The organism is Pectobacterium jejuense, from assembly GCF_026800125.1.
GTDB classification, from domain to species: Bacteria; Pseudomonadota; Gammaproteobacteria; order Enterobacterales; family Enterobacteriaceae; genus Pectobacterium; species Pectobacterium jejuense.
This window is the reverse complement of the sequence record NZ_JAPQKX010000005.1, coordinates 57,672-115,342: the sequence shown is the minus strand read 5'-3', so window position 1 is coordinate 115,342 and position 57,671 is coordinate 57,672. Positions and strand designations below refer to the sequence as shown.

General features: G+C 54.6%; 51 protein-coding genes (2 of these 51 cut by a window edge). 32 read left to right on the top strand and 19 right to left on the bottom strand.

Going from position 1 to position 57,671, the window contains the following annotated elements; all coding sequences use genetic code 11:
• The 8 genes from nuoH to elaB form a co-directional block, all read left to right on the top strand.
• On the top strand, positions 1–893 hold the 3' portion of the coding sequence (gene nuoH / locus NXT09_RS10915) for an NADH-quinone oxidoreductase subunit NuoH (RefSeq protein ID WP_010278889.1). 82 nt of this gene lie to the left of the window's left edge; 893 of the gene's 975 nt are visible here — the last part of the coding sequence; the start codon falls outside the window, past its left edge; its stop codon occupies positions 891–893.
• A 17-nt stretch (positions 894–910) separates the two neighbouring features.
• Complete coding sequence (gene nuoI, locus NXT09_RS10910) at positions 911–1,453, top strand: NADH-quinone oxidoreductase subunit NuoI (RefSeq protein WP_010278884.1); 543 nt, start codon at positions 911–913, stop codon at positions 1,451–1,453.
• Between the two features lie 9 nt (positions 1,454–1,462).
• Complete coding sequence (nuoJ, locus tag NXT09_RS10905) at positions 1,463–2,023, top strand: NADH-quinone oxidoreductase subunit J (RefSeq protein WP_193400283.1); 561 nt, start codon at positions 1,463–1,465, stop codon at positions 2,021–2,023.
• A complete protein-coding gene (gene nuoK / locus NXT09_RS10900) occupies positions 2,020–2,322 on the top strand; it encodes an NADH-quinone oxidoreductase subunit NuoK (RefSeq protein WP_005969835.1) in 303 nt (100 codons plus the stop codon). The genes nuoJ and nuoK overlap by 4 nt, the downstream gene beginning before the upstream one ends.
• Positions 2,319–4,166, top strand: coding sequence for an NADH-quinone oxidoreductase subunit L (nuoL, locus tag NXT09_RS10895; RefSeq protein ID WP_014916025.1), 1,848 nt, complete (start codon positions 2,319–2,321; stop codon positions 4,164–4,166). Before nuoK ends, nuoL begins: the two co-directional genes overlap by 4 nt.
• Before the next feature lie 100 nt (positions 4,167–4,266).
• Positions 4,267–5,802, top strand: coding sequence for an NADH-quinone oxidoreductase subunit M (gene nuoM / locus NXT09_RS10890; protein ID WP_110162204.1), 1,536 nt, complete (start codon positions 4,267–4,269; stop codon positions 5,800–5,802).
• A 6-nt stretch (positions 5,803–5,808) separates the two neighbouring features.
• Entirely contained in the window at positions 5,809–7,266 is a 1,458-nt protein-coding gene (gene nuoN / locus NXT09_RS10885; protein ID WP_205549870.1) for an NADH-quinone oxidoreductase subunit NuoN, read from the top strand.
• 260 nt (positions 7,267–7,526) lie between these two features.
• Positions 7,527–7,838 (top strand): stress response protein ElaB, encoded by a 312-nt coding sequence (gene elaB, locus NXT09_RS10880; RefSeq protein ID WP_205549868.1) that lies wholly within the window; start codon positions 7,527–7,529, stop codon positions 7,836–7,838.
• A gap of 79 nt (positions 7,839–7,917) precedes the next feature.
• Here elaB and treC read toward each other — a convergent pair whose 3' ends face one another.
• From treC to NXT09_RS10860, 4 genes are all read right to left on the bottom strand, one after another.
• Complete coding sequence (gene treC / locus NXT09_RS10875; RefSeq protein ID WP_268579695.1) at positions 7,918–9,609, bottom strand: alpha,alpha-phosphotrehalase; 1,692 nt, start codon at positions 9,607–9,609, stop codon at positions 7,918–7,920.
• Positions 9,610–9,679: 70 nt separating this feature from the next.
• Complete coding sequence (gene treB, locus NXT09_RS10870) at positions 9,680–11,098, bottom strand: PTS trehalose transporter subunit IIBC (protein ID WP_268579694.1); 1,419 nt, start codon at positions 11,096–11,098, stop codon at positions 9,680–9,682.
• A 572-nt stretch (positions 11,099–11,670) separates the two neighbouring features.
• A complete protein-coding gene (locus NXT09_RS10865; protein WP_268579693.1) occupies positions 11,671–12,231 on the bottom strand; it encodes a GNAT family N-acetyltransferase in 561 nt (186 codons plus the stop codon).
• A 13-nt stretch (positions 12,232–12,244) separates the two neighbouring features.
• Positions 12,245–13,141, bottom strand: coding sequence for a PhzF family phenazine biosynthesis protein (locus tag NXT09_RS10860; protein ID WP_268579692.1), 897 nt, complete (start codon positions 13,139–13,141; stop codon positions 12,245–12,247).
• Positions 13,142–13,258: 117 nt separating this feature from the next.
• On the opposite strand from NXT09_RS10860, the gene NXT09_RS10855 reads away from it, so the two are divergent.
• Positions 13,259–14,851: an ABC-F family ATPase gene (locus tag NXT09_RS10855; RefSeq protein ID WP_268579691.1), complete on the top strand. Its 1,593-nt coding sequence runs from the start codon at positions 13,259–13,261 to the stop codon at positions 14,849–14,851.
• 49 nt (positions 14,852–14,900) lie between these two features.
• Here NXT09_RS10855 and NXT09_RS10850 read toward each other — a convergent pair whose 3' ends face one another.
• Both NXT09_RS10850 and NXT09_RS10845 read right to left on the bottom strand, forming a co-directional pair.
• The gene (locus tag NXT09_RS10850; RefSeq protein ID WP_268579690.1) at positions 14,901–15,704 is read right to left on the bottom strand and encodes an ABC transporter substrate-binding protein; all 804 of its coding nucleotides are present in this window, start codon (positions 15,702–15,704) and stop codon (positions 14,901–14,903) included.
• Between the two features lie 32 nt (positions 15,705–15,736).
• Positions 15,737–17,905, bottom strand: coding sequence for a TonB-dependent receptor plug domain-containing protein (locus NXT09_RS10845; protein ID WP_268579689.1), 2,169 nt, complete (start codon positions 17,903–17,905; stop codon positions 15,737–15,739).
• Between the two features lie 408 nt (positions 17,906–18,313).
• On the opposite strand from NXT09_RS10845, the gene hutW reads away from it, so the two are divergent.
• The 8 genes from hutW (at position 18,314) to fdhE (ending at position 25,042) form a co-directional block, all read left to right on the top strand.
• Positions 18,314–19,627 carry a heme anaerobic degradation radical SAM methyltransferase ChuW/HutW gene (gene hutW / locus NXT09_RS10840; RefSeq protein ID WP_268579688.1) on the top strand — a complete coding sequence of 438 codons (1,314 nt, stop codon included), beginning with the start codon at positions 18,314–18,316 and terminating at the stop codon, positions 19,625–19,627.
• 14 nt (positions 19,628–19,641) lie between these two features.
• Positions 19,642–20,142, top strand: coding sequence for a heme utilization cystosolic carrier protein HutX (gene hutX, locus NXT09_RS10835; RefSeq protein ID WP_268579687.1), 501 nt, complete (start codon positions 19,642–19,644; stop codon positions 20,140–20,142).
• Positions 20,139–20,768: an NAD(P)H-binding protein gene (locus NXT09_RS10830; protein ID WP_205549853.1), complete on the top strand. Its 630-nt coding sequence runs from the start codon at positions 20,139–20,141 to the stop codon at positions 20,766–20,768. Before hutX ends, NXT09_RS10830 begins: the two co-directional genes overlap by 4 nt.
• Positions 20,769–20,928: 160 nt before the next feature.
• Positions 20,929–21,405 (top strand): YlaC family protein, encoded by a 477-nt coding sequence (locus tag NXT09_RS10825; RefSeq protein ID WP_205549851.1) that lies wholly within the window; start codon positions 20,929–20,931, stop codon positions 21,403–21,405.
• A 189-nt stretch (positions 21,406–21,594) separates the two neighbouring features.
• Positions 21,595–22,317 (top strand): glutamine amidotransferase, encoded by a 723-nt coding sequence (locus NXT09_RS10820; protein WP_268579686.1) that lies wholly within the window; start codon positions 21,595–21,597, stop codon positions 22,315–22,317.
• A 107-nt stretch (positions 22,318–22,424) separates the two neighbouring features.
• A complete protein-coding gene (locus tag NXT09_RS10815) occupies positions 22,425–23,876 on the top strand; it encodes an aminotransferase-like domain-containing protein (protein WP_268579685.1) in 1,452 nt (483 codons plus the stop codon).
• Between the two features lie 10 nt (positions 23,877–23,886).
• On the top strand, positions 23,887–24,012 hold the full coding sequence (locus NXT09_RS10810) for a hypothetical protein (protein WP_268579684.1): 126 nt from the start codon (positions 23,887–23,889) through the stop codon (positions 24,010–24,012).
• Positions 24,013–24,112: 100 nt separating this feature from the next.
• Positions 24,113–25,042, top strand: coding sequence for a formate dehydrogenase accessory protein FdhE (gene fdhE / locus NXT09_RS10805; protein WP_240583368.1), 930 nt, complete (start codon positions 24,113–24,115; stop codon positions 25,040–25,042).
• Positions 25,043–25,147: 105 nt separating this feature from the next.
• On the opposite strand, the gene NXT09_RS10800 is transcribed toward fdhE, so the two are convergent.
• Genes NXT09_RS10800 through NXT09_RS10790 form a run of 3 tightly spaced genes read right to left on the bottom strand, consistent with a single transcriptional unit; the run spans position 25,148 to position 26,451 of the window.
• Positions 25,148–25,468 (bottom strand): DUF202 domain-containing protein, encoded by a 321-nt coding sequence (locus NXT09_RS10800; RefSeq protein ID WP_240583367.1) that lies wholly within the window; start codon positions 25,466–25,468, stop codon positions 25,148–25,150.
• Between the two features lie 3 nt (positions 25,469–25,471).
• Complete coding sequence (locus NXT09_RS10795) at positions 25,472–25,837, bottom strand: YidH family protein (RefSeq protein WP_039471932.1); 366 nt, start codon at positions 25,835–25,837, stop codon at positions 25,472–25,474.
• A 32-nt stretch (positions 25,838–25,869) separates the two neighbouring features.
• On the bottom strand, positions 25,870–26,451 hold the full coding sequence (locus NXT09_RS10790) for a sugar O-acetyltransferase (RefSeq protein ID WP_268579683.1): 582 nt from the start codon (positions 26,449–26,451) through the stop codon (positions 25,870–25,872).
• A 209-nt stretch (positions 26,452–26,660) separates the two neighbouring features.
• Here NXT09_RS10790 and NXT09_RS10785 point away from each other — a divergent pair, with 209 nt between their 5' ends.
• Positions 26,661–27,245 (top strand): TetR/AcrR family transcriptional regulator, encoded by a 585-nt coding sequence (locus tag NXT09_RS10785; RefSeq protein WP_268579682.1) that lies wholly within the window; start codon positions 26,661–26,663, stop codon positions 27,243–27,245.
• Positions 27,246–27,313: 68 nt separating this feature from the next.
• Here the strand turns inward: NXT09_RS10785 and cydX are convergent, their stop codons facing one another.
• The 5 genes from cydX to NXT09_RS10760 all read right to left on the bottom strand — a co-directional run bounded on the left by cydX (position 27,314) and on the right by NXT09_RS10760 (position 33,227).
• Positions 27,314–27,418, bottom strand: coding sequence for a cytochrome bd-I oxidase subunit CydX (gene cydX / locus NXT09_RS10780; RefSeq protein ID WP_010278781.1), 105 nt, complete (start codon positions 27,416–27,418; stop codon positions 27,314–27,316).
• 19 nt (positions 27,419–27,437) lie between these two features.
• Positions 27,438–28,577 carry a cytochrome d ubiquinol oxidase subunit II gene (cydB, locus tag NXT09_RS10775; protein ID WP_268579680.1) on the bottom strand — a complete coding sequence of 380 codons (1,140 nt, stop codon included), beginning with the start codon at positions 28,575–28,577 and terminating at the stop codon, positions 27,438–27,440.
• Between the two features lie 14 nt (positions 28,578–28,591).
• Positions 28,592–30,169 (bottom strand): cytochrome ubiquinol oxidase subunit I, encoded by a 1,578-nt coding sequence (gene cydA / locus NXT09_RS10770; RefSeq protein WP_268579679.1) that lies wholly within the window; start codon positions 30,167–30,169, stop codon positions 28,592–28,594.
• Between the two features lie 548 nt (positions 30,170–30,717).
• Complete coding sequence (locus NXT09_RS10765; RefSeq protein ID WP_268579678.1) at positions 30,718–31,335, bottom strand: tail fiber assembly protein; 618 nt, start codon at positions 31,333–31,335, stop codon at positions 30,718–30,720.
• On the bottom strand, positions 31,335–33,227 hold the full coding sequence (locus NXT09_RS10760) for a phage tail protein (protein WP_306417488.1): 1,893 nt from the start codon (positions 33,225–33,227) through the stop codon (positions 31,335–31,337). Before NXT09_RS10760 ends, NXT09_RS10765 begins: the two co-directional genes overlap by 1 nt.
• A gap of 292 nt (positions 33,228–33,519) precedes the next feature.
• Between NXT09_RS10760 and NXT09_RS10755 the strand changes: the two genes are divergently transcribed.
• The 8 genes from NXT09_RS10755 (at position 33,520) to NXT09_RS10720 (ending at position 47,340) form a co-directional block, all read left to right on the top strand.
• On the top strand, positions 33,520–34,809 hold the full coding sequence (locus NXT09_RS10755; protein WP_268579676.1) for a nitrate regulatory protein: 1,290 nt from the start codon (positions 33,520–33,522) through the stop codon (positions 34,807–34,809).
• Between the two features lie 668 nt (positions 34,810–35,477).
• The gene (locus NXT09_RS10750) at positions 35,478–36,737 is read left to right on the top strand and encodes a CmpA/NrtA family ABC transporter substrate-binding protein (protein ID WP_205549831.1); all 1,260 of its coding nucleotides are present in this window, start codon (positions 35,478–35,480) and stop codon (positions 36,735–36,737) included.
• Positions 36,738–36,749: 12 nt separating this feature from the next.
• Complete coding sequence (gene ntrB / locus NXT09_RS10745; RefSeq protein ID WP_039509401.1) at positions 36,750–37,664, top strand: nitrate ABC transporter permease; 915 nt, start codon at positions 36,750–36,752, stop codon at positions 37,662–37,664.
• A 10-nt stretch (positions 37,665–37,674) separates the two neighbouring features.
• Positions 37,675–38,469: an ABC transporter ATP-binding protein gene (locus NXT09_RS10740; RefSeq protein ID WP_010295297.1), complete on the top strand. Its 795-nt coding sequence runs from the start codon at positions 37,675–37,677 to the stop codon at positions 38,467–38,469.
• A gap of 19 nt (positions 38,470–38,488) precedes the next feature.
• The gene (nirB, locus tag NXT09_RS10735; protein WP_268579832.1) at positions 38,489–42,676 is read left to right on the top strand and encodes a nitrite reductase large subunit NirB; all 4,188 of its coding nucleotides are present in this window, start codon (positions 38,489–38,491) and stop codon (positions 42,674–42,676) included.
• Positions 42,673–45,381, top strand: coding sequence for a nitrate reductase (locus NXT09_RS10730; RefSeq protein ID WP_268579675.1), 2,709 nt, complete (start codon positions 42,673–42,675; stop codon positions 45,379–45,381). The genes nirB and NXT09_RS10730 overlap by 4 nt, the downstream gene beginning before the upstream one ends.
• A gap of 25 nt (positions 45,382–45,406) precedes the next feature.
• The gene (gene cobA, locus NXT09_RS10725; protein ID WP_205549823.1) at positions 45,407–46,240 is read left to right on the top strand and encodes a uroporphyrinogen-III C-methyltransferase; all 834 of its coding nucleotides are present in this window, start codon (positions 45,407–45,409) and stop codon (positions 46,238–46,240) included.
• Between the two features lie 155 nt (positions 46,241–46,395).
• On the top strand, positions 46,396–47,340 hold the full coding sequence (locus tag NXT09_RS10720; protein ID WP_268579674.1) for an Rpn family recombination-promoting nuclease/putative transposase: 945 nt from the start codon (positions 46,396–46,398) through the stop codon (positions 47,338–47,340).
• A gap of 116 nt (positions 47,341–47,456) precedes the next feature.
• On the opposite strand, the gene NXT09_RS10715 is transcribed toward NXT09_RS10720, so the two are convergent.
• Positions 47,457–47,921 (bottom strand): YehS family protein, encoded by a 465-nt coding sequence (locus NXT09_RS10715; RefSeq protein ID WP_268579673.1) that lies wholly within the window; start codon positions 47,919–47,921, stop codon positions 47,457–47,459.
• 84 nt (positions 47,922–48,005) lie between these two features.
• Positions 48,006–48,527, bottom strand: a complete 522-nt coding sequence (locus tag NXT09_RS10710; RefSeq protein ID WP_174871631.1) for a 1,2-dihydroxy-3-keto-5-methylthiopentene dioxygenase — start codon at positions 48,525–48,527, stop codon at positions 48,006–48,008.
• A 239-nt stretch (positions 48,528–48,766) separates the two neighbouring features.
• Here NXT09_RS10710 and NXT09_RS10705 point away from each other — a divergent pair, with 239 nt between their 5' ends.
• The 5 genes from NXT09_RS10705 to NXT09_RS10685 are packed head-to-tail and all read left to right on the top strand — an operon-like array spanning position 48,767 to position 54,290.
• The gene (locus tag NXT09_RS10705) at positions 48,767–49,747 is read left to right on the top strand and encodes a sugar ABC transporter substrate-binding protein (RefSeq protein ID WP_043901888.1); all 981 of its coding nucleotides are present in this window, start codon (positions 48,767–48,769) and stop codon (positions 49,745–49,747) included.
• Between the two features lie 4 nt (positions 49,748–49,751).
• The gene (locus NXT09_RS10700; RefSeq protein ID WP_268579672.1) at positions 49,752–51,299 is read left to right on the top strand and encodes a sugar ABC transporter ATP-binding protein; all 1,548 of its coding nucleotides are present in this window, start codon (positions 49,752–49,754) and stop codon (positions 51,297–51,299) included.
• Complete coding sequence (locus NXT09_RS10695; protein ID WP_268579671.1) at positions 51,296–52,288, top strand: ABC transporter permease; 993 nt, start codon at positions 51,296–51,298, stop codon at positions 52,286–52,288. The genes NXT09_RS10700 and NXT09_RS10695 overlap by 4 nt, the downstream gene beginning before the upstream one ends.
• Positions 52,285–53,283 carry an ABC transporter permease gene (locus NXT09_RS10690; RefSeq protein ID WP_268579670.1) on the top strand — a complete coding sequence of 333 codons (999 nt, stop codon included), beginning with the start codon at positions 52,285–52,287 and terminating at the stop codon, positions 53,281–53,283. The genes NXT09_RS10695 and NXT09_RS10690 overlap by 4 nt, the downstream gene beginning before the upstream one ends.
• 59 nt (positions 53,284–53,342) lie before the next feature.
• The gene (locus NXT09_RS10685) at positions 53,343–54,290 is read left to right on the top strand and encodes a carbohydrate kinase family protein (RefSeq protein ID WP_268579669.1); all 948 of its coding nucleotides are present in this window, start codon (positions 53,343–53,345) and stop codon (positions 54,288–54,290) included.
• Between the two features lie 21 nt (positions 54,291–54,311).
• On the opposite strand, the gene NXT09_RS10680 is transcribed toward NXT09_RS10685, so the two are convergent.
• The 3 genes from NXT09_RS10680 to NXT09_RS10670 all read right to left on the bottom strand — a co-directional run bounded on the left by NXT09_RS10680 (position 54,312) and on the right by NXT09_RS10670 (position 57,381).
• A complete protein-coding gene (locus NXT09_RS10680) occupies positions 54,312–55,340 on the bottom strand; it encodes a 2-hydroxyacid dehydrogenase (protein ID WP_268579668.1) in 1,029 nt (342 codons plus the stop codon).
• Positions 55,337–56,884 carry an FGGY-family carbohydrate kinase gene (locus NXT09_RS10675; protein ID WP_268579667.1) on the bottom strand — a complete coding sequence of 516 codons (1,548 nt, stop codon included), beginning with the start codon at positions 56,882–56,884 and terminating at the stop codon, positions 55,337–55,339. Before NXT09_RS10675 ends, NXT09_RS10680 begins: the two co-directional genes overlap by 4 nt.
• 191 nt (positions 56,885–57,075) lie before the next feature.
• On the bottom strand, positions 57,076–57,381 hold the full coding sequence (locus NXT09_RS10670) for an ArsR/SmtB family transcription factor (RefSeq protein WP_072012378.1): 306 nt from the start codon (positions 57,379–57,381) through the stop codon (positions 57,076–57,078).
• An 88-nt stretch (positions 57,382–57,469) separates the two neighbouring features.
• Here NXT09_RS10670 and NXT09_RS10665 point away from each other — a divergent pair, with 88 nt between their 5' ends.
• A protein-coding gene (locus NXT09_RS10665) for an NADH:flavin oxidoreductase/NADH oxidase (protein WP_109412233.1) crosses the window boundary here: on the top strand, positions 57,470–57,671 show its 5' portion. The gene runs 887 nt beyond the window's last position; the window shows 202 of its 1,089 coding nt (coding positions 1–202); the start codon lies at positions 57,470–57,472; its stop codon lies off the right edge, out of view.

Here is a 57,671-nt window from a genome sequence, read left to right as displayed (position 1 = left end):
GTGGCGCATTCATGAGTATGGGTGAACGTCGACTGCTCGGCCTCTTCCAGGGACGTTATGGACCGAACCGAGTAGGTTGGGGCGGTTCATTGCAGCTCGTCGCTGACATGATCAAAATGTTCTTCAAAGAAGACTGGGTGCCGAACTTCACCGATAAGGTGATCTTCACGCTGGCACCGATGATCGCGTTTACGTCAATGCTGATTGCCTTTGCGATTGTGCCGATCACGCCAACCTGGGGTGTCGCCGATCTGAACATCGGGATCCTGTTCTTCCTGATGATGGCGGGTTTGGCCGTTTACGCGGTGCTGTTTGCCGGCTGGGCGAGTAACAACAAATACTCGCTGCTGGGTGCGGTACGTGCTTCTGCTCAGACCGTAAGCTACGAAGTGTTCATCGGCCTGTCGTTGATGGGGGTTGTCGCGCAAGCGGGCTCGTTCAACATGCGCGACATCGTCGATTCTCAGGAACACCTGTGGAACGTGATCCCGCAGTTCTTCGGCTTTATTACGTTTGCCATCGCAGGCGTGGCGGTGTGTCACCGTCACCCGTTTGACCAGCCTGAAGCTGAACAGGAACTGGCCGATGGTTACCACATTGAATACTCCGGTATGAAATTCGGTCTGTTCTTTGTCGGGGAATATATCGGGATCGTGACCGTTTCCGCGCTGATGGTGACCTTATTCTTCGGTGGCTGGCATGGTCCAATTCTGCCTCCGTTTGTCTGGTTTGCGCTGAAAACAGGCTTTTTCATGATGATGTTCATCCTGATTCGTGCTTCGTTACCCCGTCCGCGTTATGACCAGGTGATGTCTTTCGGTTGGAAAGTCTGTCTGCCGATAACGCTTTTGAATCTGCTGGCGACAGCGGCCGTCATTTTGTACAACGCTTAAGAAGGGGTGAATAAACCATGACATTGAAAGAGTTAGTGGTTGGTTTCGGCACCCAGATACGCAGTATCTGTATGGTGGGATCGAATGCTTTTAAGAAGCGCGAAACCAGAATGTATCCAGAAGAGCCTGTGAATCCACCGCCGCGCTACCGTGGTCGTATCGTGCTGACGCGCGATCCTGATGGTGAAGAGCGTTGCGTTGCCTGCAACCTGTGTGCGGTGGCCTGTCCGGTCGGCTGTATCTCATTGCAGAAAGCGGAAACCAAAGATGGTCGCTGGTATCCAGAGTTCTTCCGCGTCAACTTCTCACGCTGCATTTTCTGTGGCTTCTGCGAAGAAGCGTGCCCGACAACCGCTATCCAGCTGACGCCGGATTTCGAGATGGGCGACTACAAACGTCAGGATCTGGTGTACGAGAAAGAAGATTTGCTGATATCGGGGCCGGGTAAATATCCGGAATACAATTTCTACCGGATGGCTGGTATGGCAATCGATGGGAAAGACAAAGGCGAAGCTGAAAACGAAGCCAAACCCATTGATGTCAAAGGCCTGTTGCCCTAAGGAGCTAGCATGGAATTCGCTTTTTATACCACAGGCTTGATTGCGATACTGGCGACATTGCGCGTCATTACGCATACCAATCCTGTGCATGCATTGTTGTATATGGTCACCTCGCTCATGGCGATTGCGGGCGTATTTTTCTCGCTGGGGGCTAATTTTGCCGGCGCGCTGAGCATCATCGTGTATGCGGGTGCCATCATGGTGCTGTTTGTGTTCGTGGTCATGATGCTCAACCTCGGTAATTCCGTAGAAGAACAAGAGCGGAATTGGCTGAAACCCAGCGTCTGGATCGGTCCGGGCATCCTTTCACTGGCGTTACTGGTGATTGTCGTTAATGCCATCCTTAGCCTGAAAGAGCAGGGCATCACGGGTACGCCAGTTGAGGCGAAAGCCGTGGGTATCAGCCTGTTTGGTCCTTATGTTCTGGCCGTTGAATTGGCATCAATGCTGCTGCTGGCGGGATTGGTTGTCGCTTTCCACATTGGTCGTGAAGATAAACGTGGTGACGTTGTCAGTAAAGAAGGCGCGAACCAGGACGTTGAGAAGAAAATAACGGGGGAACGCGCATGATTCCGTTACAACATGGGTTAATTTTAGCCGCTATCCTGTTTGTTCTGGGACTGACTGGTCTGTTGATTCGCCGTAACCTGCTGTTTATGTTGATCAGTCTCGAAATTATGATCAATGCTGCCGCGCTGGCTTTTGTCGTCGCAGGTAGCTACTGGCAGCAGCCGGATGGTCAGGTGATGTACATTCTGGCGATTACGCTGGCAGCGGCTGAGGCCAGTATTGGTCTGGCTCTGTTGCTACAAATGTATCGTCGTCGTCAGACCCTGAATATTGATACAGTCAGTGAGATGCGCGGATGAACTTACTCTATTTAACAATACTCTTCCCGCTGCTCGGCTTTCTGTTGCTGGCATTTTCCCGCGGTCGCTGGTCGGAAAATACGTCCGCGACTGTCGGTGTTGGCTCGATTGGTCTGGCAGCGTTGGTTACCGCTTGGGTTGTGGTCGATTTCATGGGCCAACAGCACGGCGGCGTGACCTTCTTTAATCAGCATCTGTGGACATGGATGGCCGTTGGCAACTTCGACATCAGCGTAACGCTGACGCTCGATGGCCTTTCGGTGACAATGCTGTCCGTTGTAACGGGCGTTGGTTTCTTTATCCACCTGTTTGCTTCCTGGTACATGCGTGGGGAAGAGGGATATTCCCGCTTCTTCGCCTACACCAACCTGTTCATCGCGAGTATGGTCATTCTGGTACTGGCGGATAACCTGTTGTTGATGTACCTCGGTTGGGAAGGGGTGGGGCTGTGCAGTTACCTGCTGATCGGTTTCTACTACACCAATCCGAAGAACGGCGCGGCGGCGATGAAAGCTTTCATCGTTACGCGTGTAGGTGACGTCTTCCTCGCCTTTGCCCTGTTCATCCTTTACAAAGAACTGGGTACGCTTAACTTCCGCGAGCTGATGGTATTGGCACCGCAGAAACTGGCTGAAGGTTCACCGGAAATCACCTGGGCTACGCTGATGTTGCTGGGTGGTGCGGTCGGTAAATCGGCACAGCTGCCGCTGCAAACCTGGCTGGCGGATGCGATGGCCGGTCCAACTCCGGTATCTGCACTGATCCACGCCGCAACGATGGTTACCGCGGGCGTTTACCTGATTGCGCGTACAAACGGCCTGTTCCTGATGGCGCCGGATGTGCTGCATCTGGTCGGGATTGTGGGTGCAGTAACGCTGGTGCTGGCGGGTTTTGCCGCTCTGGTTCAAACCGACATCAAGCGCGTCTTGGCTTACTCGACCATGAGCCAGATTGGTTACATGTTCCTGGCGCTGGGCGTTCAGGCATGGGATGCCGCGATTTTCCACCTGATGACGCACGCGTTCTTTAAAGCGCTGCTGTTCCTCTCTTCTGGTTCGGTGATTCTGGCCTGCCACCATGAGCAGAACATCTTCAAGATGGGCGGCCTGCGTAAAACGATTCCGCTGGTTTATGTTTGCTTCCTGGTCGGGGGCGCGGCGCTGGCTGCACTGCCGCTGGTTACCGCAGGCTTCTTCAGTAAAGACGAGATTCTGGCTGGCGCATGGGCAAATGGTCACGTCAATCTGATGGTGGCTGGATTGGCTGGTGCCTTCATGACCTCGCTGTATACGTTCCGTATGATTTTCATCGTGTTCCACGGTGAAGAGAAAACCAAAGCGCATGCAGGAAAAGGCATTTCTCACCACTTACCGCTGGTTGTGCTGATGATTCTGTCCACCTTTATTGGTGCGATGATTGTTCCGCCGTTGCACGGTGTATTGCCGGCGACGACAGAGCTTGAACATGGCCAGTTGATGACGCTGGAAATTACCTCTGGCGTGGTGGCGATTGCCGGTATTCTGCTTGCTGCTGTGCTGTGGCTGGGTAAACGTCAGGCGGTGAGCAGCATCGCGAAAAGTGCTCCGGGTCGTTTCTTCTCGACCTGGTGGTTCCACGCGTGGGGCTTCGACTGGTTGTACGACCATGTCTTTGTTAAACCGTATCTGGCTATCGCGAAGCTGTTGCAGCGTGATCCGTTAAATGCATTGATGACGCTTCCGGCTACGATTACCCGTTGGGGTAACCGTGGGCTGGCGCTCAGTGCGAATGGTCAGTTGCGCTGGTACGTTGCTTCTATGGGCTTTGGTGCCGTACTGGTGCTGGCCTTGTTACTGCTGGTCTAAGGCAGTATCCGGTAACGTATAAAAGGTAGGGCATTCCGCAGATAGGGATGCCCGCCACGGCAAGTTTTCAGATTTCTTTAATTTAGGGACACAAAACGCCATGCTACTACCTTGGCTAATTCTTCTCCCCTTTATCGGCGGTCTGCTGTGCTGGCAGTTAGAGCGTTTTGGTACGAAAGTACCGCGCTGGATAGCGTTGATTGCAATGGGGCTGACACTCGCACTGTCTCTGCAACTGTGGTTGCAAGGCGGTTACTCTCTGACGGCGCCGACAGGCGTGCCACAATGGCAATCTGAGTTTTATGTGCCATGGATCCCACGCTTCGGCATCGGCATCCATCTTGCGCTGGACGGCCTGTCGCTGCTGATGGTGGTGCTGACGGGTTTGCTGGGCGTGTTGGCAATCCTCTGTTCCTGGAATGAAATTCAGCGCTATCAGGGGTTCTTCCACCTGAACCTGCTGTGGATTCTGGGCGGCGTTATCGGTGTGTTCCTTGCCATCGACATGTTCCTGTTCTTCTTCTTCTGGGAAATGATGTTGGTACCGATGTACTTCCTGATTGCACTGTGGGGGCATAAAGGCTCCGACGGTAAAACCAGGATTACGGCGGCAACCAAGTTCTTCATCTATACCCAGTCAAGCGGCCTGATCATGTTGATCGCGATTCTGGCGCTGGTCTTTGTGCACCACAATGCCACCGGCGTATGGACGTTCAACTATGAAGACCTGCTGAAGACGCCGATGTCATACGGTGTTGAATATCTGCTGATGTTGGGCTTCTTCATCGCGTTTGCTGTAAAAATGCCTGTCGTACCGTTGCACGGTTGGCTGCCAGATGCACACAGTCAGGCACCAACTGCGGGTTCTGTTGACCTTGCAGGGATCCTGTTGAAAACGGCGGCCTATGGTCTGCTGCGTTTCAGCCTGCCGCTGTTCCCGAACGCTTCCCATGCCTTTGCACCGATTGCCATGTGGCTGGGTGTGATCGGTATCTTCTACGGTGCCTGGTTGGCGTTTAAACAGACGGATATCAAGCGTCTGATTGCTTATACCTCTGTGTCCCACATGGGCTTCGTGATGATTGCCATCTATTCCGGTAATCAACTGGCTTATCAGGGCGCGGTGATTCAGATGATTGCGCACGGTTTGTCCGCTGCTGGTCTGTTCATTCTGTGTGGTCAACTGTACGAACGTCTGCATACCCGTGACATGCGTGAAATGGGTGGCCTGTGGTCGCGTCTGAAGTTCCTGCCTGCGCTGTCTCTGTTCTTTGCGGTGGCAACCTTGGGTATGCCGGGCACGGGTAACTTTGTCGGCGAATTCATGATTCTGTTCGGCAGCTATCAGGTTGTGCCGGTAATTACGGTGATCTCAACCTTCGGTCTGGTATTCGCGTCAGTCTACTCATTGATCATGATGCAGCGTGCTTACTACGGCGCGCCTAAATCTGATGAGCCATTGAAGAGTATGTCGCTCCGCGAATTGTCTATCGTGATGCTGTTGGTGGTATTACTGGTGTTGTTAGGGGTTTACCCGCAACCGATTCTGGATACCTCCAGTGCCGCGATGTCAAATATCCAGCAGTGGTTTATGTCGTCTGCTCCAGATTCAATTATTTCAACAACAAGGCCGTAATTCGCCATGACAATAACTCTTCAACAACTAATTGCGCTATCGCCGCTGTTGATCGTCGGATTGACGGTAGTGGTTGTGATGCTGTGCATTGCGTGGCGACGCAACCATTTTGTCAACGCAACCATGACGGTTATCGGCCTGAATATTGCGTTACTGTCACTGTACTTTGTCGGTCAGGTTGGCCCAACGGACGTGACGCCGCTGCTGCGTGTTGATGGCTTCTCGATGTTCTATACCGGACTGGTGCTGCTTGCCAGTCTGGCAACCAGCACGTTTGCCTATCCGTGGCTGCAAGGCTACCCAGACAACCGTGATGAGTTCTACCTGCTGGTTCTGATTGCAGCGTTAGGTGGGATCCTGCTGGCGAGCGCGAACCATCTGGCCTCGTTGTTCATCGGGATTGAACTGCTTTCTCTCCCGCTGTTTGGTCTGGTCGGCTATGCCTTCCGCCTGAAACGTTCGCTGGAAGCCAGTATTAAATACATGCTGCTGTCGGCAGCCGCGTCTTCCTTCCTGCTGTTTGGTATGGCGCTGATTTATGCTGAATCAGGCGATATGAGCTTTGCCAGCCTCGGTAAGAGCCTGAGCGATCACCAAATCCATGAGCCGCTGTTGCTGGCAGGCTTGGGGATGATGATTGTCGGTCTGGGCTTCAAACTGTCTCTGGTTCCGTTCCAGCTGTGGACGCCTGATGTGTACCAGGGCGCACCAGCGCCAGTGTCTACGTTTCTGGCGACGGCGGGTAAAATTGCCGTTTTCGGTGCGGTCATGCGTTTGTTCCTGTATGCGCCGATGGCTGACAGCGAGTCTGTCAGAATCGTGCTGGGTGTCATCGCATTCGCGTCGATCCTGTTCGGTAACGTGATGGCGGTATCGCAAACCAATATCAAGCGTCTGCTCGGCTACTCTTCCATCGCGCATTTGGGCTATTTGCTGGTTGCCCTGATCGCGGTTCAGAGCCATCAACTGGCGCTGGAAACCGTCGGTGTTTATCTGGTGGGTTACCTGTTCAGCAGCCTGGGCGCGTTCGGTGTGGTTAGCCTGATGTCCAGCCCGTATAGTGGCCCGGATGCCGATTCACTGTTCTCTTACCGTGGTTTGTTCTGGCATAAACCGATCCTGTCTGCGGTGATGACGGTGATGATGCTGTCACTGGCAGGTATCCCGATGACGCTGGGCTTCTTCGGTAAATTCTACGTGCTGGCTGTCGGTGTTAACGCTGAACTGTGGTGGCTGACTGGTGCGGTCGTGCTGGGTAGCGCCATTGGCCTGTACTACTATCTGCGTGTGATGGTCAGTTTGTTCCTGAATGCGCCGCAGGTGTTGCAGCGTGATACGCCAAACAACTGGGCTTTAACCGCTGGTGGTGTGGTCGTACTGATCTCCTCCATCGCAGTACTGTTCTTTGGTTTGTATCCGCAGCCGCTTATCTCTCTAGTGCAATTGGCGCAGCCAATGATGTAACCGCTGACGAGAGTCTGCTTGAGTCATGAAGCGCCGTTGATGAGAATCAACGGCGTTTTTTTATGGCGAGCTTCCTGCTCGCCACCCTTCGAGCCGTCGCAAGCGACATTGAAAAACGCTCCCTGCGTTTTTTATGGAAGAAAAATACGTTTTAGGAATGATCTGGTCTGTTAAAGCCGTAGGAACGGCACAATATTGTCTATAGTTAAGAAGGCAACGACTTATAACTAATGACTTTTCATAACAGAAGGAAGCACTTTATGGCAGCGACAAAAAAACAGCCTGAAGATATTCGAGTTGATGATGATTTAAAACTTTTGTCTGAAACGCTGGATGAGGTATTGCGCTATACGGGCGATCAGGCAGACCAAGCCTACCTTGATCTGAAGAAGGGCGCGGAAAAAGCGCTGCTGGAAGTCAAAGCCCGTATTGGCGTCACTGACAGCTATTATGCACGCGCCAAGCAAGTGGCCGACAAAGCTGATGTCTATGTGCATGACAAACCCTGGCACGGTATCGGTATCGGCACCACCGTGGGGCTGGTGTTAGGATTACTGCTAGCTAAGCGCTAGTTTCTGCCAATTTCGTTTCTGAGAATTTAGTTTCTGGGAATAATGTAGCGGGGTTGCCCGCTACATCTCTCGATATCCTCTAGTCCTGAATCTTATCCTCTTTCTCAGGCATGCCTTGTACCCAATAGATGGCTTCAAATGGGCGTAGCTCCAGTATTGCGGGCTGAGGCTGTGCGTCAGGGTAATTACTGAGTAGCAGTCGCCAGCGGCGGTCATGAGTATCAATGGGTGGCTGCCAGAGCAGGGGCTGCCTACCGAGGTTTGCCAGAACCAGAAGCCGCTGTCCTTCCCAGATACGCTGATAGCACCAGACAGTAGGATGGTTTGGCAACAGATCTTGATAGTCTCCGTGCGTCAGCAATGGAAGCGCTTTACGCATAGCGATAAGCTGCTGGTAGGTGTAAAAGACGGACTCTTTATCCGCCAGCGCCTGCCCCGCGTTGATGTGGGTGAAATTCTGGCATGGTGCTATCCACGGTGTACCACTCGTAAATCCAGCATGCTGGCTGGTATCCCATTGCATCGGCGTACGGCCGTTATCGCGCGACTTGCTGGCGAGGATTGCTAAGGTTTGTGCATCTGGCTGGCCGCGATCGCGCTGTTCAGCAAATTGATTCAGGCTTTCAATATCGCGGTATTGTTCAATCTGTGTATAGCCGGGATTGGTCATACCCAGTTCCTCGCCCTGATAGATATAGGGCGTGCCCTGCATACCGTGAAGCACCATCGCCAGCATTTTGGCGGATTGCACACGGAATTCACCCTCATCCCCAAAACGCGACACGATGCGCGGCTGATCGTGATTACACCAGAACAGCGCATTCCAGGCGTGGTTGTGCATTCCCTGTTGCCAGTGATTAAAAATCTGCTTGAGCTGGATGAAGTCAGGTTCCGCCAGCGTCCATTTTTCCCCATTGGGATAATCGACTTTCAGATGATGGAAATTGAAGGTCATTGAGAGTTCGCTGCCGTCCAGCGCGGCGTAGCGGCGGCAATGCTCCAACGAGGTCGATGACATCTCACCGACGGTCATCAAGCCACGGGGCTGAAAAACGTCCTGACTGAATTCCTGCAAGTAATCATGAATCAGGGGGCCATCGGTATAGAAACGACGTCCATCGCCCTGAGCATCAGAGGGGAAGTCCTGCTGCTTGGAGACCAGATTGATGACGTCCAGTCGCAGCCCGTCGACACCTTTATCCGCCCAAAATTCACAAACCTGTTTTAATTCATCCCGTACGCGTGGGTGTTCCCAATTCAGATCGGCCTGTTCGGTAGCAAAAAGGTGCAGATAATACTGTTTGCTTTCCGCGTGCCACTGCCAGGCTGGCCCACCAAATTTTGAACGCCAGTTATTGGGCAGAGCACCGTCATTACCATCACGCCAGATATAAAAATGACGGTACGGGCTGCGGCGATCCTGGGCATTCAGGAACCAGTGATGCTGCGTCGAGGTGTGGTTGAACACCATATCCATGACGACACGGATACGGCGCTGATGCGCTTCCGCGATCAACGTTTCCATATCGGCCATCGTGCCATAGGTTGGATCGATGGCGCAGTAGTCGGCGACGTCATAGCCGTTATCAACCTGAGGAGAAAGGTAAACCGGCGTCAGCCAGATCGCATCGACACCCAGCTGTTGCAGGTAATCGAGTCGGGCGGTGACGCCAGCGATGTCGCCAATGCCATTTCCGGTACTGTCCTGAAAGCTCTTCGGATAGATTTGATAAATCACGCCGTTTTGCCACCAGGGAAGCGAGGTAGTCATGAGGTCGCTCCTTTATTACAGTGGGCCGTGTTAACACGGCCTGAGTTGAGACAATAATTATATGCCACTGCTATGCAGGGTCGATTGTGCCATTGTGACTTTTACGTTTATAGACCAGTGACGTCAGCACAATTGGAATGACGGTGGCAACCAGCGTGGCGATAGCGAAGATTCCCCAAAACTGTGGCTTGATGGAGAGGATGCCCGGCAATCCACCTACGCCGATGCCATTCGCCGTTACGCCGTACAGGCCGCAAATGAGTGCGGCGGCGGCGGAGCCGATCATGGCGCACAGCATCGGAAAACGGTATTTCAGGTTGATACCGTACATCGCCGGTTCGGTCACGCCAAGAAAAGCGGAAATCGCCGCGGGAACAGAAATTTCGCGTTCGTTGGCTTTCCGGCTGACGAGAATCACCCCGACGACGGCAGCCGCCTGTGCAATGTTGGACAGCGCGATAAGCGGCCAAACTGGTGTGCCGCCCATACTTTGAATCATCTGCATATCAATCGCTAACGTCGTTTGGTGCACGCCGGTGATGACCAGCGGCGCATACAGGAACCCAAACAGCGCTGCGCCAACAGGGGCGAAGCTGCCCGTCATTACGGCTTTAACGGCCCAGGCGACACCGTCACCAATCATACGACCAAACGGACCAATTAAGGTATGTGCCAGGAACACGGCCAGAATGAGCGAGGTTACGGGCACGACCACCAAGTAGAGGTAATCCGGCACGATTCTTTTCAGCCGTGTCTCGATTATCGCCAGCGCCATCCCGGCTAAGACGGACGGAATGACCTGCGCCTGATAGCCGATCTTCTCAATCGTGAACCAGCCGAAATTCCACACTTCAGGTGTTTGTTGGCCGATGAGGTAGGCGTTCATTAGCTGCGGTGATACTAGCGTGATGCCCAGCACGATGCCGAGGATGGGCGTGCCGCCCATTTTGCGTACGGTTGACCAGCAGACCGCAACGGGGAGATAGAAGAAGATGGCTTCACCCAACAGCCAGAGGAAATCGTAGATGGTTTGCCAGGTTGGGTAGAGCTGTACCAGCGTTTGCCCGTCGCGCATCGGGATATCACCAATGACGTTACGTGCTCCGAGGATCAAGCCCCCGCTAATGAGCGCGGGAAGCAGCGGAAAAAAGATCTCGGCAAAATGTGAAATACTGCGTTCAAACCAGCTCATGTTCTGGCGAGCGGCGACTTTGGCTTCTTCCTTATTAATCTCACCTTTACCCGTGGTAGCGAGCAGCGCCTTGTAATACTCATCTACGTTGGTGCCGATCACGACCTGAAATTGTCCGGCGTTGGTAAAGCACCCTTTAACAATTCGCAGCTCTTCGATGTTCTTGGGATGGGCTTTGGACGAGTCGTGCAAGACGAAGCGGAGACGAGTGATGCAGTGTGTGACCGCAGCGATATTCTCACGTCCGCCGACCAGTTCGATCAGACGGTCAATATCCTGTTGTTTAACTTTACTCATAGTCATGTCCTTTTTATCTTTTAGCGCAGACGTCGGGGACGCGAAGCAAGTACAGCTAGAGAAAAGCATAGTCTGTTAACGGTGATGTTGCTGTGAAAGGAAAACGCATTGAGCTGTTTTTAAAAGAGAATGTTCAGGCATGCGGTGTGCTGCACAAATCTGCGACGTGTGGGTAGACAAAAAGGAAAGGGGGATGAACAGAGTGAGAGAGGCTGAAAAAACAAAAGCCGCCTGTAGGAGGCGGCTTTAGAGATTGTTTATATCACAATCAGAACGGGCTGATGATTGACCCAATACGTTCACAGTAACTGACATAAACATCTCCCATTCTTTTAAAGAATTTGCTGATTTTACGAAACGTTTTCATTATCAGACTCCTCTAACGGGTTAGTTAAGTGTGATGTTCATCACGTTTTTAATGGTAGCGAAGATGAGATCGGATTTCAACATTTTTGTGATGTTCATCACAAAAGTATAACGACACGATAAATGAAACACGTCGTGGAGCGAAAGAACCTGATACGCAGCCGGAAGGTCAGCGCATCAGGTGATGGAAAGCATGCGAGGTAATATCAGGCGGGATAATGATAAATATTGTGATCGAACCATAGCTCGCCAATCTGCTCGGCGTCTTTCTCCGTGTGGTGAAAGCGGAAACCAAGCCGTTTAGCGACAGCGTTGCTACGCGTGTTGGCGGTTGAGGCTCTGATGACGCAGCGCTCAACGAGGTTCGCATCGGTATAGGCGGCTATCAGTGTGCTGACAGCCAGAGAAACGATGCCTTTGCCTTCAAAGGCTTCGGCGATCCAATAACCGATGACGCCTTCTTTATCCTGAATCGTGTTGAAGGAGACGATGCCAGCCAGCGCATCGTCCCAGCGAATAACGTACACGGCGGCCGTTTTGTCGAAGAACGCCTTTCGGTTGGCACGAATGGTTTCACGCGTGTCATCGACGCTCTTGACGGAATCCGGCCAGGGTAAAGTACGCCGCAGGCGCGCTTTTTCCTGCTGAATCAGAGTAAAGAGCGCCTTGGCGTCGCTCTCTTCCTGGATCGTTAGGCGCAGATGGGGATCGTGACGCAATTCATGCAATTTGTCTCCAAATGACGTATCGACAAATGGCGCTCCCATAACATCGCTCCCTTTACCGCTGCAACGTACCGTCAACTATCGTGACGCTGTGCCCGCCGATCCACGGTTCATCGTTCAGGTAAGTCACGGTAATACGGCCATCACGTTGCAGCATGGTGCCCTGTCGCGCACGGTAGCTGAGTGGCGCGGTGACGTTATTGATAGAATGTTGCTGACGAAGCAGTACCGCCAGGCAGGCATTGGCGCTGCCGGTAACCGGATCTTCCTTGAGATGACCGCGTTCGATGTAGAACGCACGAATCTCATAGTCGGCAGGCGTTGCGCCATCGTGCGGGCCATAGACAGCAATGCCGTTGGTCTGGCTGAGATTTTGCACGGCTGAGAGTGCTTCTGCATCCGGTGTGATGTTCAGGCAGGTGTCGGCGCTGTCTACGCGAATCACAAGCCAACGAATGCCCATCTGTACGGCAGTGGGCGGGTAGCGTTTATCGATACAGGGACTATCAAAGCCGGTAATGCCCAGCGTTTTTTCCAGCAGTAGTGTGTGCTCATCGCCAAACGGAACGAGGGTGGCCTGCGGCGCGTGAAAAGCGAGGCTCTCATCATCACCGATGTTGATCGGCACGAGACCAATGCCGCATTGTTGCACCAACTGGCCCGGAGATTTAGGGCGCAATCCTTCTTCCAGCAGGGCATGTGCGGTGCCTAGCGTAGGGTGTCCGGCAAAGGGCATTTCCGATTCTGGCGTAAAAATACGAACATGATAATCCGCTAAAGGATCGGTGGCTGGCAGGACAAACGTGGTTTCTGACAGGTTTGTCCAGCGAGCGATCTCCTGCATTTGCGCATCGGTTAATCCCTTCGCCTCCATAATGACGGCAAGCGGATTGCCCTTGAAAGACTGCTGGGTAAAAACGTCGACCTGTTTGAAACGACGTACTATAGGCATCGCATTTCTCTCCTGTATGCGCTATCGCTTAAATATTACTCAAAACTAACCGCGATCCTATCGCGCGCTTGTGGCATAATGCGCGCCAAATCACATTCCGACTCGAGTATAAGTGCTGTGTTAAGTACCAACAATATCACCATGCAGTTCGGCAGCAAGCCGTTGTTTGAAAACATTTCCGTTAAATTTGGCGGCGGCAACCGTTACGGTTTGATTGGCGCAAATGGCTGCGGCAAATCTACATTCATGAAGATTCTCGGCGGCGATCTGGTGCCGAGCGGCGGTAACGTCTTCCTCGATCCTAATGAACGTCTGGGTAAACTGCGTCAGGATCAGTTCGCTTTTGAAAAATACAGCGTGCTGGATACCGTTATCATGGGCCACGGCGAGCTGTGGGCGGTAAAAGAAGAGCGCGACCGTATCTATTCATTGGCTGAAATGAGCGAAGCCGACGGCTATAAAGTTGCCGATCTGGAAGTGCAATACGGTGAGATGGATGGCTACAGCGCAGAGTCACGTGCGGGCGAACTGTTGCTGGGCGTGGGAATTCCTGTTGAGCAGCACTATGGCTTGATGAGTGAGATTGCTCCCGGTTGGAAACTGCGTGTTCTGTTGGCGCAGGCGCTGTTTGCCGATCCCGATATCCTGCTGCTCGATGAACCGACGAACAACCTGGATATCGATACGATCCGTTGGTTGGAGCAGGTGCTGAACGAACGTAACAGCACCATGATCATCATCTCGCATGACCGTCACTTCCTGAACATGGTTTGTACGCACATGGCGGATCTGGACTACGGCGAGCTACGGATTTATCCCGGCAACTATGATGAATATATGACGGCCGCGACGCAGGCTCGTGAGCGCCTACTGGCCGATAACGCCAAGAAAAAAGCGCAGATTTCCGAACTGCAATCGTTCGTCAGCCGCTTTAGCGCCAACGCTTCTAAATCCAAACAGGCGACATCGCGCGCACGCCAGATCGATAAAATCCAACTGGATGAAGTGAAAGCGTCCAGCCGTCAAAACCCGTTTATCCGTTTTGATCAGGATAAGAAACTGTTCCGTAATGCGCTGGAAGTTGAAGCGTTGAGCAAAGGTTTTGATAATGGCCCGCTGTTTAGCAAGCTGGGTCTGATGGTCGAAGTGGGTGAAAAAGTCGCTATTCTGGGTGCCAACGGTATCGGTAAATCGACATTGCTGAAAACGCTGGTCGGTGATCTCGAGCCGTATAGCGGTACGGTGAAATGGTCTGAAAACTCAAAAATTGGCTACTACGCACAGGATCACGAATACGAATTCGATGAGACGCTGACCGTTTTTGACTGGATGAGCCAGTGGAAACAGGAAAAAGACGACGAGCAAGCCGTACGCAGCATACTCGGTCGTTTGCTGTTCAGCCAGGATGATATCAAGAAGAAAGTGAAGGTATTATCCGGTGGTGAAAAAGGCCGCATGCTGTTCGGTAAACTGATGATGCAGCGTCCGAATATTCTGGTGATGGATGAACCGACTAACCACCTTGATATGGAATCCATTGAATCGCTGAATATGGCGCTGGAAATGTATGAAGGGACACTGCTGTTCGTCTCTCATGACCGTGAATTTGTCAGCTCATTGGCGACCCGTATTCTGGAAATTACGCCAAATAAAGTGATCGATTTCACTGGCAACTATGAAGATTACCTGCGCAGTCAGGGTATTCAGTAAGCGTTGTAATACGGCCTCATTATTGAGGCCGTATTATTTTGGGGATGTATTAGTCAGGATAAAAGCCACGGTTCAGCGCTTCCACCGCTTCGGCGACGCGCGGCCCCATTCCCAGTAAAATCGCCTGATCGAGCGCGATGATACGCTGGTTTTTCCAGGCTGCGGTTTGCGTTAAGCCGGGTACTGCCGCCAGCGCCTCCACGCCGTTTTCCACACTTTGCGTTGTCACCACAACCACCTCAGGATTCGCCGCAATCATCGCCTCACCGCCGTAAATACGATACTGGCTATGCGTGGCAATATTCTTTCCGCCTGCCAGCGCGATCAGGCTATCCACTACGGTATTTTTCCCCGCGACTTGTGCCGCACTGCTGCCAACACTCAGCAGAAACACGACGCTGACGCGATCTTTCCGCGTAGCCAGCCGCTCTGATACCGAACTCAACTGCTGAGAGAGACGGGTTGCCAACTGCTCAGCAGCCTCCGTGCGATTGAGCAACGTACCAGCCTGACGAATATTGCTAAGCAACTGCGCTGGCGTGCTGGGCGTGCGGGTAAAACGCGCTACCGTTACGCCAGCCTGCTCAAGCTGATTGAGCACCTGCGGCGGGTTGGCATCTTGCCAGGTCATCAACAGCGTTGGGTGCAGTGACAAAATGCCTTCGCTCGTCAACTGTTGCCAGTTGCTGACCTTTGGCAGTGTTGCCGTTTGTGGCGGATAGGTGGTGGTCTGATCCACGCCGACCACTGTATCGCCAGCGCCGAGCGCATAAACGATTTCCACCAGCGAGCCCCCAGCAATCACCACGCGCGGCTCGGCCGCGCAGGTGAAGGAAGACAGCCCGAAGAGCATTAACGCAATTATCGCCTTCATCATCATGATTCTTAGAATGAGAACGCCGCGCCAATCGCGGTGCTGAAGCCGGATGCAGGAATGCTTTCATGCGCGGTGGTATAGCGCTTATCCAGTAGGTTATTCAGCGCCAGCGTGACCTGATACTGATTCTCGCTACCGAAGGTGCTGGTGAATTCCAGATTAGCCGTTGCCCAACCGCTGTGCTGGACGGCGATATCTGCCGTTTCATCCTTCGCACGTGAGGCAGCTCTGAGGTAGAGATCCGATTCCAGCTCCATGCGATCAAACAGCATGATGTTTTTGACCCCGACGCGTCCGGTAAAGGTGGGTTCACCGGTGCGATAGGTGCTGCGCGTCGGCAATTCCAGTTCACGGCGGATGATGTTGCCGTTAACGTAAGGAGACAGCGTCCAGCCGAGATATTCCGCATACATTTCCATCCCGTACGTGGTCGCACGGTTGGCGTTGGCGTAGTAGCGGCTACTGCTGTCCGTACTGCCGGAACAGGCGGCGTTACCGGCGCAGTTCAGTGTGGTGATGTAGTCTTTGGCGCGTGAATGGTAGATCGCGCTGTCCAGCAGCCAGCTATCGTCTTTATAGCGCATGCCAACTTCATAGTTATCCGACTTTTCCGCCTTTAGATTGGCGTTGCCGTAAGTGGTGCTCCCGCCGGCTGCCGTATCGTAAAACTTATGCGTCAGGGTAGGGTAGACATAACCTTGCGCAAAGGAGGCGCGCAGTTGGATATTATCAAAGCCGGAATAACGGAGGCTGCTGGCGGTGACTAATGTGCTGTCACTTTCCTTCGCGGCGGCGGATGTACTGTTGTTCGGCATCACCATCCCGTTCATTCTTACGGTGCCTGTCTTCTGGCCGCCGTAGGAGAGTGATTCAACCCAGTATTGACGCGCGCCCAGCGTCCACGTCCAGTCCGGCGTTATTTTCCATTCATCCTGTGCGAACAGCGCCCAGCTATTCTGTCGCCAGTGGTTATTGGATATTGAGCTTGGGTTAACCGACAGAGAAGGCATTCCCATGGGCGATAATGATCCCGTTACCCGGACATCGGAGAAGGCATTTTGCTTCACGACATCGGAGAGCCATTGCCCCCCGGCAATCAGCGTGTGTCCGGCTAATGGCGTGATATCCGCTTGTAAGGTCAATCCCCGACTGGTCTGCTTGTCGTCGGTTCCTGTGCTCATCGCCATTTTGCCTTGATAAAGCGCCATGCCGTTATAGCGCAGCGGATTACCGCTCTGCGACAGATCGTTACGGAATTCGCGTTTGATATTTTGCTGATAGGCATCCAGATGCAGGTTTTTCAGCACATCGCCGCCGATCTGCCAGTCATAAAACAGGCCGACCTTCTTTCTTTCCAGTTCAGGAATGCGCACGCTGAAGCTGTCGTATTCATCCGAGTCGGTGTAGGTCTGCGTGCTGAGCTTGAAACTGTCTAGCGACAGGCCGAACTTATGATCGTCAAGGCGGTAACCGAGCCAGGCGGACTGCCCGCTGTTGCGGAAGTGGGTATCCGGCAGACGACCATCCGGCGTGCTGCGGTTGCCCTGATCGCTATAGCTGCCGCTGAGGCGATAGTCGAAATTTCCGATGGAACCGTAGGCTAAACCCGATTCCTGCCAGCCTGCGGTCGCGCTGTCATAAACGGCTTTGATTTTGCCGCTCAGCGGTTTGTCTCCCCCTTTGCGGGTAATAAAGTTGATCACGCCGCCGATAGCCTGCGAGCCATATAATACCGAATGCGGGCCTTTCACGACTTCAATGCGTTCAATATAAGAAGGGTCGATTAATAATCCGAGGCTGTAATTGGGGCCGCCGCGTTGATAGGTGACTTCCTGTCCGTCAATTAACACTAATACGCGTGAGGCTTCTTCGCCGCGAATACGTATTTGTTTCCGACCGGCTAATGCGGTATCGGTAATATCGACGCCGGGAATATCACGCAGCGCTTCAGCAATAGAATCGCCGGTATATTTATTCAGCTTTTCATTATCGATAACCTGCATTGTGACCGGACTTTCCCATAAATTCTGTTCCGTTCTCCCTGCACTAATAACGGTTATTTCATCGCTGTTTGTGGTCGAATGATTTGTAGATGAATCGTTTGGCGCTGCATTAATTGCGCCGCTATAAATAGCAGGCAGCATAAAGAGAGCCCAGTGTGTGGCCTTTTTATTCATGGCTTTTTCTCTGAAAAGTTAATGATTCTCATTAACGTTATCATTTGGGCGGGAGCTGCGATAATTAAATTTGAATGAATATTAAAAAATGTGACTGCAATCTCATTTATTATTAAATAAGGACTTGCAATATTTTATTGGTTGTTAAGTTAACAAATTTTAATGTAGTGATTTTCTTTTTCATTTATTTAACATTTAAAACGGACTCAGTGGATTAATGCTATGAAACTAATGAGAAATAACCGTATTTATTTATATCTGCCATTTTAACCAAAATAAGCAAATCGGTTAATTTAAAGAGAAAATGACGCGAAAAGAATAACCCGCCTCCTTTCTGCCTGCCGGGCAGGTTGCCAAATAAAAATAATTATCATTTAATTTATTTTATTGATTATTTGGGGGCCGTTAATGAACATCGATTTGACGCCGTATTATGCCGAACCCGGTGAGCAGCCTTTTGGCGCCCGACGTATGGCAATGCCTTGGCGCAACCATGTGCCACTTTCACCAGAACAGATTCCGGCCGGCTGGCAGGCGCTGAAACAGCAGACCGTGCCTGCGCGTAAGCGTCTGCTCTACCTGCACATTCCTTTCTGCGCCACGCACTGCACGTTCTGCGGTTTTTATCAAAACAAACTGCGTGATGACAGCACGGCGACCTATACCCGCTACCTGTTGCAGGAATTGGCGATGGAAGCGGACAGCCCGCTGCATCAGTCTGCGCCGATTCATGCGGTGTACTTTGGCGGGGGGACGCCAACGGCGCTGGCGGCCGATGAGCTGTCGCAGATCATTCGCGCAATCCGTACCTCTCTGCCGCTGGCACCGGACTGTGAAATCACGGTAGAAGGGCGGGCGATGGATTTCGACGATGAGCGAATCGATGCCTGTCTGGATGCGGGGGCGAACCGCTTCTCTATCGGGATTCAGACGTTCGATACCCGTATTCGTCAGCGTATGGCGCGTACGTCGGATAAGCAGCAGTCAATTCGCTTCCTTGAGCGTCTGTGCGAGCGAGACCGAGCCGCCGTAGTGTGCGATCTGATGTTCGGCTTGCCGGAGCAAACGCCGGAAATTTGGCGCGAAGATCTGGCGATTGTCAGCGATTTACCGCTAGACGGCGTCGATCTGTATGCGCTGAATCTGTTACCAACCACGCCGCTGGCGAAGGCAGCTGAAAACCAGCGTGTCTCGCTGCCTGATGTGGTTGCCCGTCGTGATTTTTACCGGACTGGTGCGGCATTTCTGGCCGATGCTGGCTGGCACCAGCTTAGCAACAGCCACTGGGCGCGCACCACGCGTGAACGCAACCTGTACAACCTGCTGATTAAACAAGGCGCGGACTGTCTGGCAATGGGAAGCGGTGCGGGCGGCAATATAAACGGGCAAGCCTACATGATGGAACGCAGCCTGGAGCGCTACTACCAGCAGATCGATCAGGGGCAAAAACCGATCATGATGATGACGCCAGCTAGTCCGACTGGGCCGTGGCAGCATCAGCTTCAGGCGGGTATTGAGGTCGGTCGTATCAAGCTGCCTCAACTGACCCGACATGCCCGTGAGCTTCAGCCGTTACTCAGCCAATGGCATCAGGCCGGGTTGACCTGTGACGATTCCACCTGCCTGCGCCTGACTAACGATGGCCGCTTCTGGGCGAATAACCTGATGCAGGCATTACAACAAATTATCCCCCAGCTTAATGCCGAAGAGCATGCGCACTAACCGGAGACGCAACTATGACCATGACACTGAATGAATTACTGGCAACCAACCCTGATGGCACACTGGAAGAGATTGCCGGAAAGTATAATACCTCGCTATTTGCTGTCGTTGAGGCCTTGCCTGCGGCGCAGCGTACGCTGGCGGCGGGCGATCGTTTCGATCAAGTGTGGGACACGATTGCGACCTGGGGTGAAGTGACGCTAATCAGCCACACGGCAGACGCGATTCTGGAATTCAAGAGCGAGCTGCCAACCGGTACGCACCGTCACGGTTACTTTAACCTGCGCGGCAAAAATGGCCTGAGCGGACATATCCGCGCGACAAGCTGTCAGCACATTGCGTTTATTGAGCGTAAGTTCATGGGGATGGACACGGCGTCCGTGGTGTTCTTTAATGCCAGTGGTGCGGCGATGTTTAAAATTTTCCTTGGACGAGACAGCCACCGCCAACTGCTGAGCGCTCAGGTTGAGGCGTTCCGCGTGCTGGCGAGTGAATTACAACCGGAGCAGGTATGACGTGGTTACTTTTCGGCGCGGGCAATGGGGTCGGCGCCTGCTTATTACAGCGCGCTATTGAGTGCGAGCAGGCGGCCGTACTCGTATTGCGTAATCCTGAACAGGCCAAACACTGGCGTGAGCAGGGAATGACGGTAGTGGAAGGCGATGCCTGCGACCCGGAAACAGTCGCGGAAGCCTGTCGTGTGGCGGGGCCTTCTGCCATTGTGGTCTCGACAATGGGCGGCGGCACGGTAAATTATCAGGGCCACCGCACGGTGATCGATGGTGCCGAGCAGGCGGGCCTCAAGCGTATGCTGCTGGTGACGTCATTGGGCTGCGGCGATAGCTGGCCGCTGTTGTCGCCACGTGCCAGAGCCGCGTTTGGTTTCGCCGTACGTGAGAAATCGCTGGCAGAAAGCTGGTTGCAAAGCAGTACGTTGGATCACTGTATCGTTCGTCCCGGCGGTCTGCTGGACGTGGTCGCGACACACAATGCGAAACTGACGCAGGGTGCTGCTACGCTAGGATTGGTGTCACGTTGGGATGTCGCGCTGGCGGTTGATCAACTGTTACAGCAGCCCGTGTTTGGCAATCACATCTACAATCTGGTCGACCCTGATCTCACGATGCCTGCCATTCCATAATCTCCGCCGTTCTGTCACCGAGGTTGCCGGGGCGCTCCATCCCGGCATCCGGCAAACTGTTATAGTTAATCTGTCGAAAACTGTATCTGTTATCTCTCATGGGGCTATGTTCTAATCGATGCCAGCAGTGTTGTATTCCTCAAGCACGATGGTGATGACGATGGATGAAGTAAAACGCCTTCTGACCGAAGAGATCGAACGTATTAATCGGGAAGAAAAACGCGACAATAAAATACGTTTTAGCCGCAAATTCATGCAGTCACACCCCTATCTGTTTGCCGCGATGCTGGTGAGCTACGTGCCGGTCGCTGCCATCCTCTTCTATGCCTCTTATTTTGGTTTACCGTATCTGATCGGTTTTACCGTCTTCTTGCTGGTGATGACGCTGGCACTTTCGATGGATATTAACCCGACCTATCGCTTTGAAGACATCGACACTCTGGATTTACGTGTGTGCTATAACGGCGAGTGGTTTACGATCCGCCACGTGTCGCAGGACACGCTGGATAAACTGCTACGCAATGAGCAGGTACCGCCTGCGGTGAAAGCGGGGATAGAGAAAATTCGACGCACGAAAGGTGATGTTGATTTTTACGATGTTTTTTCGTTGGCCTATCGTCAACAGCCCTCCATTTAGCTGATTTTCTGCCCTCAAACCGCCCCATTTCGCGATGTTCAAATAATGCGCATGGTTTTTCCTATGCGCAGATTTTCATGGTGGCTGGTTTTCATGTAGGCATAGTGCTACGTTCGTTATAAGCAGCGAGCGCCGCATTCTTGTGGTTTTTCAGGTTGATGGTTTTTCAAATACGGGCAGAACAGGACGATGAGCGAAAAGGTATTGCTGGTAATTCAGTTGGGCCAACCGCCGGAAGGCATTGCGTCTCAGGTTGGGCAACAAGGGAAGTGGTTTACCGATGCGGTGCAGGGCAACACGCAGCCGGTGCAGGTGGTCCGTCCCGATCTTGGGGAACTGCTGCCGTCGTTTGATACGCTGGCGGCGGTGGTGATCTCCGGCTCGTGGTCGATGGTCACGGATCGGCTGGACTGGAGTGAATACACCGCGGGCTGGCTGCGTGAAGCGTATTACGCGGATATCCCGCTGCTGGGCGTGTGCTATGGACATCAACTGCTCGCCGACGCGCTGGGCGGTAAAGTTGGAGATAACCCGAACGGCAAGGAAGTGGGCGTTCAGGTTGTGACAACCCATGAGGCCGCGGCGCAAGACACCTTACTGCGTGATTATCCGCAGCAGTTTGGTGCTTATCTGACCCATCAGCAGTCCGTGCTGGAACCACCTGAAGGCGCGCAGGTGCTGGCCAGTTCAGAGATGGATGGCTGCCAGATTATCCGCTACAGCGATAAAGTCCTGACCGTGCAATTTCACCCGGAATTCAGCGCGGACATCATGCTGACGTGCCTGCGTCATAATGAAGCGGCGCTGCGGCAGGGCGGTTGGGATGTCGATCGGATGATGGATATTCCGCAGGAACCCGTCTGGGCGCGTAAGATTCTGCTGGATTTTGTACAACGCTACGCGGCGAAATAGTCCTCGAGAAACGCGTTATTCTCGATAAGCAGCCTTCTCGATCATGGCCTGTCGGTGGTGATCGAGCGAAAAATAATGACAGACTCACCCACCGAAACTGTAGCGCTATGGCAAAGTTTGAACAGCTCGCTCACCAGATCCGTGAGCAGCTTCAGGAAGGGATCTGGCAGCCGGGCGACAAACTGCCCTCGCTGCGGGAAAAATCACTGCATTCAGGTATGAGCCTGATGACCGTGCTGCACGCCTATCAGCTGCTGGAAAGTCAGGGGCTGATTGTGTCGCGTCCACAGTCGGGTTATTACGCGGCACCACAGCTATCCGCACTACCAACAGACAGCCTACATTCGCCCGTAGGGCAGGAGCGCGTTCAGTTGACCGAAGACGTGGACGTCAACGCGTTCATTTTTGATGTGCTTCAGGCCAGCAAAGATCCGGCGGTCATGCCCTTCGGATCGGCGTTTCCCGATCCACAGCTCTTTCCACAGCGTCAGTTGACGCGCTCACTGGCCTCGGTGGCGCGTCATATGCAGCCACACAGCGCGCTAGATAATTTGCCGCCGGGTAATGAGAGCCTGAGGAAGAACATCGCCCAGCGCTACGCGTTGCAGGGGATTGCCGTCTCACCCGATGAGATTGTGATTACGGCGGGCGCGATGGAGTCCCTTAATCTCAGCCTTCAGGCGCTGACGGAACCGGGCGATTACGTGGTGATCGAATCTCCCGCTTTTTATGGCGCGCTACAGGCGATTGAACGCCTTAAACTCAAAGCGATTGCGATTGCAACCGATCCGCAGCAGGGCATCGATCTTGACGCGTTGCAGCAGGCGCTGAACGACTATCCGATCAAAGCCTGCTGGTTGATGACCAATTTTCATAACCCGCTCGGCTGCACGCTGTCCTGGGAGAAGAAACAGCGGCTGGTGGCGATGCTGGAAAAACACGGCGTCGGGCTGGTAGAAGATGACGTCTACAGCGAGCTGTACACCGGCCTGCAACGCCCGCTTCCCGCAAAAGCGTTGGATAAAAAAGGCACGATTCTGCACTGCTCCTCGTTTTCTAAAAATCTGGTGGCGGGGTTCCGTATCGGCTGGGTGGCGGCGGGGAGCTATGCGGGCAGCATTCAGCGTTTACAGCTGATGAGTACATTATCAACCAGCGCACCGATGCAGTTGGCAATTGCGGATTATCTGGCGACCAGCAGCTATGACAGCCATCTGCGCCGCCTGCGACGAGCGCTGGAACAGCGTAAACACGCGGCGTTACAGTCGCTACGCCGACACTTGCCGGGCGACGTCCGCATTAATCATTCGCAAGGTGGTTATTTTCTCTGGTTGGAATTGCCTGACGGCGTGAGCAGCACGGAGCTATACCGACGCGCGCTGGAGCGGGGCGTCAGTATTGCGCCGGGTAAAATGTTCACGACCGGCGACAAATACGATCGCTACTTCCGCTTCAACGCTTCCTATGAATGGGACGAGCGCTGCGAACAAAGCGTAATCGTATTGGCCTCGCTGATTCGGTCGCAGATAGGAGAGCGTTTGACCCGATCACCCCTTTAGAGGTGTGGAGATGTTTGCCGCTTTTCTGCTACTGTTCCCGTCATGGCGGACGGTGGCGGCATCGATGGCGAAAAACAGCCATAACCTTGCCGGAAATCAGGAAGTCGATAGGCACGATGCGTATAATTCCGGCTAAAGGTGAGCTATACCCGCTATCTTTCGGACCGCGCTGGCGACCTTCCTGCACCCCGAAATCTATCGGATAGACAACGTAAACAACAGGAAAAACCACCCTGATGAGTATTCGCATTGTTCCTCAGGAACAGTTAGAACAGAACGAAAAATCGATGCCGGAAGGGAATATCCCTCCGCTGCTTTTTGCCAATCTGAAAAGCCTGTACAGCAGCCGCGCAGAGCGTCTGCGTCAGTTAGCTGAAGAGCACCCGTTGGGGGATTATCTCACCTTCGCCGCAGGCGTGGTGGAAGCCCAGCAGAAGGTATTGCACGATCATCCGTTGAAGCTTGACCTGAGTGACGTGTTGAAACAGTCCGGTGAACGTCCACCGCTCGATATCGCGGTGTTCCCGCGTGATGCGCACTGGCACACGCTGCTGCGTGCGCTGATCGAAGAATTAAAACCGGATGCCAGCGGACAGGTGTTATCCACGCTGGAGAATCTGGAAAAAGTCTCAGAGCAGGAGCTGGAAGAACAGGCAACGGCGCTGCTGCAACACGAATTTCGTGCCGAGAGCAATGATAAAGCCCCGTTCATCTGGGCGGCGCTGTCGCTGTTCTGGGCGCAGATGGCAAGCCAACTGCCGGGTAAAGCGCGTGCTGTACCCGGCGAACATCGCCAGTTCTGCCCTGTGTGCGGCAGTATTCCGGTATCGGGCGTAGTGCAGTTGGGTACGTCCAGCGGGCTGCGTTATCTGCACTGTAATCTGTGCGAGAGCGAATGGCACATGGTGCGGGTGAAATGCAGCAACTGTGAAGAGTCGAGCGAGCTGAATTACTGGTCGCTGGATAGCGAAAATTCCGCTATCAAAGCAGAAAGCTGCGGCCACTGCGGCACGTATCTGAAGCTGCTATATCAGGAAAAAGATCACCGTGTAGAAGCCGTCGCTGACGATCTGGCTTCGCTGGTGCTGGATGTGAAAATGGAGGAAGAAGGTTTTTCTCGCAGTAGCATCAACCCCTTCCTGTTCCCGGAAAGTTCGATCGAATAGCCCGTCTAATCGGTGAAGCGCGTTTGGGCTTCACCGCCTTTCTTTTCAGAACACCTTTCTTTTCAGAAAACCGTTCTTTTCAGAAAAAATACAGAAAATCTGGGCTTACCACACGCCGCTGAAATGCAGCAGTAAGACCAGCGCGGTGATGACAATCGATGATGATGTGAGCACGATCAGCCCGTGGCTGGCGCGTGATAGCACCGGTTGGCAACGGGCATTAAAGCGGTAGCGCAGAATCGCCAGTACCGACATCAAAGCAGACACGCACAAGAGTAGAATAGCGCAGGCAAACACCACTCGGCTGCCGTCCACCATGCTCAGACGAAAACACAGCAGGCTGTTGATCAGCATCACAAACAGCGTACGTGACCAGGCCATGCCGGTTCGCTGCGGCTGTAACCCCGGATCGCGGGTCGTGTCCATGCGCTACCCGAACAGAATCATCGCGGCAAGTGCGATGGCAATGAGGGTGATAAACAGCGTCACGATCAGCAGCATCGGCGTATACGGCATATCACTTTCCTGACGCATCGCTTTCTCATTGCTGACCCAGCGACGATAGGCCAGACCGCCGAGCAATGCCGCACAGACGACCAGCAGCAGAGCCAGCCCCTGACGCACCAGCGGATCGATATGGACGGTAAACTGATCGATACCCACCGCACCTGCAAGAAACGCCAGCGCGGTGCGAATCCACGCCAGGAAGGTGCGTTCATTCGCTAATGAAAAACGGTAGTCCGGGGTTTTCCCCTGACTCCACCACGGCGTTTTGTCCTGTCTGGGTGTTGTCATGTTGTCGTCTGATTCCTGATTTTAAAAGGAGCTTACTGATAGCGCAGGCTGTCCTCTTCCGTAATCTTTCTGATTATCCGGGCTGGGTTGCCCGCGACGAGAACGCCTTCTGGCACACTGTGAAGTACGACAGCGCCAGCCCCGATAATGCTGTTAGAGCCAATGGACACCCCGGGGAGAATATTTACGCCGGCACCGATCCAGACATTATCACCGATGGTAACTGGGTGCGCATATTCGAGCCCTTGGTTCCTGCGCTTCGCATCCAACGGATGCCCTGCGGTATAGATACCGACATTGGGCGCGATAAACACATTATCACCAATTTTTACTTTTGCGCCGTCCAGAACCACGAAGTTGACATTGGCGTAGAAATTTTCAACTATTTCAATGTTATAGCCATAGTCACAATAGAATGGTCCTTCGATAATGAAGTTTTCACCATGTCTGCCAAGCAGGTTATGAAGGATGTCTTGCCGTTTTGCCTTGTCGGTAACCGGAGTATGGTTAAATTCAAAAAGCTGCTGTTTGGCCTCGTCTCGGCGACGCAGCAATGCTTCATCATAGTTCGCATCATACAGCAATCCAGCGGCTGCTTTTTCGGCTTCATTCATCGCATGACTCCACTTCTGATATTGAGGTAAGGCAGGTTTAACGGACCTGGATGTGACTTTCCTGTCTGGCTGCTTTTGTACGGAAAACGTTGTGGGGAGTTGAGTGTTTTTCAGACTCTCAGCCATCAACCTGTTCCATACTAAACTTTCATATGTACGACTGTACATATAAACTTAATCACTGATATCCCTCCGCACAGAAGAAACCGATGAGTAATGAAAACCAACCAGAAGGCATCAAGGCGACAGCGCGCAGAAAACGGCGGTACGAGCCAGCGCGGCGTGAACGTATCATTGCAGTGACTTTAGATATCATTGAGCATTACGGCGTTGCTGGCACATCCTGGAGAAAGATTGCGGAAGCTGCGGATGTCTCGTTGGGATCGTTGACGTACTACTTTGAAAGCACGGAACATCTTCTGGAAGAAGCCTTCAGGCTATTGGCGACGGAAATCAGCGCTCAGTTTTACGCTCGGTTGGCCCGTGCGCAAACACAGGAAGACGCCTTAATTGCTGTTGTGGATATCATTGATCAAAAGGTATGGGGATCCCCGCGTACTCTTCTCCTCAGCTTTGAGTTATATGCGTTTGCTTCCAGAAATCCTCGGCTTAAATACCTGCCGCAGCTCTGGATGGAACAAAGCCGCTCTGCGTTGGAACAACATTTTTCTGCCTCAGCCGCACGGGCGCTTGATGTACTGATTGAGGGGATTGGGACACATAATTTTATGGATCAGAATCCTATGGGCAGGAATGACATTGAACGTCTGGTTCGGCTGGTGGCCAGAGAATAAATCGCTTTGTCAGGCGTCAGGAATAGGTCGGCAAGTAGATGAAGCGCCCGATGAGGCGCTTCGTTTTCTCAGGACGCGTCTTTGCCCGCTTCATGGTTCTCTACTGCCAGCGCGGTGACCAGCGCGAACGCGCAAGCCAGTAGCGTGCCGAGTATCCAGGCGAAATACCACATGCTCTTTCTCCTCAAGTCGTTAGTAAACGGAATGCTTATTGGCTTCGATGTAGCGGGCATCGATCCGGCCAAACATTTTGTAATAACACCAGCTGGTATAAAGCAGGATGGTGGGAACAAAAATACAGGCCAGAATGGTCATCACCTGAAGCGTAAGCTGGCTGGATGTGGCATCCCAGATGGTCAGGCTGACGTTGGGATCAAAGCTGGAAGGCATCACGAACGGGAACAGCGTAATGCCTGCCGTCAGAATCACGCAGACAATCGTCAATGACGAGGTCAGAAAGCCCCAGCCACAGCGGTTCACGCGCGAGAAGAGACAGGTGAACCACGGCAGAACCACACCCAGTGCAGGAATCGCCCACAGCGTAGGGTGAGCCGTAAAGTTGGTTAACCACGCCCCAGCCTGCTGGACCACCTCTTTATTCAGCGGGTTAGACGGGGCGGCTTTATCCAGCGTGGAGGTAATCACGTAGCCATCGAGGCCGAACAGAACCCAGAATCCAGCCAGTAAGAAGGTGATGCTCATCAGCGCGCTGGCGATCAGAACGGTTTTTTGCGCGCGACGCTGAAGCGCTTCTGTGGTGCGCATTTGCAGGTAAATTGCACCGTGTGCGACGATCATCGAGACACTCACGACGCCTGCCAGCAGCCCGAACGGGTTCAACAGGCCAAAGAACCCGCCGTGGTAGGTGAGGCGCAAATACATATCGACGCTCAGCGGCACGCCCTGCAACAGGTTGCCTAATGCGATGCCGAATACCAGCGTGGGGACGAAGCTGCCGATGAAAATGCCCCAGTCCCACATATTACGCCAGCGCTGGTTTTCCAGCTTGGAGCGATAATCAAAGCCCACCGGGCGGAAAAACAGAGCGGCCAGCACCAGAATCATGGCGAAGTAGAAACCGGAAAAAGCGGCGGCATACACCATCGGCCAGGCGGCGAACAACGCGCCTGCTGCTGTGATCAGCCAGACCTGATTGCCGTCCCAGTGTGGGGCGATCACGTTAATCATGACTCGCCGTTCAGTATCATTCTTGCCCAGCAGGCGCAGCAGAATGCCCACGCCCATGTCAAAGCCGTCGGTGATGGCGAAGCCGATAAACAACAGGCCAATCAATCCCCACCAAATCAGGCGTAATGTTTCATAATCCAGCATTATTATGGCTCCCGTTACGGTTTTGCAGGTGTCGCGAGGGGTTGTTTCGTCGGTTGTTCAAAGTGGTAGCGGCCGGTTTTTAGGCTGCTTGGCCCCAGTCGGGCAAACTTGAACATCAGATACATTTCCGCAATCAGAAACAGCGTGTACAGCCCGCAAATCAGTCCCATCGACAGCAGGATGTCGTGTGCTTCCAGAGACGAATTGGCGATGGCGGTAGGCAGAACCTCACCGACTGCCCACGGCTGGCGACCGTACTCGGCGACGAACCAGCCGGATTCAATCGCGATCCAGGGCAGGGGAATGCCGTACAGCGCCACACGATGCAGCCATTTACGCTGTCCCATGCGGCCACGTATGACGCTCCAGAACGACAGAGCAAAAATGCCGAGCATCAGCACGCCGCAGCCCACCATCAGACGAAAAGCGACATACAGCGGTGCGACGCGAGGGATGGAATCTTTGGTTGCCTGTTGGATCTGGTTTTCGCTGGCGTTGGCGACGTCATCGGTATAGCGCTTAAGCAGCAGACCGTAGCCAAGATCGCGCTTGGCAGCCTCAAATTGCGCGCGAACGGCGGGGTCGGTATTACCTGAGCGCAGTTCCTCCAGCAGGCCATAGGCCGTCATGCCGTTACGAATACGTATCTCATGTTGTGCCATCAGGTCTTTGATGCCGACGACAGGTTTGTCGAGCGAACGCGTGGCGATGAGCCCCAGCAGATAGGGAACGTGGATCGCATAATCGTTCTGCATCGTTTCCTGATTGGGGATGGCGAACAGCGTGAAAGAAGCGGGGGCGGGCTGCGTTTCCCATTCGGCTTCGATCGCTGCCAGCTTGGTTTTCTGCACATCGCCCATCACATAGCCGGATTCATCACCCAGTACGATCACGGACAGCACCGAAGCCAGACCAAAACTGGCGGCAATGGCGAATGAGCGCTTGGCAAAGGCGATATCTCGGCCTCTCAGCAGATAGTAAGAACTGATCCCGAGGACGAACATCGCGCCAGCGGTGTAGCCCGCTGCCACGGTGTGGACGAACTTCACTTGCGCAACCGGGTTCAGCACCAGTTCGGCGAAGCTCAGCATTTCCATGCGCATGGTTTCGTAATTGAACTCAGCGGCAATCGGGTTTTGCATCCAGCCGTTAGCGACCAGAATCCACAGGGCGGAAAAGTTGGAGCCCAGCGCGACGAACCAGGTCACCAGCATGTGCTGGACTTTGGTCAGGCGATCCCAGCCGAAAAAGAACAGACCGATGAGTGTAGATTCGAGGAAGAACGCCATGAGTCCTTCCATCGCCAGCGGTGCGCCAAAAATATCGCCCACGTAGTGAGAATAGTAAGACCAGTTGGTGCCGAACTGGAATTCCAGAGTCAGACCAGTTGCCACACCCAGCGCAAAGTTGATGGCGAACAGCTTGCCCCAGAACTTGGTCATATCCTTATAGATTTGCTTGCCGGTTAACACATAGGTGGTGTTCATAATGGCGAGCAGGAAGGACAACCCCAGCGTCAGCGGGACGAAAAGAAAGTGATACATGGCAGTCAGGGCAAATTGCAGCCGCGACAGCTCAACGACATCAAACATGTTAGGCTCCTAGCTTCAGGCAGGAAAATGCACGCCATATTGTTATTCCGATGCTTGCCGGAATAAATCGTGACGAATAAAACGAAAATAGATTACCGCCGACGGTATTTTCATCCGTCAGAAATTAACTTCACTGATTGAAGTGAGATAAAAATGAGTAGTGAATAAAACGTGCTGGGATTATAACGTGCAAAAATGGAAGGATAAATAGTACAGTTTGTTGATTTGGTTTTTTTATCTCCAATGCCATTATTTTGTTTTTATATTCTGCTTTTACTTTATTTTTTGGTTTTTAATTTTATTAAAATTTAATTATTGGTTTTTTACTCTTGATTCCTGTTGGTGTTGGGAATTTGAGTTAATTAAAATAGTACAGATTTGAGATGTATGAATATAACAGTTTCATTTTTTATTTAATTTTACATTTGGCGATGAAAAGTAATTGGGAATTATCAGACTATCTTGCCTAAAGAGAGGGAGATGAGGCGTGTGTGCCGTACGTTAAATACGGCACACCTTATTATATGATGAAATACTGGTACCGGCGATTACACGGAAGGCGCTTCTGGCCACACGACAGATGCAGCGGTGAGATCAATGCGGTTCAACGTCACCAGATAAATTTTCCATTGGGTTAGCCGTTCTTGCTCTTCATCCGTGGCAATAGCCAAGTCCACTGCGTAGTTCAGCTCGGCAATTCGTGTGTTTGCCGTCGCGCGTCGTGCCGCCAGTTCCTGCTGTAGGCTTTTGGTTACGGCAAGCTGTTGCGCCTCCTGATTTGTTACCCAGGCCGCCCCATCCCACAGATCAAACTCGGTTGTTGGAGCCTGAAATGTCATATTTTCCGGCAGTTCGCCGAATTGCGTCACTGTCTGTGCCTGTCGTGTTTCCGTACTGTAAACGGTCCGGCCGCGATAGTCTGGCACCTGTTCCCATGCCTTACCGTCTGCGCTACGGCGCAAGGCTTGGCCAACTGGCGGCAATTGCGGTTCGTCTGCGTAGCTGTCGGCGGGCAGGCCAACACCTTGCATCACATATTCATAGCTGGCGCTCTGATATTCCCGCGTAGCCGGATTAACGTGATAAACCGTAATCCACCCGGTGTTGATAGCAAGTCCACGTTCGTTCAGTTCTGCGTTTTTAATTTGTGTTGAATAGTTGCTCATTATGCTGCTCTCACGATGTAGTTAAAGGCGATATTGCGGGGGCGGTTTTCTTCTGCTGTCGGGACGACCTTTGACGCATCAAATGTGATTAATGCTGAGTCATGGAATGCGCCACTACCTGATGCTTGACCCCATGGTCCCGCTGTAAATAATGCAGAATCACCGCTGATGCCATTACCCCCTGGATTGAATTTCCCAGTAATGTTTCTGATTGCATCACCCTGCGCTGACATCAACGCACGCCCAGCATCAACACCACGCCCGTCATCCCAACCGCGTACGAATTCGCCGCGTAAATCGGGCAGGAAACCAGACGGATAGCGAGAGGTCAGAATAGGGTATTGCGCTTTGTCGAACGGTTGGCCGTTACATTTCAGCCAGCCAACTGGCGCAACAGCACCGGGGAATAGCTGCGGCATGCCTGCTAGTTCAGATGCGGGCATCGCGCCGATTGTTGAAGGAGTTAGGTTTGCTGAATGGTATAAACGCATTCGCGGCAACCACGTACCATTGTTTTGTTTATAAATATAAAATTCACTACCGTCTGAGACCATATTTTCATCAATAATAGCCCATCCGTATAATGTGTTGCTGTTATCTCCGTTTTCAGTAACACCGCCCAAATGCCTAACAGACAAATGAGATTTCCAGTCGCCGTTAGAAAAACGGCGACTGCCCGCGCTCTGTTGTTGTGCCAGTTGATTCAAATATTCATCAGTGTTTGCTGGGAGTTGCTCAGTCATTCCCTTATCGTTTACGACAAAACCCTTCCCTGTACTATGTGGTATCGGCAGAGTGATGTGATCCCAAATCCATCTGACAGTTTTAAGTTGCCCCGAATCATCACCGCCATACACTGTTATTTTGTGATTGGCTCGGTCTTCAATCGGAAAAAATATAGCACCATACGTATCGCTGGATTTAAATGATGCACCCGTACTGTACGGTGGCATTGATGCTGCCGATCCAGAAACGGGCGCATTCTGACGCCATATCTGACTGACGTTATCTTTCAGATATGAATTCCATGTCGCATTATCCCATAGCGACTGTATGTTTTTTGATACGCCTCCCCACCCGAAATCCCCCGTCATCATGATGTTGCTTAACCCCACATTCTGGCGAAATTGGGATTTATCAGGAATATCCGCACCGTTCTGGTCTTTTGCCAGCTTCCCCGCCAGTGCATTCAACACTGTGGTGCTGAAGTTCGGATCATTACCCAACGCAGTAGCCAGTTCTTGCAGCGTATCGAGCGCCGCAGGAGAACCATTAACCAATGCGGCCACGGCGGCTTTCACAAAGGCCGTTGTCGCCAATTGTGTGTCATTAGAACTGGATGCAGCAGTCGGTGCTGTTGGTGTTCCCGTGAATGTCGGACTCGCTTTTGGGGCATATTGAGGGTGCGCATCGAGGATGGAAGCATGGGCATTCAGCTTATTGGCCGCGTCAGTTTTCACATCAGCAATCGCCTTCAATACGGTTGTGCTGAAGTTAGGGTCATTACCTAACGCATTCGCCAGTTCTTGCAGCGTATCCAGTGCTGCCGGAGAACCATTAACCAATGCTGCCACAGCAGCTTTCACAAAGGCTGTTGTTGCCAATTGTGTGTCATTAGAACCGGATGCAGCCGTTGGCGCGGTGGGCGTGCCCGTGAATGCAGGGCTGGCTTTTGGGGCATATTGTGAATGCGGATCGCTGGCGGCGAGATGTTTTTGCAAACTATCGCCAGTGGTTTCCTGCATTCTTTTCAGGTAAGCCGTGCGGCTGGCTAACTGCTCCGCTTGGCGGTTGGAGATTCCACCAGGGCCTGCGGTAACGCGATCCGATACTTCAAGCTGATAAATTCCATCAATCCAGTTTTCTTCTTCAGACAAATTCGCCACGTTCATGCGCTCCTGTGGGTTGTAACATAGCTATGATGATGTTTTTTAAATGATTACTTATTGTTTCGCGCTAATGTCAGTATCGTGCCGATGGCTACAAAACAGTTTTAGTTCGATGCAGAGAGTACCTTTTGCGATGGGGCTGGTTTAGTAACGCAGTTTAAAAATTGAGGTGAAACGTGTGCAGAGCGCAGTAACCGTGCGGATGCTCTGTCCTTGCTTCCTGATAACTGTGAGCTAATGCAAATGGCGCGTTAATTGCATATTCCCGATCGTGGTTTTTTCAGGAGAGAGTGCAATGGTGGCGGAGCCTTCAACGACAATTCGATTTTTACTTGCCTCGCGCCAGTGTGAGCTGAACAGCTTGCGCTACCTGCTGCAAAGCGGTGAGCTGGTGGGCAAAATTAGCCAGCTTGTCCATCTATTGCAGCGTGAACGGGGAACGGCCAACCTGTTTCTTTGCTCCGACGGTCGATTGTTCGCCGACGAGCTGGTGCGACGTGAGAAAGACGTGCAGGCGGCGCAGACGCATTTGATGACGCATCTGGCGGGGTTGGAAAAAATGACGGCGGAGTTGCCGCAGGCGAGCCGTTTATTCAGCCGCGTTGCCAGCGTGGTTTATGCGCTAAGTCTGCTGCCCGCGCTGCGTCAGCAGATTCGCCAGCGCTTGTTGCCTCAGCCGCAGGCGATGACGTTTTTCAACGACATTGTCCGCAACCTGCTGGCGCTGGTTTTTGAGGTCTCGGACACGGCGGCCGATCCGGGTATTTCCCGCGCGCTGATTGCTATGTTCAGCTTTATGCAGGGGAAAGAGCTGGCGGGGCAGGAGCGGGCTATCGGTGCGGCGGCCTATGCGGCGGGCAGCGTCGATGAGGAAACCCGGCAAAAGCTGCTGGACTTGATCGAGCGGCAGGATCGCTGTTTCGATACCTTTCTGAATTTTAGCGATGAAGAAAATCAGCAGCGCTGGCGTGCTATCGCAGTAGATAGCGAATTTGAACGCCTGCGCCGCATTGTGTGCACCCGCAGCCCGATAGAAAAGCTGTCGGAGGCGGATAGCCTGCACTGGTTTTCGATTGCCACGAAGCGCATCGATGAAATGAAGCAGATGGAAGATGAGTTGGAGCAGACGCTGATGCAGCGCTGCCGTACCCGTATTGCGGCAGCGGAGAAGGCATGCAGCGATCAGCGCGCGGATCTCGACGCGCTGATGGTGCAGCAGGAGCATGACGATTCTGGCTATTCGATATTTATCGCTGGTCACGACGTTGAAGGGCAGAACGTCCCTCCCGGTTGGCTGAATAGCGATGGCGTCACTCCACTGCTGGGGAGATCGCTGCTGTCGCTGGTACAGCAACAATCGCGGCGCTTACAGGCGCAGGATCATGAACTGGCTGCGCTGCGAGCCACGTTGAATGAAAGAAAGCAGATCGATCGCGCGAAGGGCTTACTGATGCAGCACCGTGGATTAAGTGAAGAAGAGGCCTACAAAACCCTGCGCCGCATGGCGATGAGTCAGAATAAAAAGCTGATTGACATCGCGACGGCGATGCTCGCGGTAGCCGATGTATTTGGAGATAACCCTTAAGAGGTATATGCACATGAACTGTGCGTGTTCTGCTTGCTCGCGGTGCAAGACTCCGTCTTGTGAAGAGGAAATCGTGGAGTCAATGGTTGTGAGTGGTGGTTTCGTGCGTAAAAATATTGGCTGGCTCCCACTGTTGTTGCGTTGTGATAGGCGTAAATAACGCTGAAGAAAAAACAGGCTTAGGATGAGCGGCAGGGAAGCCGCGAAAGTCGTTGCCGCGTCGGGAACGCGTCAACGACGGTCCGTTAAGAGACTGTTTTTTCTGAAGGTATCGCGTAGCGACGTTATTTCTCGCGAAAAAGCCACGGGTCACGGGGCGGCGGCGACTGAGCGCCCCGTGTCGGGCGCGTGCTACGACGTAGCATAGAAATGGCAATATTCTCGCGCACGAAAGAATCACCATAAGTTACATGTGGTTACCGAAATTTCAGTTCACTTCTTGATTAAACAATCCCGCTCGGCAATATGCAAAAGTGTGATAGCTGGCACAAACCTTGCTTTAACTCATTAGCAACAACCAAACATTCATAATGCGTTTCGGGCCAACGGCGGTGCGGAAGGTGTTAATCGGACAACGGCGTCCATAAGCGTGCAGATTCTGCATGGGCTTGTGGACGCCGTTTTTGTTTTTACCGCCTGAAAAGGTGTTTTGCGCAAGGGTGTCGTTGATGAGTGATTCCAAAACCAAAAGCATGACCGTCTCTCGCCGCCAGTTTCTGTTGGGGAGTGCTGCACTGGGCGGCAGCCTGATGCTGCCGGGGTTGATGAATAGCGCCTGGGCGGCGGGTTCCGACGCGCCGGAGAAAAAGGAAATTCGGGTCGGGTTTATTCCGTTGACGGACTGCGCCTCAGTCGTGATGGCCGCAGTGAAAGGTTTCGATAAGAAATACGGCATCACAATCGTTCCTAGCAAAGAAGCCAGTTGGGCGGCGGTACGCGACAAGCTGGTGTCGGGCGAACTGGATGCGGCCCACATTTTGTACGGCCAGCTGTACGGTCTGCAAATGGGGCTGTCTGGGGCGCAGAGCAACATGGCTGCGCTGATGACGCTCAACCAAAACGGGCAAGGGATCACGCTGGCAAACCAGCTGCGTGAAGCCAACGTCACGGATCTCGCCGCGCTGCAAAAATATATCGCCGCCAGTCCGGCGGGCACCTACACCTTCGCGCAAACCTTCCCAACTGGCACGCACGCCATGTGGCTCTATTACTGGCTGGCTTCCGCCGGCATTCACCCGCTGAACGACGTGCGCACCGTGGTGGTGCCGCCGCCGCAGATGGTGATGAACATGAAGATTGGCAACATGGTCGGCTACTGCGTCGGCGAGCCGTGGAACCAGCGTGCCATCAGCGAAAAAATCGGATTTACCGCCGCCACCTCGCAAGACATTTGGCCTGATCACCCGGAAAAAGTGTTGGGTACCCGCGCTGACTGGGTAAACGCCAACCCGAATAGTGCACGCGCGCTGACCGCCGCGATCCTCGATGCCTCGCGCTGGATTGATGCCTCGGACGACAACCGCCGCGAAACGGCTGGCGTCGTTGCCGGACGCGCGTACATCAATGCCAAAGAAGAAACCATCGTCGGACGCATGCTGGGCCAGTACGAAAATGGGCTGGGGAAAAGCTGGAAAGACGAACACGCGATGCGTTTCTACCACGACGGTTCCGTGAACTACCCGTATCTGTCCGATGGTATGTGGTTCCTCACCCAGCACAAACGCTGGGGCTTGCTCACCGAAGAACCGGATTATCTGGCCGTCGCGAAGCAGGTTAACCGCATTGATATCTACAAGCAGGCGGCCGATGCCGTGGGGAATGTGCCATTGCCCGGTAGCGACATGCGCAGCAGCGTGCTCATCGATGGCCGCCGCTGGGATGGTAGCGATCCAGCGGGTTATGCCAACAGTTTTAGCGTGAAGAAATAAGTGAGGTTGATGATGAAAAACCAGGCCCAGGTCATTCCAATTACCGCGGATAACGCCCCGGAAACCGTACGCAGCGCCGACATTACGCCGCTGCCAACTAAACCCGTAACGCCCGCAAAAGCGCCAGCGGCTCCCACTTTCGCCTACCGCCTGCTGCTGCGTAAGCTGTTTCAGCAACTCTTCCCTGCGGTTCTCGGGCTGGGGCTGTTGGTTGCGGTCTGGCAGATTGCCGCGCTCAACAGCGAAAACTTCCCGACGCCGTGGACGACCTGGCTTGCGGCACTCAGCCTCTTTGCCGACCCGTTTTACATCGCAGGGCCGAACGATCAGGGCATCGGCTGGAACGTATTGGCCTCGCTGCAACGCGTTGGCATCGGTTTCGGGCTGGCGGCACTGGTCGGCATTCCCGCTGGCTTCCTGATTGGTCGTTTTACGTTTCTGGCTAACATGCTCAACCCGATCATTTCGCTGCTGCGCCCGGTCAGCCCGCTAGCGTGGCTGCCTATCGGCCTGCTGCTGTTCCAGCGTGCCGAACCGGCATCCAGTTGGACCATTTTTATCTGCTCCATCTGGCCGATGATCCTTAACACCGCCGAAGGCGTGCGCCGTATCCCGCAGGATTACCTGAACGTGGCGCGAGTCCTGAAGCTCTCCGAATTCACCATCATGCGCAAAATCCTGCTGCCTGCGGTGCTGCCTAACGTATTGACCGGCGTGCGCCTGTCGATTGGTGTCGCCTGGCTGGTGATTGTGGCGGCGGAGATGCTGACCGGTGGCGTCGGTATCGGCTTCTGGATTTGGAATGAGTGGAACAACCTGAATGTGGAAAACATCATCATCGCCATCGTGGTGATTGGCGTTATCGGTCTGCTGCTTGAGCAGGGACTGGTGTGGATTGCTAACCGTTTCAGCTATGACAACCGCTAAGGAGCCGACGATGCGTACAACACCGATTATTCAAGTGCAGCAGGTGAGCCAGCGTTTTAATACCGCCAGCGGTGAGTTTCTGGCGCTGGATCAGGTGAGTTTTGATATTCACACGGGTGAGACGATCAGCCTGATCGGCCATTCCGGCTGCGGCAAGTCTACGTTATTGAACCTGATTGCTGGCCTGACGCTGCCGAGCAGCGGCGGCCTGCTGTGTGACAACCGTGAAATCGACGGCCCAGGGCCGGAGCGCGGCGTGGTCTTTCAGAACCACTCGCTGCTGCCGTGGCTGACCACCTACGAAAACGTCGCACTGGCGGTACGTCAGGTGTTTCGCGGTCAGATGAACAAACGCGAAATGCACGAATGGATTACCCACAATCTTGAACTGGTGCATATGGAGCACGCGCTGAACAAGCGACCGAATGAGATCTCCGGCGGGATGAAGCAGCGTGTGGGGATTGCCCGCGCGCTGGCTATGAAGCCGAAAGTGCTGCTGATGGATGAACCGTTCGGCGCGCTGGATGCGCTGACCCGCGCACATCTTCAGGATGCAGTGATGGAGATTCAGCAGCGCTTGCAAACCACGATTGTGCTGATTACTCACGACGTAGACGAAGCGGTGCTGTTGTCGGATCGCGTGTTGATGATGACCAACGGCCCAGCGGCGACGGTCGGTGAAATCATGAAAGTCGAGCTGGAACGTCCGCGTTCACGCGTCGTGCTGGCCGACGATCCGCGCTACCACCACTACCGTCAGCAGGTGCTGCATTTCTTATATGAAAAACAGCCTAAAGCAGCCTGACAGCGAGGCCGGAACGATGATGAAACCGCATCTGATTGTGATTGGTAACGGGATGGCGAGTGCGCGATTTGTCGATGCACTGCGCCAACTGGCCGCGACGCGCTATCGCATCACTGTGATTGGTGATGAACCGCGCGCCAGCTATAACCGCATCCTGCTGTCGCCAGTATTGAGCGGCGAGAAAGCGTTTACGGATACGCTGCTGACGCCTGCGGCTATCGACGACGATGCAGCGCTGCCGGTGAATTATCTTCTGGGTGAGCGGGTCACGCATATCGATCGCCAGCAGCGTGAGGTGACAACGACGCAACGGCAGCTGTATTACGATCATCTGGTGTTGGCGACTGGCTCCACGCCGTTTATGCCGCCGATGCCGGGCATCGATCTGACGGGCGTGTGCGGCTTCCGCACGCTGGATGATGTCGAGCTGATGTTGGCGACGATTAGCCAGTCCGTTCCTGCGGTGGTGATTGGCGGCGGTTTGCTCGGCATTGAAGCGGCAGCGGCGCTGCAACTGCGCGGTGCTGACGTCACGTTGCTGCATCGCGTTCCGGTTTTGATGGAGCGCCAACTGGACGCGACGGCGAGCGACCTGCTGTGCGACAGCCTGCGTGCTCGTGGTATTGCCTGTGAGACGGATGTGCAGGTAGTCGCGCTGCATGGCGATGAAAAAGGCGTAACGGCTGTGGCGTTGGCCGATGGCCGCACGATTCCGGCCGGACTGGTGGTGGTGACCGCGGGTGTGATTCCCGCTAGCCAGCTGGCGCGCGACTGCGGCTTACCCTGTAACCGCGGCGTGCTGGTGGACGGACAGTTGCAAACTGCCGACCCGTACATCAGCGCAATCGGCGAATGTTGTGAACTCAATGGCGAAATCTTCGGACTGGTTGCCCCGTGTTTCGCCCATGCCACGCTGGTGGCACAGCGCCTTGCCGGACACACACCGAAAGACTATCAGCGTGAACAGGCGGCAACGCGGCTGAAAGTCACAGGAATTGGCGTGGTCAGCGGCGGCGATATTAACGTGGCACCGGATGATGAGGTGTACACCCTTTTTGATCCGCAGACGCAGCACTACCGTCGTCTGCTACTGCGCGACGGGCGGCTGAGCGGTGTCCTGCTGTATGGCGACACCGACGACAGCCAGCGCCTGCTGGCCGCGATGGAGAGCACGACAGCGGGCGAGATGACACCTCCTGCGTCGCTGCTTTTCGGCCTTTCTTCCCCTGATTCTGACCCACAGCCTGAAGCTGTAAGGATTCCTGTCATGAGCAAACCTATTTTGGTGGTCGTCGGCCACGGTATGGTCGGCCACTATTTTCTTGAACAGCTGGTTGAACGCGACCTGCATCAGCATTACCACATTGTCGTCTTTGGTGAAGAACGCCATGAAGCCTATGACCGCGTTCACCTCTCCGAGTATTTTTCCGGCCGCAGCGCCGCTTCTTTGTCACTGGTAAAAGATGGCTTTTTTGCCGAGAGCGGCATTGAGTTGCGTAGCGCCAGCGAGATCGTGGCTATCGATCGTGAACGTCAGTGCGTGTGTGATGCACAGGGCAGAGAAACTGCCTACGACAAACTGGTGCTGGCGACCGGCTCTTATGCCTTTGTTCCGCCGATTCCCGGCAATACGCGTCCCGGCTGTCTGGTGTATCGCACGCTGGACGATCTGGACGCGATTGCGGCACAGGCGAAAAAGGGCAAGTCTGGCGTGGTGATTGGTGGTGGCCTGCTGGGGCTGGAAGCCGCAAATGCCCTGCGTCAGTTGGGGCTGGACACCCATGTGGTGGAGTTTGCGCCGCGCCTGATGGCAGTGCAGTTGGATGACGGCGGTGCCGCTATGCTGCGGCGCAAAATTGAAGCGCTGGGCGTACAGATTCATCTCAGCAAAGAAACGCGCGAGATCACCGACGGCGAGCAGGCGTTGCACCGTCTCTGCTTTGCCGACGGCAGCGTGTTGGAAACCGATTTGGTGCTGTTTTCCGCTGGGATTCGCCCGCGCGACAAGCTGGCAGACAGCTGCGATTTAGAGAAAGGGCCGCGCGGCGGCATCGTGATTGATGACCACTGCCAGACCTCTGATGACGCGATTTTCGCCATCGGCGAGTGCGCGTTGTGGAAAGGTCAGATTTTCGGGTTAGTGGCACCGGGCTACCAGATGGCACGCAGCGTGGCGGATACGCTGGCGCAGCGCGATACGCCATTTACCGGCGCGGACATGAGTACCAAGCTGAAGCTGTTGGGTGTTGACGTCGCCTCGATTGGCGATGCACATGGGCGCACGGCGGGGAGCCAAAGCTACCAGTGGACGGACGGCCCGAACGAGGTCTACAAGAAAATCGTCGTTTCCGCCGACGGCAAGCGTTTACTGGGCGCCGTACTGATTGGCGACAGCAGCGATTACAGCACGTTGCTGCAAATGATGCTCAACGATATGCCGTTGCCTAAACAGCCGGAAGGATTGATTTTGCCTGCGCGTTCTGGCGATGCGCCAAAAGGATTGGGCGTAGCGGCATTACCGGCTAGCGCACAGATTTGCTCCTGTCATAACGTCAGCAAAGGCGATATCTCGGCGGCGGTGGCTGGCGGCTGCGGCGAACTGGGCGCGCTTAAAACCTGTACCAAAGCGGGGACGGGCTGCGGTGGCTGTGTACCGCTGCTGAAACAGGTGATGGAGTACGAACTGACGCAACTGGGTGTCGAAGTGAAGAAGGATATTTGTGAGCACTTCGCCTATTCGCGTCAGGAGCTGTACCACCTGATTCGCGTGCATGAGATCCGCTCATTTGACAGTCTCCTTGAGCGTTATGGTCACGGTTTAGGCTGCGAAGTGTGTAAGCCGCTGGTGGGGTCGATGCTGGCGTCCTGCTGGAATGACTATCTGCTGCAACCGCAGCACCTGCCGTTGCAGGATACCAACGATCGTTTCTTTGCCAACATTCAAAAAGACGGTACGTATTCCGTCGTGCCGCGCGTTCCGGCGGGGGAAATTACACCGGAAGGACTGATCGCGATCGGTCAGGTGGCACAGCGCTATAACCTGTACACCAAGATCACCGGCGGTCAGCGCGTAGATTTATTCGGCGCGCGCTTAGAGCAGCTTCCCGCGATCTGGCGTGAACTGATCGATGCCGGATTTGAAACCGGCCATGCCTACGGTAAATCGCTGCGTACCGTGAAATCCTGCGTGGGATCGACCTGGTGCCGCTATGGCGTGCAGGATTCCACCGGGTTGGCGATCCAACTGGAGCACCGTTACAAGGGGCTGCGTTCGCCGCATAAAGTCAAAATGGCGGTTTCCGGCTGTACCCGCGAATGTGCTGAGGCACAAAGCAAAGATATCGGCGTGATTGCCACGGATAAAGGCTGGAATCTCTACGTGTGCGGCAATGGCGGTATGAAGCCGCGCCATGCGGATCTCTTCGCCAGCGATCTGGATACGGAAACCCTGCTGCGCACCATCGATCGGGTTTTGATGTTCTATATCCGTACCGGCGATCGCCTCCAACGCACCAGCACCTGGATGGATAATCTGGAAGGCGGTATCGACTATCTGCGTCAGGTGATTCTGGAAGACAGCCTGAATATTGGCGAAGAGTTAGATAAAGAGATGCAGCGCGTGGTAGATGCCTACCAGTGCGAATGGCAAACCACGCTGGAAAGCCCGGAACGTCTGGCGCTATTCCGTGGCTTCCTGAACAGCGATAGCCCGGATGAAGCGGTGGTGATGGTGCCGGAGCGTGGGCAGATCCGTCCTGCACAGGATCATGAGAAAGCGGTCTCACCAGAACCGGTTGCTCTGAAACCTGCCGCGCATGAGGCAGAGTGGGTACAGGTGGCGACACTGGGCGATATTCCACGTCATGCCGGCATGGCGGCGCGCCTCGGACAGCAGCAGATCGCGCTGTTCCACCTGCCGGGTAGCGAGCAGCAGGTGTACGCGTTGGAAAACCACGAACCGGGCAGTGGAGCAAATGTGCTGTCGCGTGGGCTACTGGGGGATGTCGCCGGTGAACCGGTGGTGATTTCACCGCTGTACAAGAAACGCTTCAAGCTGCGGGATGGTGTGAGCCCGGATGATAGCTCGCTGTACGTACGTGCCTGGCCAGTGCGCGTGGAAGACGACGAGATTTGGGTCTGCCGTCAGCCGCTGGCTGTGCCTGAAGGCGTCGTTCTGGCAGACACTGCCATGGCAAAAGCATCATGAACGCGCGCGTCTGTCGGACAACTTGCCCCTATTGTGGCGTCGGCTGTGGCGTGCTGGCAGAACACGATGGGCAAGGTGGGGTAAAGATCAGTGGCGATCCGGCGCACCCGGCAAATTTGGGTCGCCTGTGCGTCAAAGGTTCCGCGCTGGGAGAGACGCTGGATTTGAAAGGCCGGCTCTTGTGGCCGCTGGTGGAAGGGCGTCGCGTTAGCTGGGAACAGGCGCTTGATACGGTAGCCGAACGGCTGCTGGCAACTATGCAACAACATGGCCCTCAGTCGGTGGCGTTTTATGGTTCAGGCCAGCTGTTGACGGAAGATTACTACGTCGCTAACAAGCTGATGAAGGGCTTTATTGGCGTCGCCAATATGGATACCAATTCGCGGCTTTGCATGGCGTCTGCGGTGATCGGCTACAAGCGCGGGCTGGGGGCGGATGTCGTTCCCTGTAACTATGAAGATATCGAACGGGCGGATGTGGTGCTGCTGGTCGGTTCTAATACCGCCTGGGCGCATCCGGTGGTGTATCAGCGGCTGGTGCAGGCGAAACAGCAGCGACCACAGATGCAGGTGGTGGTGATTGACCCTCGACGTACCGCAACCTGCGACATTGCCGATCTGCATTTACCGCTGCAACCCGGCAGCGATGCGGGGCTGTTCAACGGCCTGCTGCATTGGATGGCGCAGGATTCACGCATCGATCATACCGAATTGGCTGAGCGTTTTTCCGGCGTGGAAGAGGCATTAGAGTCAGCGCAGACGTGGTCGTTAGCGAAGGTTGTGGATTTCTGTCAGTTGGATGAAGCCGATATCGCGCGTTTCTACCACCTGTTCAGCATGAGCGACAAGGTGGTCACGCTCTATTCGCAGGGCGTGAATCAATCGTCCTCGGGCAGCGATAAATGCAATGCGATCATCAATGCCCATCTGCTGAGCGGCAAAATCGGCGTGTCGGGTTCAGGTCCCTTTTCGATAACCGGACAGCCAAATGCGATGGGCGGACGAGAAGTCGGCGGGCTGGCTAATCAGCTTGCCAGCCACATGGGCTTTACGTCGCAGGATATCGAGCGCGTAGGGCGCTTCTGGCAGAGCGATAATGTCGCGACGCAGCCCGGTCTGAACGCGGTGGATCTGTTTCACGCGGTTGAACGCGGCGATATTAAAGCGGTGTGGATTATGGGTACCAATCCGGTGGTGTCGATGCCGGATGCTGACCGGGTGAAACAGGCGCTGGAACGCTGCCCGCTGGTGATCGTCTCCGAGGTGATGCGCCATACCGATACCGCAGAAACCGCTGATATTTTACTGCCTGCGCTGGGCTGGGGAGAAAAAGACGGCACGGTAACCAATTCCGAACGCCGGATGTCTCGTCAGCGAGCCTTTCTGCCCGCGCCGGGGGAAGCCAAAGCCAACTGGTGGATACTGAGTCAGGTGGCGCAGCGTATGGGATTTGCCGAAGCGTTTGCCTATCAGCATCCGGCGGAGATCTTTCGTGAGCATGCGGCGCTGTCTGGATTTGAGAATAACGGTAGCCGCGCGTTTGATATCAGCGGACTGGCGACACTCAGCAATCAGCAGTGGCAGCAGTTGGAACCGATACAGTGGCCGGTAAATACGACATACCCACAAGGGCGCGCCCGACTGGGTGACGATGGCCGATTCTGGCATGCCGATGGCAAAGCGCGTCTCGTGGCGGTCACGCCGTCGCTGCCGCAAAACCCGTGGAGCGCGGCGTATCCGCTGGTGCTGAACACCGGGCGTATTCGCGATCAGTGGCACACCATGACGCGTACGGGCAAAGCGGCTCGGCTGATGCGTCATATCAGCGAACCCTACTGCGAGCTGCATCCACAGGATGCGCAGACGCATGATATTCAGGCGGGCGACTTGGTGCGCTTGTCGTCGGTGCACGGCTGGATGCTGGCGCGGGCGCGACTCGACGCCGGACAGGCACGCGGCAGTGTGTTTGTACCGATGCACTGGAATCAGCAGTTCAGCGCTCAGGCGCGGGCTGACAGTTTAGTTGCGCCGATTACCGATCCGTATTCCGGCCAGCCGGAAAGCAAGCACAGCCGGGTGCGTATCCAACCCTGGCATACCGCCTGGCAGGCAACGCTGTTTTTTGCTGATGAGCCAGCTACCGCGCCATTAACGTTACCTGCAGAGCATGACGTTCTGCCGCCACCCGCCACCTACTGGAGCAAAGTGCCTCATGAGGGTGTGACGCAGTATCTGTTTGCCGACCGCGTGCCGGTAGACGATTGGCAGGCATGGCTGACCGAGCATTATGGGTTGGAAAACATGCAGTGTCAGGTTGCACAGGGCAACGGCGTATTTCACCTGATTGGCTGGCGCGATGGTCACGTGGTGCTGGCCTGCTATGTCAGTGCACAGGCGCTGCGTATTGACAGCGATGCGGTGCGTCAGGCGTTTATCACTCCGCCGCAGCTCCCGCACGAACGCCACGCGCTGCTGGCGGGTCAGGCACCGCAGGGGCAGGTTAAGCAGGGAGCCACGATTTGCAGTTGCTATAGCGTTGGCGAAGCGATCATCGTCGGCGCGATTCGTAAAGGCTGCCACAGCGTAGCAGCGTTAGGCGGTACGCTGAAATGTGGGACCAACTGCGGTTCCTGTATTCCCGAACTGAAAGCGTTATTGAGCCAGCATGTGCCGATAACGGTTAATGAATTGAAAAAAGCAGGTTGAGCGCCACGGCGTAATGAGGTGTGACATGATGACAACACAATCAATATTGGCGCAGGGCCAACGGCGTCAGCCTGTACTCGGCGGTGAAATCTGGCTGGTAGGCGCAGGGCCGGGCGATGCAGAACTGCTGACGCTGAAGGCGCTGCGGGCAATCCAGCAGGCGGATGTGGTGGTCTACGATCGGCTGGTGTCGGCGGAGATTATGGATTTGGTGCCGGAGCAGGCGCTATGTATCGATGTCGGAAAAACGCGCGGCTGTCACCGCCTGTCACAGGAAAAAATCAATCAGCTGTTAGTTGAATTGGCGCAGGCCGGGCAGCGGGTGATCCGTCTAAAGGGCGGCGATCCGTTTATTTTTGGTCGCGGCGGCGAAGAGATGGATTATGCCCAGCAGGCTGGAATCGTTTGCCACGTCGTGCCCGGTATTACCGCCGCGACAGGCTGTGCGGCGGCAGTAGGGCTACCGCTGACGCACCGCGCCTGCGCGCAGTCGGTGCGCTTCGTGACCGGTCATTCGCGCGATGGCGAACCGCAACTGGACTGGCCGACGCTGGCGGACAGCCAGCAAACGCTGGTGTTCTATATGGGGCTGAGCCACAGCAGTCGATTATGCCAGCGCCTGATCGAGCACGGGCTGTCCGCGCAGACGCCCGTTGCGATTATCGAACGCGGCACCCAGCCGGATCAGCGGTTATTGACCGCGACGCTGGCGACCTTACCGGCATTGCTGGCACGCTATCAACCACAGTCACCTAGTCTGCTGGTGGTCGGTGACGTCGTCCGCTTCTGCCGTCATCCGGCGTTGCAGGTCGACGCAGCCCCAGCGCGGTTGACGATGGAAAAACATGAAGCCGCCTGACAGCAACGGCTCCCTGCCTACAGTCAGCGCCTCGAAATAAACCGGTTTTTCTTCGAGGCGCTTTCCACTTTCTACGTTGTTTTCTGCTTTACTATCGTGTCCCCGTTACCCTCCCTACTGAATTTTCAGTCATGGCCAACAGGGAAGGGGACGAGATGCCATCGCATGATGCGATCTTCAAACAGTTTCTGAGCGACATCGCGGTCGCACGGGATTTTCTAACTATTCATCTGCCGGATGAAATCCGCAAACGCTGTGATTTCAGCACGCTGCAATTGGAATCCGCGTCGTTTATTGATGAAAAGCTGCGCGCGCGGATATCGGACGTGCTGTACTCGCTGCGTACCACCGCAGGTAAAGGGTACATTTACTGTGTGATTGAACACCAAAGCCGCCCGGAAAAGCAGATGGCTTTCCGGCTGCTGCGCTATTGTCTGGCTGCCATGCAGCAACATCTGGATCAGGGACATGATCGCTTACCGCTGGTGGTGCCACTGCTGTTTTATCATGGCAGAGCGCGTCCTTATCCTTACAGCCTTCGCTGGCTGGACAGCTTCGCCGATCCTGTACTGGCACAAGCGCTGTATGAACAGCCTTTCCCACTGGTGGATTTAACTGCTATTTCGGATGATGAGATTCGCACGCACCGACGCATGGCGTTACTGGAACTGGTACAGAAGCATATTCGTACCCGTGATATGCTGGAGCTGGCGCGTGAGATTGGGTTACTATTTGAACGCTGGTCGGTGCCGCTGACGCAGCGTCGGGCGCTGTTATTTTATATTGCACAAGCGGGAAACACATCCAAACCCGCAGATTTCATTGACGCACTGGCAGCACCGCTATCAACCGGTCAGGAGGACATTATGACGATTGCAGAACAATTGAAAAAAATGGGATTCGACGAGGGAGTCCAACGCGGTATTCAGCAAGGATTGGAGCAGGGCATTGAGCAAGGGATGAAAAACAGTGCCAGACAAATTGCCCGTAATTTATTGCTAACGGGAATGGATAAGAACAGCGTGCAGCAGGTCACTCAGCTTGAGGAAGAAGAGCTTGAGCAATTGGTCACGGCTATCCTGCATGACACACAGCATTGATACCGTCTTCAACGATATCAGCACTAAATAATACCGTACTAAAACCGAGCGTTGCTGATGCCTTTACAAGAAAAGGTCAGTCAGGCAACGCTCACGTCTTTCGTTAACGGCGCTTTTTAACCTTTGCGTACTCGCGCCGTCAGCCCTTTCAGGAAGTAGCGGATCACCTGATCGCCGCAGGTGCGATAGTTTTTATGATCAGGCGCGCGCATCATCGCGGTGACTTCCGGCACTGAAATGCGAAAATTTTGTGCCAGCAGGATCGCCTGAATATCATCCGTTTTTAATGAAAACGCGACACGCAGCTTTTTCAGAATAATATTGTTGGTCATCTTGCGCTCAAACTGCGGCGCAGGCTGGTTTTCATCTTGCCCACGTTTTTGCAGAATCAGCCCATTCAGGAAATAACTCATCACGATGTCTGGGCAAGGTTGATAACCTTCTTCCCCTTCCTTTTTGACGTAGCTCGCCAACTGCAGGGGAGGGACGGTCATCTCCACCAGCGCCAGGATCTTCAGCAGGTGGTCATTATTCAAATTCAGCATATAGCGCACGCTGCGCAGGACATCGTTATTCATCATTACGGAAGGGGTCTCGCCGTTCGTCTTGGTACAAAACGCACAGTATAAAGGGAACGGCGGAGAAATGCAGAAACGATCGTGGAATTAGTGAAACGTCTCCCGTCCGGTAAAGTGCCCAACCCAGCCTTCTGGATTAGTAAAAATGCGGATCGCGACAAAATCAGGAAATTCGCCGCAGTCAAACCAGTGCGGCGTGTTAGCGGGCACGCGTAAGAGATCGCCGGCCTCGCAGGTAAGCTGGAAAACCTGTTCGCCAATCGGCACAAAGAAGCTTCCGCTGCCGCGCACGAAGAAACGCACTTCATCTTCACTATGAGTGTGTTCCTGAAGAAATTTTTCCCGCAGCGCCAGTCTCTCAGCATGATCCGGCGTCAGGCTGATCACGTCGGCAGAGGTGTAGCCTTCCTGCTGTTTAAGTCGTTCAATATCGGCATGGTACTGAGCCAAAATGGTTTCGTTGCTGGCGTCGAGCGGTGGTGCATCGGTCTGCCAGTGCTCTAGCTGGATCCCGGCGCTGGCGAGCAGGGAAGCGATGTCAGTAAACGTGGTGATCTGCTGGACGGGCTGCGTGATGTGCGGGCGGTGGTAAATCGATAGCGTGGTCATGTCTGCTTGTCCCTTAGGTATAGAAGAACCTTAACCATTCCCTTTATAGGGATAAAAAACAAGATGCATTTTTTATAACTTATTCCTGTAAATTCAATGATTAACAATCATTACATCTGCCGATCAACGCTATTTCTATTTAATCACTAGCCATTATCATTTTTGTTATTTCGATTTAACTTTTCCCGTTGCTAATCTCTTTCCCTGCTAATAATTTTATAAAAATCGGGATAAAAATGATGAAGACTCGCTTTTCTCGTCTGGCTGCGTGCGTGCTGGCTACAGGGGTAATGACCTCTGTTCAGGCAGCGGATGAGACACTGTCATTGAAGGGAAAAACCATTGGCGTTGCCGTGGTGGGAACACAGCACTTTTGGGACCGTGAGGCCTACAAAGGGGCGACCGAAGAAATTGAGAAACTCGGTGGGCAGGTCGTGGGTGTGGATGGGGGGCGTGATAATCAGGTTCATGCCAATAACCACGATATTCTGCTGGCGCGTAAGGTCGATGCCGTGATCAGTATTCTCGGCGACAGCGCGGTAGAGCCGAAGTTTAAAGCGCTGCGTGAGGCAAAGATTCCGGTTTTCACCGTCGATCATGTTTCATCGTATTCCATCAATAACACGACGTCGGATAACTACGCCATCGGCTCGACGATCGGGCGCTATACCGCTGATGCGCTGGGCGGAAAAGGTAACATCGCGGTTTTCAACGCCTTCTCCAACGCGCTGCGCATCTGCGGTATTCGCTATGACCTGTGGAAATATGTTCTGCAAGATTATCCGGGGATCAAAATTATTCAGCCTGAGCTGGCTGAACAATATTCCAACTCGCCGGAAGACGCGCGCAAGAAAACCCTTGAGCTGCTGAGCCAGTACCCGAAAGGCACGTTGGATGCCATCCATGTTGCCTGCTGGGATCAGCCGGCCATCGGTGTGGTGCAGGCACTGGAAGAAACCGGACGTGACAAGGACGTGAAGGTCACGGCGATTGATGCCGGGCCAGAAACGCTGGAAATTATGGCGGAGAAAGGCAGTCCGTTTGTTGCCAACGTAGCCCAGCAGCCGCGTCTGATCGGCACCACATCGGCGAAAAACGTCGCCCGTTATTTCGCGGGGGCCACGCTGTTGCCGCAGACGTTTGTGCCAGTCTTGCCCGTCAAAGGGGAGGCTGAAGCCAAGGCGGTCTATAAACAGCTTGGCTATGGCGAACTGAAATAAAGCTATGGTGGGATATCACTCAACCCCGTCGCCGTCCGGCGACGGTCTGACAATGACGCACATCAGCAAGCAATTTGCAGGGATTCCCGCGCTGGACAACGTATCGCTAACGGTTCGGCCGGGAGAAATTCTCGGCCTGATCGGGGAAAACGGCGCGGGGAAATCGACCTTAATTAAGGTGCTGGCTGGCGTTTATGCCGCAGATGGCGGCGAGATCGCTGTCGATGGGCAGCGATTGAGCGCTGTGACGCCCGCGGTTATCCACGCGCACGGCATTCGTTTCATCCATCAGGAACTGCATCTCATTCCCCATTTTACCGTGGCGGAGTCGGTGTTTCTCGGTCAGGAACGAGTGAACCGTTGGCGAGGTGCCGATCGTCGGGCGATGCGGCGTGAAACGGAACAGTTTTTTCAGCACACCTTCAATTTATCGATAGACGCCAATCGACTCATCCGGGAGTTAAGTCTGGCGGAACGTAAACTGGTGCAGGTCGCTCGAGCACTGATTGACGGCAAGGCGCGGCTGGTGGTGTTTGATGAGCCGACCGCGCCGCTGGAAGCGCGGGAAGCCACGCTGCTACTGCATACGATCCAGACGCTGAAACAGCGTGGGATTGCGATTATCTATGTCTCTCACTATCTCAATGAAATTGCAGATATCTGCGACCGCGTCACCGTGTTACGCAATGGTAAGGGCGTGACGACGCTGGACGATCCCGATACGAAGGACATTGATGGAATGATCCGCCTGATGGTGGGGCGAGAGATTGCCAGCCTGTTTGACGGGAAACGCAAGATAGCGAAAAGCGGTACGCCGCTGCTACAGGTCGAACAGCTCACGGATCGGCAGCATTTTCAACCAATCCGTTTTCAGGTGGCGGCGGGGGAAATTGTTGGTATTGCGGGGTTGTTAGGATCGGGACGTGAGGCGCTGATTGATGCGCTCTATGGCATCACGCCCGCCCGTGAAGGATATATTGTGATCGATGGTCAGACACTGCGCCCGCGTTCTCCGGTACAGGCAATCGCGCAGCGTATGGCGCTGGTGCCGCGCGATCGTCGTCACGACGGGCTGATTTTACCGCTATCGGTGGCAGACAATATCAATCTGGCTTCCTTGCCGGGTGTCGCCTGGCGCGGCTGGCTGCGGCGTAAGCAAGCGGTAGCGCAGGCGAACCATCTGGCGCAGACGCTGGATATCCGGCCGCGCGATGTCAGCGTGCCCGTGCGCAATTTAAGTGGCGGTAACCAGCAGAAGGTGATACTGGCGCGCTGGCTAAAGACTGATACCCGGCTGTTTATTCTTGATGAACCGACGCTGGGTGTTGATATTGGCGCGAAAGCAGAAATCTACCAGCTTACCCGGCAACTGGCGGCGGAAGGGCGGGCGGTTATCGTTTCTTCCAGCGATGACGGCGAACTTCTGGGGCTGTGCGATCGCATTCTGGTGATGTGGCGCGGTGAACTCATCGCTGATGTGCCGACGGAACGTCTCTCGCTGGATAGTCTGCTGGCGTTGACCAGCAGCGGCCGAACGCAGGAGGCGGTATGACTCGAGCCTTACAACCCCTCCGGGCGACGCCGCGTTTAGCTGGGCTTTTCAATCATATTCCCTTACTGCTGTTTGCGGCGCTGCTGCTGTTCCTCTGCCTGAACGCACCTTATTTTCTCAGTTGGCAAAATTTCACCATTATTTTACGCCAAAGCGCGCCGCTGGCGATCCTGTGCTTCGGGCTGGTCTGCGTCATTACGGGCGGCGGTGACGATGTTGTCTCCGGCGGTATCGATCTCTCGCTGCCTGCGATTGCGGTACTTGCGGTGGCGATAGTTAGCGACGGTTTGACGAACGCAGGTATCAGTTATTCGTGGCTGATTGCGCTGGTGGCGGGAGCTGCATTATTAGCGGGGGCGGTGAATGCCGCACTGGTGGTGGCGATTCGGCTACCGCCGCTCTTGGCAACGTTAGCCTGCTCCGCGGCGGTTATCGGACTCACTAATTTGCTGACCCAGCAGCGGCGTATCAGCGTTAGCGATCCGCTGATTGTGGCGTTTCGTGATAGCAGTCTGCTTGGCCTGCCGTTGGCGGTCTGGTTTATGCTGCTGGTCTTCCTTTTGTTTCAGTTTATCGTTCACCATAGCCGCTGGGGGCAGCATTTGCAGGCTGCGGGCGGAAGCCGCGAAGCGGCGCAGCTGTCGGGCATTTCCCACACGCCGTTGGTTATCGGTTCGTATCTGTTAGGTGCGCTGGCGGCGGCGCTGGCCTCGTTGACGCTAGTGGCGCAAGGATCGGGCAGCTCGCCCGGTACGGCAGAGCCGCTGTTGCTGGAGATGGTATTAGCGACGTTTCTCGGTGCGGCATTCTCTCGCCGTCGGGTGGTCACTATCTGGGGCGCATTGCTGGGTACGCTGCTGGTTAATGCCTTATCGAACGGTCTGGCGCTGCTGCGAGTCGATATCTTCTGGGTCGGCGCGATTAAGGGCGTACTGATTCTGGTGGTGCTCGCTGCTGCGTCATTACGCAGGCAAAGGAGTCACGCGTGAAACCTTCTTCTTTGGCGGCGCAGCCTGCGTTGCCGGGCGGCAGACTGGGGATGTCGTTTTTTATCCGCTATGGTTTTCTGGTCATTCTGCTGGCTTTTCTGGTGTTTTTCTCGCTGCAAAACCCGATATTTTTGACGTTAGGCAATTGGGGGAATTTGCTACAGGGCAGTGCGGTACTGCTGATTGTGGCGCTGGCTATGACGCTGGTGGTGACAGCGGGCGGAATCGATCTGTCCGTGGGCGTTGCGCTGGATTTTGGCGCCGCCTTTGCGCTGGTGGCACTCAAAGTCTATGGTCTGCCGTGGCAGGCAGCGGTGCTGGCCGCATTAGCGGGAGGCGCACTGATTGGTTTGCTTAACGCGGTGCTGATTATTCACTGTCGAATTAAGCCGTTCTTGGCGACGCTAGGGACGTGGTTTATCGGTAGCAGCATCGAACGAATCTACACCGAGGGCGGCGGGCCGATCGCTTACCGCCGAATGGCACCCCAGTACCATGAGCTGGCCGTGGGCGATCTGTGGGGTATTCCGGTGCCGATCGTGATTGTGGCGGTGCTGTTGCTGGTTTATTACCTGTTATTTGAACGGACGATTGCGGGTAAACGTATCCATGCAATGGGATTGAATGCGCCAGCAGCGCTGATTGCCGGTGTTAACGTGCGGCGTACGATGTTCTGGCTGCTGATTGTTACGTCGGTGACGTGTGCCATCGGCGGCGTGGTGTTATCCGCCAATCTGCGTCAGTTTACGCCGCTGGCCGGACAGGCTTACCTGATGGACGCTATTGCCGCCGTATTTATTGGCACCGCTTTTCATGCGCAGGGGCGACCGAATGTGGCGGGGACGCTAATCGGCGTGCTGTTTCTCGGTATGATCGCCAACGGTTTGAACCTGATGGGGCTGAACTTCATCGTAAAAGATGCGCTGAGCGGCGTGATTTTGGTACTGGCGCTGGCGCTCTCTTTCCTGCAGGGGCGGCTGCGTCAGCGACAATAATGTTCGAACATGAATAAAAAACAGAGCGTGAAGATGCAGAATTTGAAGAAGGAGTCAGCGTGAGCCAATTTGATGCGGTTTTTGTTGGATTAACTATTCTGGATGTCGCCGGTCGGCCGGTAACTGGCTTGCCCGAAGGGGGCGGCGTTCACTTTATCGATGAAATTCGCCTTAATCCTGCCGGAACAGCCAGCGGAGCGGCGATGAACGCGGCCAAACTCGGTATCCGCACGGCCACGGTGGCCTGTCTCGGTGAGGATGAAAAAGCCGATTTTATTCTGGTAGCCTATCGCAAGCTGGGCATCGACTGTTCGCTGGTGCAACGGACTGCGGCGGCATCGACCTCGGCAACGATTCTGACTATTCGACCGGACGGTGAACGTCCGGCGTTGCACTATCGCGGCGCGTCAGATCATCTTTTTATCGACGAACAGGACTTTGACGCCGTGTGCAATGCACGTTTCTTACACCACGGCGGCACGGGATTGCTGGCGAAAATGGATCAGGGGCAGAGTGCGCGTCTGCTTCGACACGCCAAAGCGAAGGGGCTGACGACCAGCTTCGATCTGATTGCGCCAAACGCGGAGACGCTGGCGCTGCTGACGCCGCTGCTGCCGGATGTGGACTACTTTATGCCGTCGCTGGACGAGGCCGCGTTTATTTCCGGCCTGACTAAACCCGCAGAGATTGCGGCTTTCTTTCTCGATCGCGGCGTCGGCACCTGTATTTTCAAAGCGGGAGCGGCTGGATCTTACGTGTTCGGCCAGGATGTCACGCTGCGTATTCCCGCTTACCGCGTGTCGGTATCGGATACCACGGGCTGCGGCGACAGCTATTGCGGCGGCTTTATTGCCGGTCTGGCGAAAGGCTGGGATCTGGAACAGGCCTGCCAGCTCGGCTCGGCTGTTTCAGGGCTGGTGGCTACCGGATTGGGATCCGACGCGGGGGTGATTGACTGGGAACAGACGCTGCAGTTTATGGCAGAAACGCCTATCAGGAGGTACTGACCGACTAGATCGGTGCCGCATCTATTTCCATTGGTAAAGCAGCGGTTCGCCGCGAATGAAGCGTTGCAGGTCGGCGGCGATCATCGCGGTGTGTTTCAGCAACGTCTCCCGCGTCGCGCCGGCAATGTGCGGCGTGAGTACCACGTTATCAAATTCGGTAATGAACGGGTGATGACGCCAGAGCGGCTCGCTGTCGTAAACATCAAGTGCGGCACCTGCCAGCCACTTTTCGCGTAGCGCTGCGATCAGGTCGGCTTCGACAACAACGGCAGCGCGCGAGGTGTTGATCAGATAGGCGGTGGGACGCATGGTTCTGAGCCTGTCGAGGTTGACCAGCCCTTTGGTCTGCGGCGTGCTGTTCAGATGCAGGCTGACGAAATCGGACTGCGAAAACAGCGCGTCCAACGTGGTTTTGCGAATGCCCGGCTCGTCGATCTCTTCGGCAGCGACATACGGATCCGCAATCAGCAATTGCATACCAAAGGCGCGCGCCAGTTTCCCGACCCGATGACCAATGCTGCCATAGCCGATGATGCCGAGCGTCTTATTACGCAGTTCGCCGCCTTTGAAAACTTCATACGGGCTGTCTTTGTCTACGTCCCATACTACATCTTGCCGTAGCCCGTCCTGCGTCCGTGTCGCGCTGTGGGTTTCGCGCGTGAACTCCCCACGTTTCAGCGCGCTATGAGCCTGAGGGATGTGGCGTGTGGCATTTAGCATCAGCGCCAGCGTTAATTCTGCGGCGGCATCGGCATTGCGTCCGGGCGTGTAAAGCACCGGAATACCGCGGCGGCGTGCGGCCTCGATATCGATGTTGACCGGGTTGGCGCGGGTACAGGCAATGAGCCGCAACTGAGGACAAGCCTCAATGACGCGGGCGGTAATATTGTCATAACTGGTGATGATGACGTCGGCGTCCTCCGCCAACTGAATCAGTGCCGCTTCGCTCAGTTTGGGCTGGCCGATAGCCCATCCGTCCACAACCAGTTCTCCTAACGCCTGAAAGGCATCAAGGCTGCCGCCATATTCGGCGGTAAATACGATCTTCATGAGGCAAGACTTTCCTGTGAGTTGGGAACCGTGTGCGAACGCGCCGCGTTGTGATTATCGAGTGCATTAAGCGCCTTAGCCCGTGCCTGCCAGAGCGGCTGTAGCTGGTCGCGCAGTTGGCGAAAAACCGGAAATAGTGTCTGATACTGCCGATGGGCGTCGGCATCGGGGATAAACGTTGACGCCTGTGCCTTGGTGGAAGGAACCATGTTGGCGCTTTCTCCGATGGACAGAGCAGCAAGGCGCGCGGCACCGCATGCGCTCAGCTCTTTGACCGAACTGGCGATCACCCGTCGTCCGGTGCAGTCCGCGATGATTTGCAGCCAAATCGCTGAGGCGGCACCGCCACCGGCAATGTAGAGATCGCCGTGGGCAGGGTAGCCGCTGAGCGAATCGGTAATCGCATACGCGAGCCCCTCAAAGACCGCGCGCAGTAAATGTGCATTAGTCGTGGACTGCTCGATACCAAAAAATCCTGCTCGTGCTGAGGTGCTGTAAAACGGCGCGCGCTCGCCATTGAGATAAGGCTGATAGAAGACGCCGCCGCTGCCGGGTGGCACGCGGGCAATGCGTGTGTTGATCGTCTGAAAATCGGCGTCGTCAGCCAGCGTGCTCAACGCCCAGTCAATATTCGGCGTGCCGGACTGCATCGCGAACAGGTTGAGATAGTGGCCCGGCCAGGCGTGTGCGACAAACCGGGTTTGCAGGCTCACCTGCGTTAAGCCACGGCACACAATGCCGGTGCAGCAGGTGGTGCCGAGAATAGTGAAAATGTCGCCGTCGTGAATAGCGCCGATACCCAGCGCGGCGGCAGACACATCCAGCGCACCTGCGCAAACGGGGATACCTGCTGGCAGACCTGTTTGTGCGGCGACGGTGTCGCTGAGCGTGCCAGCGATGTCATCGGGATAAAGTAGCGGCGGAAAAAATGGTCTGATGGCGTGTAAGTCCAGCTTATCCAGTACGGTTTTTGACAGCGTCTCGCTATGCAGATCCAGCAGCGACGTCCCCGCATCCGTCAGTTCCAGATTCGCCTGTCCTGTCAGTCGAAAGCGAACCCAGTCTTTGGCAAAAAAGAAGTAATCGGCATCGTTCAGCGCATCCGGCTGATGCTGTGCCAGCCAGCGTAACTGCTGCGCGCTGTTACAAGGGAGCAGGGGAGAACCGGTTTCGGGAAAGAGCGTCGCTTCCAGATTCGGGCGCTGTTTAAGCTGATGAACCTGTTCCGCCGTGCGGGTATCACTCCAGAGGATAGCCTGTCGTACCGGTTGCCCGTGGCGATCGCTCAGCCAGACGCCTTCACCCTGTCCGGCCAGCCCGATGGCGCGCACGTGACCATGTTGTAGCGGTGGCGAGACGGCCAGCGTTTTCAGGGTAGCGATCACTGCGTCCCACACCTGAGACATATCTTGCTCGGCGTAGCCGGGCTGTGGGGAATAGGTCACGGTGTTGGCTGACGCAATCAGCAGTTCATTGAAATCGGCATCGAATAGCACTGATTTGACCTTTGAGGTCCCGATATCTATGCCAATGTAGTAGTCCATCCTGTTCTGACCCTGCCTCGTAAAACCCGTATCAGCATCAGAGTAATGGAAAAATGGCGGCTGCTATATTCATAGAAATGCAAAGCAAAGCAGCAATATTGGAATAGCGGAGAATGCGGAATGGAGGGGGAATGTGCAATGGATGTGCAATCAGTATGCAACGGCGGAAAGCCGCCATTGACGTGATTATTTTACTCGGCGGGTTGAGACAGAATGGCGTCGAGCAGGCCGGGGAAGCGCTGTTGCATGTCGCTGCGGCGCAGTCGGTTGATGTGTGTGGTGCCGATGTTAGTAGTATGCAGCAGACCCGAGTCACGCAAGACGCGAAAATGGTGCGACACGCTGGATTTTGGGCGACCGCCGTCAAGCTCGCTGCATGTTGCCTCGCCCTGCATAGCCAGATGGCGGACGATTTCCATGCGCAGGGGATCGCTCAGAGCGTACAGGACGCGCTCAAGCGTAAACTCATCGGGGGTAGGGTGCTTAAAAGGTCTCATGGGCGAATTATAGCGTCAGGGTTGTCTAAAATCTATTATTCGAATAATATCGAAATATCGAAGTAACCTGACAAGGTAGGAAAATATTATGTCCGCACTGTTTCAACCCTTCAAACTGAAAGACATTACGTTACGCAACCGCATCGCCGTTCCACCGATGTGTACCTATTCCGCGAATGATGGCCTGATCAACGAGTGGCATCAGGTGCATTATGCTTCTTTGGCGCGCGGTGGTGCCGGGTTGGTTATCGTGGAAGCGACGGCGGTCGCGCCCGAAGGTCGCATCACGC

What these genes read in the sequence shown, in the direction of transcription:
- NXT09_RS10705 (WP_043901888.1), top strand. Translation starts at nt 48,767, where the DNA reads ATGAAGACTCGCTTTTCTCGTCTGGCTGCGTGCGTGCTGGCTACAGGG.
- NXT09_RS10830 (WP_205549853.1), top strand. Translation starts at nt 20,139, where the DNA reads ATGACGTGGTTACTTTTCGGCGCGGGCAATGGGGTCGGCGCCTGCTTA.
- NXT09_RS10760 (WP_306417488.1), bottom strand. Translation starts at nt 33,227, where the DNA reads ATGAACGTGGCGAATTTGTCTGAAGAAGAAAACTGGATTGATGGAATT.
- NXT09_RS10675 (WP_268579667.1), bottom strand. Translation starts at nt 56,884, where the DNA reads ATGGACTACTACATTGGCATAGATATCGGGACCTCAAAGGTCAAATCA.
- NXT09_RS10860 (WP_268579692.1), bottom strand. Translation starts at nt 13,141, where the DNA reads ATGCCTATAGTACGTCGTTTCAAACAGGTCGACGTTTTTACCCAGCAG.
- nuoN (WP_205549870.1), top strand. Translation starts at nt 5,809, where the DNA reads ATGACAATAACTCTTCAACAACTAATTGCGCTATCGCCGCTGTTGATC.
- NXT09_RS10700 (WP_268579672.1), top strand. Translation starts at nt 49,752, where the DNA reads ATGGTGGGATATCACTCAACCCCGTCGCCGTCCGGCGACGGTCTGACA.
- hutW (WP_268579688.1), top strand. Translation starts at nt 18,314, where the DNA reads ATGAACATCGATTTGACGCCGTATTATGCCGAACCCGGTGAGCAGCCT.
- NXT09_RS10850 (WP_268579690.1), bottom strand. Translation starts at nt 15,704, where the DNA reads ATGCTCTTCGGGCTGTCTTCCTTCACCTGCGCGGCCGAGCCGCGCGTG.
- cydB (WP_268579680.1), bottom strand. Translation starts at nt 28,577, where the DNA reads ATGCTGGATTATGAAACATTACGCCTGATTTGGTGGGGATTGATTGGC.
- nuoI (WP_010278884.1), top strand. Translation starts at nt 911, where the DNA reads ATGACATTGAAAGAGTTAGTGGTTGGTTTCGGCACCCAGATACGCAGT.
- NXT09_RS10695 (WP_268579671.1), top strand. Translation starts at nt 51,296, where the DNA reads ATGACTCGAGCCTTACAACCCCTCCGGGCGACGCCGCGTTTAGCTGGG.
- NXT09_RS10810 (WP_268579684.1), top strand. Translation starts at nt 23,887, where the DNA reads ATGTTTGCCGCTTTTCTGCTACTGTTCCCGTCATGGCGGACGGTGGCG.
- cobA (WP_205549823.1), top strand. Translation starts at nt 45,407, where the DNA reads ATGATGACAACACAATCAATATTGGCGCAGGGCCAACGGCGTCAGCCT.
- NXT09_RS10865 (WP_268579693.1), bottom strand. Translation starts at nt 12,231, where the DNA reads ATGGGAGCGCCATTTGTCGATACGTCATTTGGAGACAAATTGCATGAA.
- NXT09_RS10715 (WP_268579673.1), bottom strand. Translation starts at nt 47,921, where the DNA reads ATGATGAATAACGATGTCCTGCGCAGCGTGCGCTATATGCTGAATTTG.
- NXT09_RS10670 (WP_072012378.1), bottom strand. Translation starts at nt 57,381, where the DNA reads ATGAGACCTTTTAAGCACCCTACCCCCGATGAGTTTACGCTTGAGCGC.
- elaB (WP_205549868.1), top strand. Translation starts at nt 7,527, where the DNA reads ATGGCAGCGACAAAAAAACAGCCTGAAGATATTCGAGTTGATGATGAT.
- NXT09_RS10740 (WP_010295297.1), top strand. Translation starts at nt 37,675, where the DNA reads ATGCGTACAACACCGATTATTCAAGTGCAGCAGGTGAGCCAGCGTTTT.
- nuoL (WP_014916025.1), top strand. Translation starts at nt 2,319, where the DNA reads ATGAACTTACTCTATTTAACAATACTCTTCCCGCTGCTCGGCTTTCTG.
- NXT09_RS10820 (WP_268579686.1), top strand. Translation starts at nt 21,595, where the DNA reads ATGAGCGAAAAGGTATTGCTGGTAATTCAGTTGGGCCAACCGCCGGAA.
- nuoJ (WP_193400283.1), top strand. Translation starts at nt 1,463, where the DNA reads ATGGAATTCGCTTTTTATACCACAGGCTTGATTGCGATACTGGCGACA.
- nuoK (WP_005969835.1), top strand. Translation starts at nt 2,020, where the DNA reads ATGATTCCGTTACAACATGGGTTAATTTTAGCCGCTATCCTGTTTGTT.
- hutX (WP_268579687.1), top strand. Translation starts at nt 19,642, where the DNA reads ATGACCATGACACTGAATGAATTACTGGCAACCAACCCTGATGGCACA.
- cydX (WP_010278781.1), bottom strand. Translation starts at nt 27,418, where the DNA reads ATGTGGTATTTCGCCTGGATACTCGGCACGCTACTGGCTTGCGCGTTC.
- ntrB (WP_039509401.1), top strand. Translation starts at nt 36,750, where the DNA reads ATGAAAAACCAGGCCCAGGTCATTCCAATTACCGCGGATAACGCCCCG.
- NXT09_RS10825 (WP_205549851.1), top strand. Translation starts at nt 20,929, where the DNA reads ATGGATGAAGTAAAACGCCTTCTGACCGAAGAGATCGAACGTATTAAT.
- nuoM (WP_110162204.1), top strand. Translation starts at nt 4,267, where the DNA reads ATGCTACTACCTTGGCTAATTCTTCTCCCCTTTATCGGCGGTCTGCTG.
- cydA (WP_268579679.1), bottom strand. Translation starts at nt 30,169, where the DNA reads ATGTTTGATGTCGTTGAGCTGTCGCGGCTGCAATTTGCCCTGACTGCC.
- NXT09_RS10845 (WP_268579689.1), bottom strand. Translation starts at nt 17,905, where the DNA reads ATGAATAAAAAGGCCACACACTGGGCTCTCTTTATGCTGCCTGCTATT.
- NXT09_RS10680 (WP_268579668.1), bottom strand. Translation starts at nt 55,340, where the DNA reads ATGAAGATCGTATTTACCGCCGAATATGGCGGCAGCCTTGATGCCTTT.
- NXT09_RS10720 (WP_268579674.1), top strand. Translation starts at nt 46,396, where the DNA reads ATGCCATCGCATGATGCGATCTTCAAACAGTTTCTGAGCGACATCGCG.
- NXT09_RS10785 (WP_268579682.1), top strand. Translation starts at nt 26,661, where the DNA reads ATGAGTAATGAAAACCAACCAGAAGGCATCAAGGCGACAGCGCGCAGA.
- NXT09_RS10755 (WP_268579676.1), top strand. Translation starts at nt 33,520, where the DNA reads ATGGTGGCGGAGCCTTCAACGACAATTCGATTTTTACTTGCCTCGCGC.
- NXT09_RS10750 (WP_205549831.1), top strand. Translation starts at nt 35,478, where the DNA reads ATGAGTGATTCCAAAACCAAAAGCATGACCGTCTCTCGCCGCCAGTTT.
- fdhE (WP_240583368.1), top strand. Translation starts at nt 24,113, where the DNA reads ATGAGTATTCGCATTGTTCCTCAGGAACAGTTAGAACAGAACGAAAAA.
- treC (WP_268579695.1), bottom strand. Translation starts at nt 9,609, where the DNA reads ATGACTACCTCGCTTCCCTGGTGGCAAAACGGCGTGATTTATCAAATC.
- NXT09_RS10765 (WP_268579678.1), bottom strand. Translation starts at nt 31,335, where the DNA reads ATGAGCAACTATTCAACACAAATTAAAAACGCAGAACTGAACGAACGT.
- nirB (WP_268579832.1), top strand. Translation starts at nt 38,489, where the DNA reads ATGAAACCGCATCTGATTGTGATTGGTAACGGGATGGCGAGTGCGCGA.
- NXT09_RS10730 (WP_268579675.1), top strand. Translation starts at nt 42,673, where the DNA reads ATGAACGCGCGCGTCTGTCGGACAACTTGCCCCTATTGTGGCGTCGGC.
- NXT09_RS10815 (WP_268579685.1), top strand. Translation starts at nt 22,425, where the DNA reads ATGGCAAAGTTTGAACAGCTCGCTCACCAGATCCGTGAGCAGCTTCAG.
- NXT09_RS10790 (WP_268579683.1), bottom strand. Translation starts at nt 26,451, where the DNA reads ATGAATGAAGCCGAAAAAGCAGCCGCTGGATTGCTGTATGATGCGAAC.
- NXT09_RS10800 (WP_240583367.1), bottom strand. Translation starts at nt 25,468, where the DNA reads ATGGACACGACCCGCGATCCGGGGTTACAGCCGCAGCGAACCGGCATG.
- NXT09_RS10710 (WP_174871631.1), bottom strand. Translation starts at nt 48,527, where the DNA reads ATGACCACGCTATCGATTTACCACCGCCCGCACATCACGCAGCCCGTC.
- NXT09_RS10795 (WP_039471932.1), bottom strand. Translation starts at nt 25,837, where the DNA reads ATGACAACACCCAGACAGGACAAAACGCCGTGGTGGAGTCAGGGGAAA.
- treB (WP_268579694.1), bottom strand. Translation starts at nt 11,098, where the DNA reads ATGAGTAAAGTTAAACAACAGGATATTGACCGTCTGATCGAACTGGTC.